Origin of the sequence: Modestobacter sp. NPDC049651, assembly GCF_040659695.1 — a bacterium.
GTDB lineage: Bacteria > Actinomycetota > Actinomycetes > Mycobacteriales > Geodermatophilaceae > Modestobacter.
Genome location: NZ_JBFAOG010000001.1, coordinates 597632 through 655302, shown reverse-complemented (window position 1 = coordinate 655302; position 57671 = coordinate 597632). Strand labels below are relative to the sequence as shown.

Annotated in this window: 44 protein-coding genes (2 of these 44 running past the window's edge); 25 read left to right on the top strand and 19 right to left on the bottom strand. The window is 70.1% G+C overall.

Going from position 1 to position 57671, the window contains the following annotated elements:
* Positions 1 to 217, top strand: the 3' portion of a protein-coding gene (locus tag AB0J00_RS03180; protein ID WP_357740021.1) for a DUF4407 domain-containing protein. The gene continues 1187 nt to the left of window position 1, outside the view; only the last 217 of its 1404 coding nucleotides appear in the window; the start codon falls outside the window, past its left edge; its stop codon occupies positions 215 to 217.
* 61 nt (positions 218 to 278) lie between these two features.
* Here the strand turns inward: AB0J00_RS03180 and AB0J00_RS03175 are convergent, their stop codons facing one another.
* From AB0J00_RS03175 to AB0J00_RS03160, 4 genes are all read right to left on the bottom strand, one after another.
* Positions 279 to 494 (bottom strand): hypothetical protein, encoded by a 216-nt coding sequence (locus AB0J00_RS03175; protein ID WP_357740018.1) that lies wholly within the window; start codon positions 492 to 494, stop codon positions 279 to 281.
* Between the two features lie 442 nt (positions 495 to 936).
* On the bottom strand, positions 937 to 1275 hold the full coding sequence (locus AB0J00_RS03170; protein WP_357740015.1) for a hypothetical protein: 339 nt from the start codon (positions 1273 to 1275) through the stop codon (positions 937 to 939).
* A gap of 44 nt (positions 1276 to 1319) precedes the next feature.
* On the bottom strand, positions 1320 to 3236 hold the full coding sequence (locus AB0J00_RS03165) for a primary-amine oxidase (protein ID WP_357740012.1): 1917 nt from the start codon (positions 3234 to 3236) through the stop codon (positions 1320 to 1322).
* Positions 3237 to 3305: 69 nt separating this feature from the next.
* On the bottom strand, positions 3306 to 4757 hold the full coding sequence (locus tag AB0J00_RS03160) for an APC family permease (protein ID WP_357740009.1): 1452 nt from the start codon (positions 4755 to 4757) through the stop codon (positions 3306 to 3308).
* Positions 4758 to 4989: 232 nt separating this feature from the next.
* Between AB0J00_RS03160 and AB0J00_RS03155 the strand changes: the two genes are divergently transcribed.
* A complete protein-coding gene (locus AB0J00_RS03155; protein WP_357740007.1) occupies positions 4990 to 6408 on the top strand; it encodes an APC family permease in 1419 nt (472 codons plus the stop codon).
* Positions 6408 to 7151, top strand: coding sequence for an IclR family transcriptional regulator C-terminal domain-containing protein (locus tag AB0J00_RS03150; protein WP_357740004.1), 744 nt, complete (start codon positions 6408 to 6410; stop codon positions 7149 to 7151). Before AB0J00_RS03155 ends, AB0J00_RS03150 begins: the two co-directional genes overlap by 1 nt.
* Before the next feature lie 1444 nt (positions 7152 to 8595).
* Here AB0J00_RS03150 and AB0J00_RS03145 read toward each other — a convergent pair.
* A complete protein-coding gene (locus AB0J00_RS03145) occupies positions 8596 to 9288 on the bottom strand; it encodes a hypothetical protein (RefSeq protein ID WP_357740002.1) in 693 nt (230 codons plus the stop codon).
* 1035 nt (positions 9289 to 10323) lie between these two features.
* On the opposite strand from AB0J00_RS03145, the gene AB0J00_RS03140 reads away from it, so the two are divergent.
* Complete coding sequence (locus AB0J00_RS03140; protein ID WP_357739999.1) at positions 10324 to 11562, top strand: DUF262 domain-containing protein; 1239 nt, start codon at positions 10324 to 10326, stop codon at positions 11560 to 11562.
* A 1-nt stretch (position 11563) separates the two neighbouring features.
* Positions 11564 to 12175: a HEPN domain-containing protein gene (locus AB0J00_RS03135; protein WP_357739996.1), complete on the top strand. Its 612-nt coding sequence runs from the start codon at positions 11564 to 11566 to the stop codon at positions 12173 to 12175.
* A 135-nt stretch (positions 12176 to 12310) separates the two neighbouring features.
* On the opposite strand, the gene AB0J00_RS03130 is transcribed toward AB0J00_RS03135, so the two are convergent.
* Positions 12311 to 13426, bottom strand: coding sequence for a DNA cytosine methyltransferase (locus tag AB0J00_RS03130; RefSeq protein ID WP_357739993.1), 1116 nt, complete (start codon positions 13424 to 13426; stop codon positions 12311 to 12313).
* 242 nt (positions 13427 to 13668) lie between these two features.
* On the opposite strand from AB0J00_RS03130, the gene AB0J00_RS03125 reads away from it, so the two are divergent.
* Positions 13669 to 14064 carry a very short patch repair endonuclease gene (locus AB0J00_RS03125; protein ID WP_357739990.1) on the top strand — a complete coding sequence of 132 codons (396 nt, stop codon included), beginning with the start codon at positions 13669 to 13671 and terminating at the stop codon, positions 14062 to 14064.
* Here AB0J00_RS03125 and AB0J00_RS03120 read toward each other — a convergent pair.
* Genes AB0J00_RS03120 through AB0J00_RS03100 form a run of 5 tightly spaced genes read right to left on the bottom strand, consistent with a single transcriptional unit; the run spans position 14049 to position 21214 of the window.
* Positions 14049 to 14837 (bottom strand): DUF6339 family protein, encoded by a 789-nt coding sequence (locus AB0J00_RS03120; RefSeq protein WP_357739987.1) that lies wholly within the window; start codon positions 14835 to 14837, stop codon positions 14049 to 14051. The genes AB0J00_RS03125 and AB0J00_RS03120 overlap by 16 nt on opposite strands.
* Positions 14834 to 15727, bottom strand: a complete 894-nt coding sequence (locus tag AB0J00_RS03115; RefSeq protein ID WP_357739986.1) for a hypothetical protein — start codon at positions 15725 to 15727, stop codon at positions 14834 to 14836. The genes AB0J00_RS03120 and AB0J00_RS03115 overlap by 4 nt, the downstream gene beginning before the upstream one ends.
* Positions 15724 to 17622, bottom strand: coding sequence for a hypothetical protein (locus tag AB0J00_RS03110; protein WP_357739983.1), 1899 nt, complete (start codon positions 17620 to 17622; stop codon positions 15724 to 15726). The genes AB0J00_RS03115 and AB0J00_RS03110 overlap by 4 nt, the downstream gene beginning before the upstream one ends.
* Positions 17619 to 18611, bottom strand: a complete 993-nt coding sequence (locus AB0J00_RS03105; RefSeq protein WP_357739980.1) for a PD-(D/E)XK motif protein — start codon at positions 18609 to 18611, stop codon at positions 17619 to 17621. Before AB0J00_RS03105 ends, AB0J00_RS03110 begins: the two co-directional genes overlap by 4 nt.
* Positions 18608 to 21214 carry a Z1 domain-containing protein gene (locus AB0J00_RS03100; RefSeq protein ID WP_357739978.1) on the bottom strand — a complete coding sequence of 869 codons (2607 nt, stop codon included), beginning with the start codon at positions 21212 to 21214 and terminating at the stop codon, positions 18608 to 18610. The genes AB0J00_RS03105 and AB0J00_RS03100 overlap by 4 nt, the downstream gene beginning before the upstream one ends.
* Before the next feature lie 215 nt (positions 21215 to 21429).
* On the opposite strand from AB0J00_RS03100, the gene AB0J00_RS03095 reads away from it, so the two are divergent.
* The 16 genes from AB0J00_RS03095 (at position 21430) to AB0J00_RS03020 (ending at position 46113) form a co-directional block, all read left to right on the top strand.
* A complete protein-coding gene (locus AB0J00_RS03095; RefSeq protein ID WP_357739975.1) occupies positions 21430 to 22551 on the top strand; it encodes a DNA cytosine methyltransferase in 1122 nt (373 codons plus the stop codon).
* Positions 22552 to 22834: 283 nt separating this feature from the next.
* On the top strand, positions 22835 to 27553 hold the full coding sequence (locus tag AB0J00_RS03090) for a helicase-related protein (protein WP_357739972.1): 4719 nt from the start codon (positions 22835 to 22837) through the stop codon (positions 27551 to 27553).
* Positions 27550 to 29061: an NERD domain-containing protein/DEAD/DEAH box helicase gene (locus AB0J00_RS03085; RefSeq protein ID WP_357739969.1), complete on the top strand. Its 1512-nt coding sequence runs from the start codon at positions 27550 to 27552 to the stop codon at positions 29059 to 29061. The genes AB0J00_RS03090 and AB0J00_RS03085 overlap by 4 nt, the downstream gene beginning before the upstream one ends.
* Positions 29058 to 32243 carry a helicase-related protein gene (locus AB0J00_RS03080; RefSeq protein WP_357739966.1) on the top strand — a complete coding sequence of 1062 codons (3186 nt, stop codon included), beginning with the start codon at positions 29058 to 29060 and terminating at the stop codon, positions 32241 to 32243. The genes AB0J00_RS03085 and AB0J00_RS03080 overlap by 4 nt, the downstream gene beginning before the upstream one ends.
* On the top strand, positions 32224 to 34029 hold the full coding sequence (locus AB0J00_RS03075) for a DUF1998 domain-containing protein (RefSeq protein WP_357739963.1): 1806 nt from the start codon (positions 32224 to 32226) through the stop codon (positions 34027 to 34029). The genes AB0J00_RS03080 and AB0J00_RS03075 overlap by 20 nt, the downstream gene beginning before the upstream one ends.
* A gap of 173 nt (positions 34030 to 34202) precedes the next feature.
* On the top strand, positions 34203 to 34454 hold the full coding sequence (locus tag AB0J00_RS03070) for a hypothetical protein (protein ID WP_357739960.1): 252 nt from the start codon (positions 34203 to 34205) through the stop codon (positions 34452 to 34454).
* Between the two features lie 276 nt (positions 34455 to 34730).
* Complete coding sequence (locus AB0J00_RS03065; RefSeq protein WP_357739957.1) at positions 34731 to 35726, top strand: DUF3048 domain-containing protein; 996 nt, start codon at positions 34731 to 34733, stop codon at positions 35724 to 35726.
* Between the two features lie 113 nt (positions 35727 to 35839).
* On the top strand, positions 35840 to 39082 hold the full coding sequence (locus AB0J00_RS03060; protein ID WP_357739954.1) for a TM0106 family RecB-like putative nuclease: 3243 nt from the start codon (positions 35840 to 35842) through the stop codon (positions 39080 to 39082).
* Between the two features lie 102 nt (positions 39083 to 39184).
* Positions 39185 to 39814, top strand: a complete 630-nt coding sequence (locus AB0J00_RS03055; RefSeq protein WP_357739951.1) for a DUF6308 family protein — start codon at positions 39185 to 39187, stop codon at positions 39812 to 39814.
* Positions 39815 to 40052: 238 nt separating this feature from the next.
* Complete coding sequence (locus AB0J00_RS03050) at positions 40053 to 41315, top strand: hypothetical protein (RefSeq protein WP_357739948.1); 1263 nt, start codon at positions 40053 to 40055, stop codon at positions 41313 to 41315.
* 105 nt (positions 41316 to 41420) lie between these two features.
* Positions 41421 to 41981: a hypothetical protein gene (locus tag AB0J00_RS03045; protein ID WP_357739945.1), complete on the top strand. Its 561-nt coding sequence runs from the start codon at positions 41421 to 41423 to the stop codon at positions 41979 to 41981.
* A gap of 154 nt (positions 41982 to 42135) precedes the next feature.
* Entirely contained in the window at positions 42136 to 42744 is a 609-nt protein-coding gene (locus AB0J00_RS03040) for a hypothetical protein (RefSeq protein ID WP_357739942.1), read from the top strand.
* A 111-nt stretch (positions 42745 to 42855) separates the two neighbouring features.
* Positions 42856 to 43092 carry a hypothetical protein gene (locus tag AB0J00_RS03035; RefSeq protein ID WP_357739939.1) on the top strand — a complete coding sequence of 79 codons (237 nt, stop codon included), beginning with the start codon at positions 42856 to 42858 and terminating at the stop codon, positions 43090 to 43092.
* A 75-nt stretch (positions 43093 to 43167) separates the two neighbouring features.
* Positions 43168 to 44805: an NERD domain-containing protein gene (locus AB0J00_RS03030; RefSeq protein ID WP_357739937.1), complete on the top strand. Its 1638-nt coding sequence runs from the start codon at positions 43168 to 43170 to the stop codon at positions 44803 to 44805.
* 44 nt (positions 44806 to 44849) lie between these two features.
* Positions 44850 to 45236, top strand: a complete 387-nt coding sequence (locus AB0J00_RS03025; RefSeq protein ID WP_357740127.1) for a VOC family protein — start codon at positions 44850 to 44852, stop codon at positions 45234 to 45236.
* Between the two features lie 4 nt (positions 45237 to 45240).
* Complete coding sequence (locus AB0J00_RS03020; protein WP_357739934.1) at positions 45241 to 46113, top strand: alpha/beta hydrolase; 873 nt, start codon at positions 45241 to 45243, stop codon at positions 46111 to 46113.
* A gap of 22 nt (positions 46114 to 46135) precedes the next feature.
* On the opposite strand, the gene AB0J00_RS03015 is transcribed toward AB0J00_RS03020, so the two are convergent.
* The 4 genes from AB0J00_RS03015 to AB0J00_RS03000 are packed head-to-tail and all read right to left on the bottom strand — an operon-like array spanning position 46136 to position 50219.
* Positions 46136 to 47791, bottom strand: a complete 1656-nt coding sequence (locus tag AB0J00_RS03015; protein ID WP_357739931.1) for a hypothetical protein — start codon at positions 47789 to 47791, stop codon at positions 46136 to 46138.
* Complete coding sequence (locus tag AB0J00_RS03010; RefSeq protein ID WP_357739928.1) at positions 47788 to 48945, bottom strand: hypothetical protein; 1158 nt, start codon at positions 48943 to 48945, stop codon at positions 47788 to 47790. The genes AB0J00_RS03015 and AB0J00_RS03010 overlap by 4 nt, the downstream gene beginning before the upstream one ends.
* Position 48946: 1 nt before the next feature.
* Positions 48947 to 49084, bottom strand: a complete 138-nt coding sequence (locus AB0J00_RS03005; RefSeq protein ID WP_357739926.1) for a hypothetical protein — start codon at positions 49082 to 49084, stop codon at positions 48947 to 48949.
* Positions 49085 to 49115: 31 nt separating this feature from the next.
* A complete protein-coding gene (locus AB0J00_RS03000) occupies positions 49116 to 50219 on the bottom strand; it encodes a serine/threonine-protein kinase (RefSeq protein ID WP_357739923.1) in 1104 nt (367 codons plus the stop codon).
* Positions 50220 to 50437: 218 nt separating this feature from the next.
* Between AB0J00_RS03000 and AB0J00_RS02995 the strand changes: the two genes are divergently transcribed.
* Entirely contained in the window at positions 50438 to 52225 is a 1788-nt protein-coding gene (locus tag AB0J00_RS02995) for a DUF1524 domain-containing protein (RefSeq protein ID WP_357739920.1), read from the top strand.
* A gap of 14 nt (positions 52226 to 52239) precedes the next feature.
* Here the strand turns inward: AB0J00_RS02995 and AB0J00_RS02990 are convergent, their stop codons facing one another.
* Genes AB0J00_RS02990 through AB0J00_RS02980 form a run of 3 tightly spaced genes read right to left on the bottom strand, consistent with a single transcriptional unit; the run spans position 52240 to position 54356 of the window.
* Positions 52240 to 52665, bottom strand: coding sequence for a type II toxin-antitoxin system VapC family toxin (locus AB0J00_RS02990; RefSeq protein ID WP_357739918.1), 426 nt, complete (start codon positions 52663 to 52665; stop codon positions 52240 to 52242).
* A complete protein-coding gene (locus AB0J00_RS02985; RefSeq protein WP_357739915.1) occupies positions 52662 to 52919 on the bottom strand; it encodes a type II toxin-antitoxin system prevent-host-death family antitoxin in 258 nt (85 codons plus the stop codon). The genes AB0J00_RS02990 and AB0J00_RS02985 overlap by 4 nt, the downstream gene beginning before the upstream one ends.
* A gap of 54 nt (positions 52920 to 52973) precedes the next feature.
* Positions 52974 to 54356, bottom strand: coding sequence for an ADP-ribosylglycohydrolase family protein (locus AB0J00_RS02980; RefSeq protein ID WP_357739912.1), 1383 nt, complete (start codon positions 54354 to 54356; stop codon positions 52974 to 52976).
* A 59-nt stretch (positions 54357 to 54415) separates the two neighbouring features.
* On the opposite strand from AB0J00_RS02980, the gene AB0J00_RS02975 reads away from it, so the two are divergent.
* Both AB0J00_RS02975 and AB0J00_RS02970 read left to right on the top strand, forming a co-directional pair.
* Positions 54416 to 55321, top strand: a complete 906-nt coding sequence (locus tag AB0J00_RS02975) for an ABC transporter ATP-binding protein (protein ID WP_357739909.1) — start codon at positions 54416 to 54418, stop codon at positions 55319 to 55321.
* A complete protein-coding gene (locus AB0J00_RS02970) occupies positions 55318 to 56433 on the top strand; it encodes an ABC transporter permease (protein ID WP_357739906.1) in 1116 nt (371 codons plus the stop codon). Before AB0J00_RS02975 ends, AB0J00_RS02970 begins: the two co-directional genes overlap by 4 nt.
* Before the next feature lie 78 nt (positions 56434 to 56511).
* Here the strand turns inward: AB0J00_RS02970 and AB0J00_RS02965 are convergent, their stop codons facing one another.
* Positions 56512 to 57671, bottom strand: the 3' portion of a protein-coding gene (locus AB0J00_RS02965; protein WP_357739903.1) for an EAL domain-containing protein. 1114 nt of this gene lie beyond the right edge of the window; the window shows 1160 of its 2274 coding nt (coding positions 1115–2274); its start codon lies beyond the right edge, outside the window — the gene reads right to left on this strand; its stop codon occupies positions 56512 to 56514.

Below are 57671 nucleotides of genomic sequence, written 5' to 3'. Positions count from 1 at the left end.
TGAGACCCTCGCCCGGTCGGCGCTGGCCGCTGCCGAGGCACGGGCGGCGCGCACGCTCGAAGCCGAGTCGCGGGCGACCGGCATGGTGCTCGACGCGCAGCTCGCGGTCACCCAGGCGGACGTCGACCGCTGGCGCGACACCGAGCTCGGCCGCCGGGCGGACGACGACCTGGAGTCCCTGCTCCGCGACCCGAACGTGGTCGCCGCCGCCGAGTAGTCCCTCCGGGACGCTGGTGCTCTGCTGCCTGGTGGGCAGCAGAGCACCAGCGCCGGTGAGGTCAGGGGCAGAGCTCGGAGAGCTTCACGACGGCGAAGTCGATCTGGCCCTCCGCGTTGCCGGTGACGTGCTGGCCGGCGGCGACGTTCTGGCCGCAGACCTTCCAGTCGCGGTCGAGCACCTGGTGCCGGCTGCCCAGCGCGTCGTGCGAGTCGCTGAAGAAGACGCCGAGCGTCTGCAACTTGTCCTGAGCGTCCTGCAGCACCGTCCCGGTCATGTCCGGCATGGTGAAGTCGACCGTGGCGGCCGCCGAGGTGACCGGCTGGGACGTCGACACGGCGGCCGGCGTCGGCGCGATCGGGATCGAGGACGCCGTCGCTGCGGCCGCGGGCTGAGGCGCCGGCGACGTGACCGTGACGGTGGCCGGGCTCGCCACGGCGTCGTCCCCGCCGCCGCAGGCCGCGAGCAGCGGCAGTGCGGCTGCGACGAGCAGTGCAAGTGTGGACTTCTCGTTCATCTGTTCTCCCCGTGGATGTGCTGAGCACGGGGACGGTAGGTGGTGGCATCCGGCAACGACCGCGTCCGCCAGAGCAGGCGTGTCGGCAGGAAGCCGCAGCTCAGCAGGTGCATAGCGGGCACCCTGAGCCCCACCCGTCACCGGACGCGCTGGTGCTCTGCCCGCCGTGGGCGGGCAGAGCACCAGCGTCGGGGAGCACGGGTCAGGGACGGCGGGTGAGCGCGGCACCTCCCGCCAGCGCGAGCTGGACGCCGACCAGGCCGAGGCCCAGCCACATGAGCGAGCCCGTCGACGAGCCGTGCGACATGCCGTTCATCGCGTGGTCGCCGGAGTCGCCGAGCATCTGCAGGTGCACGACCAGCATCGCCGCGTCCACCAGCGCGGTGAGCCGCCAGACCGAGGCGGTCGGGAACCGCCACAGGTGCCACGCGCACGGCAGGCACGCCGCCGCCATCGCCACCATCAGCAGCGACCCCAGCGACGAGCTGTCGAGCAGCAGGAGGTGGACGACCGCCGAGCCGAGCGCGGCGACCGCGGCCACCCGGCCGAGAGCGACAGTGCGCGGTGGAGCAAGAACGGCGGTCGTCACGAGCAGTGCCCCTCGCCCGAGGACGCGCAGTGCGAGGAGGTGGAGCGAGGCACCCCGAGCGCCGGGTTCCGGTCGAAGAACCCCACCGGCTTGAGCGAGAAGCCGGAGTAGTCGGTCGGCATGACCGGCCAGTCCTCCGGGCGCGGGTAGTGGGTCAGCCCGAACGTGTGCCACAGGACCACGTCCGCGTTCTCGAGGGGTGCGTCGTCCGCGACGAAGGCCGGCAGCCCGCCGTCCCCGGGGTGCTGGTTGACGAAGTCGCCGGCCGCGTACTTCTCGGCCGGGTCGTACGCCGTCACCCACAGGCTCTTGGTCGAGAACGCCGCCCGCGACGCCACCGACGACGAGTCGTCGGCCAGCAGCACCGGCGACGCCTCCGGGTGCAGCGCGTACCCGACCGGCTGCCCGAGCCGGTTCGTGACCGACGGGTTGACGATGTGCCAGGTCCGCCCGACCGTCGCGTCGGTGACCCGGGCCGCGGACGACTCGGACGTCAGCGGTGTCAGCCGCCGGGTGAACGCGTTGCCGTACGGGTTGGTCTCCGACACCGGCACGCGGACGGCGTCCACCTCGTGCACCGTGTTGCCGACCCCGTCGACGGCCATGTCCAGCCGCGCGGAGAACAGGTGCTGGTGGAACGGCGCGCCTAGGCCGGGGGCGATCTCGGTGGCGTACGGGTGCTCCTCCCCGCGGTAGGCGGAGGTGAACACGATGCCGGTGGCCTTGCAGTCGAGGCTGATCGTGCCGTCGGTGTAGAGGTACCAGTAGAAGCCGTAGTCGTAGTTGCCGATGGTGGTGAAGAAGCTGATCACCAGCCGCCGCGACCGCCGGGTCTCGACCATGCCGTTGAAGATGTCGGTGTGCTTCCAGCCGACGCCGTAGTCCTCCTCGTGGAGGCAGATGGCGTTCTTGATGACCCGCGGGTTGCCGTCCTCGTCGGCGAGCGTGCCGTCGAAGTAGTGGATCTCGCCGAGGCAGTCGCAGCCGAGCTCGAGGGAGTTCGTGTACCGGGCGAAGAGGTACTCGCCGGTGTCGAAGTAGTTCTGCCAGAACCGCACCGGTGAGGGGTCGGCGTAGGGCACGACCATCTCCGAGATCGACGCCCGGTGCACCACCGACCGCCCGTCGATCGACAGCTGGTTGAGGACCAGCCCCTCGCGGGCGTCGAAGCCGACCCGGAACTCCCAGCCGGCCCAGCGCACGACGTCGTCCTCGACGGTGAACGACGCCCCCTCGGGCTGGGTGATCTCGATCGGCTTGAGGTCGCGCGGGGCGTCGGGGGTGAGCTCGGCGCGCTCGGCCGGCACGGGCAGGTCGAAGTGGTCCTGGACGTCGATCGCCACGCCGCGGGTGATGTCGACGAACGCGACAACGCCGTCGACCGGGTGCGCCCACGGCAGGTCGGTGGGGTCGGCCTGGTGGAAGCCGAGCACCCGGACGACGCGGTGCCCGGACTCGTCGGGGAAGTAGGAGCCCGCCGACAGCGGGACGCTCCGCACGTCGGCGACGTCCAGGCCGCGCTTGGCCATCGCGGTGACCCAGCGCTCGTCGGCGGCCAGGATCGGCTCGATCGCCTCGAACTCGGCGTCCAGGATCGGCACCTGCCCGTCGGCGACCGCGTCGATGGCCTTGTTCTCCACGACCGCGCCGCCGGTGAGCGAGACGACGACGTCGCTGCCGTTGCCGGTGGCGCGGTCGAGCAGCAGCACGCGGGCCGAGCGCTCGACCGGGTCGCCGGGCTGCCAGGCGAGCACCACGCTCTTGTGCGGCTCGTGCAGGCCGACGTAGACGAACTTCGTCTGCTCGCCGACCAGGCCGGCCTCGACGACGATCTCGCGGGCGGCGGCGAACTCCGCGGCGGACAGCCGGGAGAGCGGGTGGCTGGCGGTGGTGACCGGAGCGGTCATCGTCATGGTTCTGCAGTTCCTTTCAGGTTCCGGTTTGTCGCTAGAAAACCGGGCCGGTTCTCGCGACAAAGCGGGTCAGTGGGTGAGGTCGGTGGCGGTGAGGGCGGCGGCCGACGGCCGGGCCTTGGCGAGCACGAGCCCCGCGGCGAAGAAGGCGACGATCACGACACCGGCCGTGATGCCGAGCGCGGTGGAGCCGCCCATCAGCAGCGCCAGGTTCTTGACCAGGACGACGAGGATCGCGGCGAGCCCGACGAAGCCGAGGCCGGGCGCAATGAGGGTCTGCCAGGGCCGGGTGTCGAGCTTGGTGCGGCGGAAGAACAGCAGCACCGCGGCGCAGGTGAGCAGCATCAGCGCGACGATGGCGACGGTCGAGATGCCCGACAGCCAGGTGAACACCTCGAGCACGGGGTCCAGGCCCGCGATCGCGCAGGCGGCGAGGAGCACGACGCTGACCGCCGTCTGGGCCAGCGAGGCGGTGGCGGGGGAGGCGTGCCGGGTGTGCGCCGTCCCGAGCCGGCTGTGCAGCACGCCGGTGTTGCCGAGGTTGAAGTAGTAGCGGGCCAGCACGTTGTGGAAGCTCAGCGCGCAGGCGAACAGGCTGGTCACGAGCAGGACGTTGAGGACGTCGGCGGCCGCCGTCCCGATGTAGGTCTGCGCGGTGTCGACGACCATGGAGCCGGGGTCCGCACCGGCGCGGGCGACCGCGGCGTCGTCGCCCCAGGCGGTGACGATCGCCCAGCTGGACACCGAGTAGAAGACGCCGATGATCGCCAGGCTCAGGTAGGTGGCGCGGGGGATGGTGCGCTGGGGCTCGCGGGCCTCGTCGCGGAACACCGCCGTCGCCTCGAAGCCGATGAACCCGGCGATGGCGAACATCAGGCCGAGCGCGGGGGAGCCGGAGGTGATGGCCGACGGGCTGACGATCCCGGTCGAGTAGCCCTCGGGCCCGCCGCCCTTGGCGACGATGAACAGGTCGAGGACGACGACGATCGCGATCTCGGCGACCAGCAGCAGCCCGAGCACCTTGCTGGACAGGTCGATGTGCCGGTAGCCGAGGACGCCGATCACGGCGATGACGGCCATCGTCCACACCCACCAGGGCGGGGAGGCGGCGCCGTAGCGGCCGAGCAGGTCGCTGATCGCCTGGCCGATGTAGCCGAACACCGCGCCCTGGATGGTGATGTAGGTGAGCAGCGCCAGCAGTGCCGCGCCCAGGCCCATCGGCCGACCGAGGCCGCGGGAGATGTAGCTGTAGAAGGCGCCGGCCTGCGGCACGTGCGGGGTCATCGCGACGAAGCCGACGGCGAAGAACATCAGCACGATCGCGCTGATCGCGTAGCTGGCCGGGTAACCGGTGCCGTTGCCGATGACGATGCCGATCGGCACGGAGCCGGCGATCACGGTGAGCGGGGCGGCGGCCGCGACGACCATGAAGATGATCGAGCCGACGCCGAGTGAGCCGGAGAGGCTGCGGGACTTCGTGTCGGGTGCTGTGCTGCTGACGGGTGGGTCGGCGACGGCCATCGGCGGTCTCCTGCGATCGGCGGCGCTCTCTCGGCGCCGTTCGTCCGCAGACCCTGCTGGCGGCGGTTTGCCGCTGCGTCTCGCGTTGCTGACGTTCTCTGCGTTCCCGAGTGAGAAGCCCGGGCGTCGCTTTTCTCATTCGGGGACGCCGGGTCGAGGCTTCCGGGGACACACGGATGCAACCGCGGCCTGCCTACGCTCGCGCCTCCCCGTCTGCGCTGGAGGACTGCCCGTGCCCCGTCTCGCCCGCGTCTCACCGGTGGCGGGGCTGCACCGGCGGCGGCTGCCGTTCGTCGAGGTGCTGGCGCAGTCGGTGTCGGCGCTGGCGCCCTCGGCGGCGATGGTGACAACCCCGGCGATCGTGCTGGCCGGCAGCGGGGTGGCGACGCTGCCCGCGCTGGTCGCCGCGACGCTGCTCGTGCTGCTGGTGGCTGGGTGCGTCGCGGTGTTCGCCCGGCGGCTGGCCGCGGTGGGCGGGGTCTACACGTACACCGCGCGGGGGTTGGGCCCGTTCGCCGCCGGGGTGGGCGGGTGGTCGCTGGTGATCGGCTACGCGGCGGTGGCGATGTCGGCGCTGGTGGGGTGCGCCCTGTACCTGGCGGCGCTGTTCTCGTTCTCGTCGTCTGCGGTGGCGTGGCTGGTGCTGCTGGTCGGCGGGCTGGCCGGGTGGTGCACGGTGCGCGGGATCCAGCTGTCGGCACGGCTGGCGCTGGCGCTGGAGGTGGTGTCGATCGCGGTGGTGATCGGCGTGTTGATCTGGCTGCTCGCTCGCTCCTCGGGTTCTGCCGGCTCGGCTGCCCTTGTCGTGGATGCGCGGCCGGGCTGGGGCGGGGTCGCGCTGGCGGTGGTGCTCGGGGTGACGGCCTTCATGGGGTTCGAGAGCGCCGGGGTGCTGGGGGTGGAGGCGCAGCGGCCGCTGGTCGCCGTCCCGCGGGCGGTGGTGTGGACGCCGGCCGTCGCGGGGGTGTTGTTCCTGTTCGCCGCGGTGGCGCAGACGGTGCTGCTGCGGCAAGCACCGCTGGACGTGTTGATTAGCCCGGTGCCGGTGTCCCGGTTGGCGGCGGACATCGGCTGGGTGGAGCGGCTGCTGGACGTCGGGATCGCGGCGTCGTTCTTCGCGTGCGTGACCGGATCGGTGAACGCGCTGGCGCGGGTGCTGTTCTCGATGGGCCGGGAGGGGGCGCTGCCCTCGGTTTTGGGGCGGACGCACCGCCGGTTCGGGACGCCGTTCGTGGCGCTGCTCGGCGTGTTCCCGGTGGTGGTGCTGGCGCCCGTGGTGGCGCTCGCTGCGGGTGCGGGCGCGCGGTCGGTGCTGACCGGGACGCTGACCGTGTCGGCGTTCGGCTACGTGCTGGCGTACGTGCTGGTGTGCGCGGCGACGCCGGTGTTCCTGCGCCGGCTCGGCGAGCTGACAGCGCTGCCGGTGGTGGGCGGGCTCGTGGCGGCGGTGCTGTGGCTGGCGGTGCTGGCGGCGGCGGTGTTCGGGCCATCGCTGCCGGGCGGTCGGTGGCCGGCGGTGGTGTGGCTCTGCTGCTTGGTGCCCGGCGTGCTGTGGGTGGGGTGGCTGTCGCGGCGCGCGCGGCTGGGGCGGGTCGGGGTGTACGACGAGCCGACGGTCGGCAGTGTGCTGCCCGGGTCGCTGGCGGCCTGATGACCGCTGACCGCGGGTTGACCGGCCGCCAGCCGAAGGCGGTGCAGAGCGCGCTCGCGGTGCTGGAGTGCGTGGCCCGGCTGGGGGCGGGGGTGACGGCGAAGGAGGTGGCGTCGGCGCTCGACATGCCGCCGGCAACGGCCTACCGGCTGCTCAACCTGCTGGTGGGGGAGGAGTACCTGGTGCGGCTGCCCGACCTGCGCGGGTTCGCGCTGGGCCGGAAGGTGGCCGGGCTGGCCGGGGCGATCGCGCCGGTACGGGTGCCGCAGGCCGCGCGGGAGGTGCTGGCCGAGCTGCGCCGCGAGGTGCGGGCCGGGGTGCACCTGGTGCTGTACACGGCGACGACGCTGCGGGTGGCCGACATGGACCCCGACCTGCCGCTTCAGGACACGCAGCTGGTGGAGCGCCACCTGCACGCGACCGCGGCCGGGAAACTGCTGCTGGCCGAGCAACCCGAGTGGCGCGACCTCCTGCCGCCGAGCCGGCTGACCCGGTTCACCGCCGCGACGGTGAGCAAGCCGGACCAGCTCGACATCTGCCTTGCCGAGATCCGGGCGCAAGGGTGGGCCGCGCAGTTCGGCGAGCTGCACGACCGGGTCCGTTGTGCTGTGGCTCCCGTCCGGTCGCGCGCCGGCGAGCTCGTCGCCGGCCTCGCGCTCAGCGGGGGATCCGGCACTCAGCCCCCGGCGACCGTTGATTCCGTCTGCCGGTCCGCCGCGCTGCTCGCTCCGCTGCTCACCTGACCCGCGTCTCGACGAGCCGACACGCAGGCGGGCAAGCCGACGCTGCTCAACTGCCTGTGCGCGGCCATCGGTCGGGCTGTTGACCGCGCCGCGCTCGACGGTCGCCGCCGCCTGAGACTGCTACTTCGAGACGCCGACGGCGGCGAGCGGTCCGGCCAAGCTCGCGAGCTGGTCGCGGCGCTTGGGGCTCTGCCGAGGGAGCCGGCACCCGGCGAGCGGGGGCACAGCTCGTTGGCTCGGCCGCTCCGGGCCTGCTCTACGCGGTAGGCGTCAACCTCTACGCGGACCATCGCGACGGCGAACGCGACGCCAGATCGGCGCGTCTTAACGTACCCAATAAACCTCCGATACGGTGAGGTCGCCGTTGTCAGCGATGTGTGTGACCGTCAGTCGAGCTACTCCGTAATCGGACGTAGCGCACGCTTGGGCCCCTGTGTCCCCGACCAGCCAGCCCGCCCCTTCTGCAATTGGCCGCCTGTCAATTGCGTCCTTGCATTGGGCGTGACCCGGGTCTTGGGTCCGGAGGTCGACACTCAGAGGACTGCCGTATCGGGGCTTCACTGCCCGTCGGCCAGAGTCGGTCCCATATGTGATGTCACTGCCGGCTTGCCCGACTACGCCGACATCGAGGTCGACGCCCGTGTCGAATTGAGCCATAGGGACAGTGAACTCGAAAGTCTTTCCTCCGTCGACGTTACTGCTTGACGATGGCGCGCTGCCCTCCTGGCCGAGTTGCGCCAAGCGGGCGTTTGAGTCGTCTAGCTGCCTCTGTAGACCGACCGCTGTACTCTTTGCGTCGTCTCTTTCCTTTTCGAGTGCGTCAACCTGGCCATTAAGCGTGTTGTTCCGTTCCGTTAAACTAGAGTTGCCACGCTCCAGTGCATCTATGCGGTGGTTCATGGTGCTAAGTTCGTCAGACTGACTGCTGGAGTGATTGCCGAGGATTGCGGTCGCCGCTATCAGGGTGGCCGTTGCAACGCCGAGAATTGCGGCTGCTAAAGCATACTTCTTGGCCCTGAACTCAAAGTGCTGTGTTTGATACTTGAGTTCCTCGATACGACTGGTCAGGTCTGTGGGCGCGCTGTCAGCCTCGCGTGGCCCGGCGGATGTCTCGTCGCGCTGGTGATTGGCAAGCGGCTTAGTAACGTCGTCCGGCTCGGCGTCGCCTTCCATCTGCTCCCCCTCACTGCACCTCAGGTTAAGCGACCTGGGTGACGTCAGGGAATTGTACGGGCCAGATGAGCGGTCCGGGGCCCCTTCCTTCCGTCGGAAGGCCTGTGGAGCAGTCCTAGCCTCTAGCTGCGGGTCACTGCCCACTGCAAGGCGCCCCCTCATCCCGAGGTCAGCGTCGTCTTGGGCGGCATTCCCGTACTCGGCCGGCTGGGCCCGAGCGCGGGGCACGGCGCCGCGTACCTTGGGCCAGCCCGACGACACCACGCTTGCTCTAGCGGGGGAAGTCGGCCGAGTCGTGTGTGAGCGTTGCGGGACGATTACTGGATCTTATGGTAACTTTGACCCCTCGGTGCCCAAGCCCCTCATGCGGTATGACGATTTCGGCGTCTAGATCGGGAGCCCGTCGCCCTCCGGCTTTGACATAGGCTGTCGAAGAGTCGCTGTCGTGCATCCACTTCGTCACTCGAAGATCTGTAATCGCCGGTGCAAATATGCCATGTCGGCCGCACTGTTCGATCACGCTGAGGAGCGCCAAGGCAGTGAGTACTTCTTTGGCTGGTGGCGCCGTATCGATAGCGCCCGGATCTTTCGGGCGCCGCTTCCGTGCCACATGGACGGCGGCCTTGAGTAGATCATAGATGCTGTTCACTAGAACGCCGGATGCCAGTACGTCGATCAAGTATCCGGAAGCCGCATGCGCGAGACTCTGAGGGGATTCCTGCCTCGTCTTCCAAACCGCCAGGTCGCGAGCGACTTGGCGCTCCAACTGCTGTTGCACACCACGCAGTCGGCGCTGGCGCTCATCAAGCACTCTCGTTCGTATTTCTTCCAGGATGAGCGCTGCATCGGTGACGTCACGGTTCAAGCACTGGAAGATCACCATTTCCGCGCGTGCCCGCACACTCTTGTCGGCGAAATAGGAGCGCAACGCCGCTTCGGCGTGCTCAACATCGACGGGGTTCACGACCGCTAGCCTGCACCCTCCGATTGCACGCAGCATCCCTGGGGCCACTTAGGGCAGCCTTGTACAGCAGAGTTCCGATCCAGACGCATGCTGGCCGCCCGGAATCTACTCCGGGCGGACTCCCTCGACCTCGTCCTGGCCGAGGTGGCAGGGCGCCGCCGCCGGTCGGACTGTGCTGGGGCCCTTGCTAGTGCCCTCGGCGAGCGTCCCGAGCTAGCCTTCTTCTGGGTAGAGTGCCGCGACGGCCGCGCCAACCAGGGCGGAGGCTAGCTCCTTCGTCGCGCTGGCATCCGCCATGCCGACGAGGACGTCTGTCTGACTGTTGCTGCTGGCCGAGCAACCCGAGTCGCCCGACTTCCTACCGCCGAGCTGGCTGACCCGGTTCACTGCCGCGACGATCACCAGACCCGACCAGGTCGACCACCTTCCTGGCTGGGATTCGCGCGCAGAACTGGGCTGCTCAGCGGGTGAACTGCACGAGGGGCGGAACTGTCATGTTGCACTGGTCCGCTCCCAAGGCGGTGACCTGGTGGCAGAGAGCGCCGTTAGCCGGAACGGCTCAATCACCGACACGCCCAAGCGGACATCGCTGGCCCATTCGAGTGCGCTAGCTGGTCTGTTGACTTGAATCGACAACGTCATCCGCTCGCCGCCCTTGGCCTCCCTAAGACCGCTGATAGCTATTCTGTGCTCACGCCAACGAAGGTCGGGCCCGTGCAGCCTGTCGTGCCTGCGCCGCGGGTCCGTGTCACGATGTCCGCGGAGTGGTCAAAGAATCGTGGGAGCGCAACGAACCCGTCAACGCTCGTTAGAACTGTGACTTCACGACCGGGCCAGTCACCTTGCCGTGGACTCGCCGTCCACTCCAGCGTGCGTCGACACTGCGCCGCTAGGACAACAACCTCCGTTTGTCGTACGTCGCGAAGGTGCTTGAATTGGGGGACGCAGGCGTCGTGTTCAGGCGCTGGCTGGCGCCAGGCGGGCGGATCGGCATCCGCTAAGGTCTCTTAGCTACCACCATCTATGGAGGCAACTGTGGCTTCTTCGTATGTTCAGGCGTCCGCAGAAGAGCCCGATGCCGACGAAACTCCACTGGGTGCGGAGTCGGAGTCGATTGGTGAGGAAACCGAGAACGATCTCGGGCAGAAGGAAATCGATTACAGTGACGTGGTGCTCGCGCCGTCGGACTGGACCGTAGAAACGGTGTTGAGTCAGCTTGCGCAAGGGGCGTTCGAACTCAGCCCCAACTTCCAGCGTCGCAACGCGTGGACGGTGCAGCGTAAGAGCAAGTTCATCGAATCGCTCATCCTGGGACTACCGATCCCGCAAATCACGCTTGCTGAGTCGGAAGATCAGGACGGGGAGATCCGCTACATTGTTATCGACGGCAAACAGCGGATGCTTACCTTGAAGTCCTTCTTTGACGAAAATGAGCCGCTTCGACTGGCGGGACTAGCCGTCTTGGACGATCTGAACGGGCGTACGCGTGACGAGCTGATGGATTCACCCGTCACGGCGAAGGCGATAAGGCGCCTCAATAATAGGACCATTCGAACAGTGGTCATCCGAAAGTGGCCTAGTGATGACTTTCTGCATCTCGTATTCCACAGGATAAATCACCAGACACTTTCTCTTTCTGCGCAAGAGCTGCGTCAGGCCTTATATCCTGGGCCTTTCACAAGCTTCGCCGACACATTCGCCGCTGAAAGTGTGGAACTGCACCAAATGCTTGGTGCCTCGCAGCAGCCAGACTTCCGCATGCGTGATGTTGAACTACTTGTTCGACATCTGGCCATGCGCAACTTCCTTGCAGAATATGCCGGAAACCTCAAGAAGTTCCTCGACGATGCGTGTGATCGGCTGAACAGTTCCTGGTCCAAGCAGGAGGGAATGATTCGAGAGCAGGCGGCGGCCTGCGTCAGGTCGATCGCTGTGACGAACTCGATCTTCGGCGAAGCTTCGTTTCGACGCTTCGACCGCGATCGCTGGGAGACGCGCTTCAACCGGGCGGTGTTTGACGTGATGTCTTACTATTTCTCACTTGATGAGGTCGTTCAAGCGGTAGATGCCGAGCAGGCTCCGCTGATCAAAGCTGAGTTCGCTGACTTAAGCGCGAATGACCCGAAGTTTCGCGACTCTGTCCAGAGCACCACCAAGACGGTGGGGGCTACTGTCTACCGCCTTGAGGCGTGGGGCGACCGGCTAGAGCAACTGCTCGGACTGGCGCTACCGGTGCCCCGCCTCGCGGCTGACCAACGGACCATCAGGCTGTGAGATGACGCGAACCTTCTTGCAGTTAATGACTGATTTGAGGCGGATATCGGCCGAGCTTCTGCCGCCCCACAGCCCCGTCGCACGCTACTCGGATAACGAAGTTCTTCGCATTCTCTCATTTCGGCTCTTCGCGCATGCCGAAATCGAGGGCTTTGTCGAGTCCGTGGCGGAATCGATGGTAGACGCACTATCTGTCAAGAATGACCGAAATATTCTGCGACCTGCTGTGCGCGATCAGATCCTCTATCACCATATGTTGACGCAGTCCTACCCGCCGAGAACGTTAGTTAATATGCCGACCGGGCAGCGTGCGCAGAAAGCGATTAGAGGGGTGCTCAATGCGGTGCAGGATGATGTAGGCAAGAACAATGGAGTGAGCGAGAAGGATCTGCTCAAGCTCTTCCTTCCCTTGGGTGTTCCAATCGACCACTTCAACCGAGAGTGGTTGCGATCGATGAACGAGCTAGCTAGGGCCCGAGGCGAAGTGGCGCACAACTCGTGGAACAGGACCACCACAGTCCAGCAACCCACTCCTCAGGGCGAGCGTCAGCGGCTCGTTCGACCGCTGTGGGGTCTGCAGGGGCTTGTCAGGTCTGTTCAGTCGAGCATCTAGTTGACGCCGCTATCGTGAAGGACTCCCCGCGGTTGCTAGGTCTCCTCATCGGAGGGGTCGCTGGCGAGCTGCGGGGCCCTGTCTCGGCAAGCGGTCATCTCGCGCTGGGTTAGCCCAGGCGCCCGGGGTTCAAGGCTAGTGCCCTAGCTCACTTGCGATGTGCTCAGCCAGGCCGTGCGCGAGCTCGACTGGTACGGCGTTGCCGATTTGCCGGGCGATGTCCAGCTTCGTCCCGCACCATTGGAAGTCGTCCGGGAATCCCTGGAGACGCGCAGCCTCGTGGTGGGTGATCGCACGAGGACGCTCTGGGTGGATGTATCGGCCCTTCTCGGGCTTGAAGAACTCCGTGCGGATCGTCACGGACGGGCGGTCCCAGTGCATCCGCCCCATAACGTCCAACGATCCCTTGTCGTGGCCGATCCAGCAGCGCGCCTTCAAGTCGTCCGGAAGGTTGAGGCGGTTGCCGCCTTCCGGGATCTCCGCAAATCGATCGAGCGATAGTTGCGTGTAGTGGCGGGTGATGTGCAGGTCGGGTGACTTGAAGGTGCCGGGTAGGACGTGCCCGAACACCTCCGTCGTCGATGAAGGGAGCCGCTGATCATCCGGGTCAACGTGCTCGGCGAGTCCATCGAGGGCTTGCCTCACGGTCTTCCACTCATCCCGAGGAAGCGTTCTGGTGGGCACCTCGATCTGCGGCAGGTCCCGGCGCGTACCGATGACGATGAATCGCCGGCGCAGCTGGGCGGCACCGAAGTCGGTTGCTCGGACGAGCCGGGCATCGATCTGGTAGTCCTCGAGCCGGCCGCCCGGCTCGGTTTCCTGTCGGAGCATCTGGAACTGGTCGCTGGAGCCGAACCGGTCGACGTTCTCGATGAGGAACGCCTTGGGGCGGACCTGGACGATCGTGTCCATGTAGTGGCGCCACAGCTCGTTACGTGGGTCGTCGGGGCTCCGCTTTCCCAGGTTGGAGAAGCCTTGGCAGGGAGGGCCGCCCACGACGACGTCGGCAGCGGGGAGGTCACCCCGCTCAACCCAGTCCTCGATCTTGCCCCAGTAGACGTGGTCCTCGCCGAAGTTGGCCGCATAGGTGGCAGCCGCGGCGAGATCGTGCTCGACCGCTACGACCGGCTGGAAGCGACCGGTCAGCCTGAAACCCTCGGTCAGGCCGCCGCAGCCGGCGAACAGGTCGATGACCCGCAAGGGCACGGCCCCGGTAGAACCCGGAAGCAGGTTGCCGTCAGCTTTGCCCACCGAGGTAGCACCCACCGTTCTTGCCGGCGCACGCCTCGCAGTGGCACGCGCGTCCTTCCCCGCGACACTATCGAGCGCGGGCTCTCGCTGACCGTAAGCGCGCCGACCGACAGTTCCTTCCGGCGGTGGGCCCGTGGGTGTGGATGGACCGATGAGACACCGGTGACAGTGACGGACGAGGGCCGGAGGTGGGCATGACGACGGCTCGGCCTCCCGCTTCGAGTCCTGGAGTGGCGGCACGGATGAGCCGTGCCCGCCGTCGGGACACGGCGCCGGAGGTGGCGATCCGTCGTGAGGCCCACCGCCGCGGCCTTCGGTACCGGGTGGACACCGCTCTGCCAGGGCTGTCGCGTCGGAGGGCCGACATGGTCTTCGGTGGCCGGCGCGTCGCTGTCTTCATCGACGGATGCTTCTGGCACTCCTGTCCCGTCCATGCGACGACGCCCAAGGCCAACCGCGAGTGGTGGGTGGCGAAGTTGCAGCGCAATCAGGAGCGCGATCGACAGACCGACCAGCACCTGCACGATCTTGGCTGGACGGTGCTCCGCTTCTGGGAGCACGAGGACCCGGTCGCGGCTGTCGACGTCATCGAGTGTGTCGTCCGTGGGACCGGATCGACCGGTCAGTCGCTCGAATGACGAGGCCCGGTGCCCTGCGCGTCGGCGCGCAGCAGGGCTGCGGACTCGAGGGCCGCATCCTGCACCTGACGGCGTAGCTCGTCCTCGTCGAGTGACTCGAACTCGACCACGGCACCGAGACGGGACAGGCGCTTTAGCACGTCGACCAGCACGTCGCGTTCGGCCACGCGGCCACGGTCCATCGACGGCCAAATGTCGGCGATAGTCCGGACGAGGGCACGGCTGCCGCCGATCGAACGTCTCCGGGCGAAGATCTGGTCGAACGCGGCCTCGCCGAAGGTCTCGAGCAGGCGGTACCGCTCATGCTCCTGCGGGAGGGCGAGCAGGTGTGCTCGCCACCAGAGCCTGCCCCAGACGTGCCGGGTGATGTCGGTGCCCAGCACACGGTCCTTCGGAGGGCGCGGATACCGCCAGTAGGAGACGTCGGGCAGCAGCACGAGCGCCAGGAACGCCCAGATCGGTCGGACGGCGGCCTCGCCCGCGACCAGTCCGCACCGTCGGTGGAGCAGCTGGGCGACCTCGAGGTCGAAGGTCATCCGGTCCTGGCGGCGTCCTTCGTTCGGGAAGCCTGCTCGAGTGGCGATCTCGAGGACGTCGTCCCGCAGTCGCTGGAGTTCGTCGGTGTTGACTCGTCGGCCCCCGGTAGGGGCGAACACCGCGGAGGGGTGCCGCAGCGCGTAGCGGCTCGTGAGCTCGTCGATCGATGCCTGCTGGTACTCGCGGTGCAGCTCCTTGGCCGCGTCACCGATCAGCCGGGGATAGAGGACGCTCACGCCTCCACCAACAGCTGCGAGGTCTCCTGGAGTCGGCTGCCGAACAGCGCTGGCGCCGTCTGGCGCTCCCGACGCAGGGCCTCCATCGAGAACGCGGGGAAGGCGTTCCGGACGACGTTGACCAGGAGCGCGCCGAGCGAACCCGCGGGGTAGTCGGTCCCGTCCTGCAGGGACTCGTCGGTGAGTGCCCGTTCCACCAACAGCCGGAGGACGTCCGAACGCAGGGTCGACAGCACCCGCCGGTCGGCCTCGCTTGGTGCAGGCGCCGCAGCCACGGCGCGCATCACGACGTCATGTCGTTCGTTCACGAGCAGTTGGATCGAGCCGAGCGCTGCACCGTCGAGGTCCTCGTCGATGTGGAGGTACCAGCCGGCGCCGGTTGGGTAGGGCAGGTCATGGAAATCAGCGGTCGCAATCGGGAACAGCGTGTTGTCGCCCTCGAGAACGACCCGGTGCCGATCGGACCACAGCACGCTCCCCGGTCGGGTCGGAGCTGCCGGGGCTCTCCCTGGGGACGCGGACCTCAGCGTGGCGCTCGTGATCAGTTCGAGCGTCCCGCCCAGGTCGTCTCCAGGGAGGTCGAACTCGATGGCGATCTCGAGCGCATCGGTGGCCGGTACAGCTGCCCGCCAGGCACGTCCCCGCATCAGCGAGTTCGAGGCGAACCACTGAACGCTGAGGTCGACCGCGCACTCCTCGGTCAGACCACTCGACTCCCGCAGCCGGAGACCGTCCACGGACACCGGTCGGTGCAGCGACAGAGTGGTGCCGTAGTCCCAGTCGGTCAGGCTGTCGGGCAGTGGCTCGGTCCCGTCGGGGGAGAGCCGGCACCACGGGCCGGCCGAGACGACGTCGGCCGGCGGGCGCAGGAACGGGAAGACGCGGCTCACGCGGTGGCCCCGGTGTCCGCCAGCGGAGTGGCGAGGACGGTGACGTCGGTTGCGGTGTCCGGCACCGGCACGACGACCAGATCGACCTCGGTCGGGCCCTCGACCAGGCAGGTCTCGTCGTTGGTGCTGCCGTGGGCGGTGTGCCATTCACGGACCCGCGGGCGGCCGGCTCCCGCCGGCGGGTCGTCCTCGCGTCCCTCCCACGTCACGATCGAGAGACGCGCGGTGAGTTGCAGGGGGCCGGGAGCGGTGACGCCGTACCTGGCGACGAGCACCACGGATCCGTCTCTCATCTCGATGTGCGGCTCGACCAACGTGGTGACCCGCGACCGCGTGGCCGGACCAGGTCGTGCGCTCGCGTTGCCGGCCTTCCCGTCGCCGGCGGCCGGTGCGTTCGCGGTTGTCGGGGTGCTCCCGCCGTCGGGCCGGTCAGGCGCGGACGCGGGCCGCCCGTCGTTGGGGGAGACGAAAGCAGCCGCCACCAGCCCGCCGAGATAGTTGCTGACCGCCCCGAGGGCCGTCCGGGACGAGGTCGACACCGCGCTCTGCGCCGGGGCGCGGAAGACGCCCAGCTGCTCGCGGAGGCGCATGAACGTCGCTCTGATGAATGTCCTCTCGTGCCCGGTCAGCTGTTCGGACACCCAGTTGTCATGAGTGGGCGGTTCGGCCGCCGCGTAGACGTCGTCCATGGCGTCGTCGGCACGGAAGACGCCCGCGTAGACGCTGTGTACGGAGCTGGTCGTGGGTCCCTCGTGATACCGCACCACCAGCTCGGGTGAGCGCATCAGGCAGACGTGATGGGGATCCCCGTCGACCCCAGCGAAGCTCGCGGCCAGCGACACCGCCTCCGACGCCATGGGGACGACGACCTGACGCTCCAGGGCAAAGCGGCCCAGCCGCCTCCTCGGATTGCCGCACTCGAGGATCTTTGCGCCGTCGCCGTGGAGCCGGCGGTATGCGGCCACGAACATCCGCAGGGGATAGAGCCGGGCCGGGTCCGGCACGGGGAAGGACCGGCCGCCCGCGACGACGTCCGGCGCGAGGCGTTCAGTGCCGCGCTCGGGCAGCATGATCGGCCACAGCTGCCAGGCGATGGTCTCGGCGAGGTGCCCGGCAGCCTGGTCCGTGTCCTCGAAGTCGTCGAGGTCCGGGTCGATGACGACGAGGGTTGTGCCGGACTCGCTCACGTCGAACGGGGTGAGTCCGAGGGCTCGTGCGACGTCGTCCGCAGCATCGCCGATGAGCGGCTCCACATGGTCGTCCTGCACGTCGCCCCACCAGTGGCGCCCCGTGAAGGGCCTGCTCTCCGCGTCCACCCGGCCGCGGTTGTCGAACGAGCGCCCCAGGGCGATGCCGATCAGCCGCGACGTCAAGGCACCGGACTCGTCGGTCGTCCGCGTGTAGACCAGGATGGTCCCCACCCGTGACAGTCGGTAGAGGACGGCCTTGCCGTAGCCGTAGGTGCCGCCACCGAGTGCGGTGTCGCGCTTCTCCCCGACGTTGAGGACGAAGGAGATCCAGTCGCGGCGGCCGTCGGTGAGCTGATCGGCTCGCGTGGGGCCGCCGAGTCCCTTGGTCGCTCGGTCGACCACGGACAGGAGCCGCAGGTTGGGCGTTCGCACCGCCCGGCCTACGCCCAGGTGCTCCTGGACCGCAGCCGGAGGCGTGAGCAACCGCTCCCACGTGGGTCGGTGCGTCGGGGCCACAGTGGTCAGTTCGAGGCGGTAGACCGTCTCGACGCCGGGGAGCCGGGCGTCCCAGGAGTTCTGGGCGGTCTCCCGTACGAACACCGTCAGCGGGTCCACCGGCGGTCGACCGAGCTGATTGCGGATGCCCTCGGAGGCGATCGCGCCCGTAGGGGGAAACGGCTGGGACCACCAGCGGGGTGTGGTCATGCGGTCTCCAGCAGGAACTCGGCCGGGTCGAGGTCAACACGGTGGGCGTCGGCGGATGCGGCGTCCAGGTCGACGCTGTACTCCAGCGGCCCCACACCGCCGAGCAGGGCGTCTCCGGTCAGGCCCGCCGGGACGATGCGGGGAAAACCAGGTTCGACCTCGTAGGTGCGCGACTCGACCACGTCGAACCGCTTCCGCGCGTAGACGTCACGATCCAGCTCGTGGTAGCCGACCTTGTGCAGCAGTTTCCTGAAGCCGGCGGGGTCGTCCGTCTTCTGCAGGATGTCGTCGACGAGTTCCGGTACGGACGTCCCCTCGTCTCCGCGGACCCGAAGCCAGTGCAGGACGAGCCGACCGGGCGCTTCGACGTCGAGCTGATCGGCCCCGTGGATCCGGATCGTCCGGCCCTCGGGGACGGTCGTGGTCTTCACCTCGACGGCGCGAGGGCCTCGGTGAAAGTCCTGGGCGGACCCGCTCGGCCCCGTCCAGAAGGCGGTGGCGCCCGGGTCCTGCGCGATCATCGACCGCACCAGGTGGAGTTCCCCGAAAAGGCCCGCCAGGGCGGACGAGCTGAGCATCTGACGGTTGCCCGCAAGCAGCGCACGCCAGTCCTTGAGCGCGTTCCGCAGCGCCGCAACGGCACGGTCGGGAGTTGCGGCGACCCGCTCCACCACCTCGACGCACAGCGAGGTGAACAGGTCGGCCAGGCGGTCATCGACCAGTTCCAGCGAGGCGTACTGCTGGTACCGGTGCTCGTCCTCCAGCGCGCGACGCCGGAGCACGACGGCGTCGCCATCGAGCATCTCCTGGAGCGTGTGCCTCGACGCGATCGGCACCAGGAGATGCCTGTGCCCGTCGGCGTCGACACCCGCCTGGAGCGGCCCGAGCGGTGTGTCGACGCCGATGGGGGCCGTCCGGAACGCCGACACGACGGGGCGTCCCGCAGCGGTGGTCCAGATGAGGTCGAGCCGGCTGCTGTCTAGCGTCACGCGGCCTCGTCGTCCTGATCGAGGACCGACAGGTCCTCCTCCTCGACCGCGACGCCGGACAGGTCTGCGCTCCAGTACTCGACCTCGGAGTCGGAGGTGCCCGGAAGGGGCCTCGGGAAGACCAACGCCACACCGATGACGACATCGTCGGTCGGTGCCGCGAGGGGACGACGGCCCTCACGGTCGGTGTCCGACTCGGGTTCGATCGGGTAGATCAACAGCAGGCCCTGATCGGGTCGCTGCTCGTTGCGCAGCGTCAGGATCTGGGTGCGTCCACCGATGTCCCTGCCGGTGACATCGAGATCGATCGTCTCGTCACGCCGGCTGCTGAGGGTCTTGATGTCGGCAACCCCGTCGAACGCCGACTCCGACTCGTGCCCGAGCCGTGACCGCTTCACCATCCGCACCTCGACATCGGCCCCTAGGTTGCACCGATTCGTCGAGGCGCTGGGCTGCGAGTTCCCCACCACCGCCACGCTCCACTGCTTCAGGGCACCGTTCCGCACCCGCTTGCCGATGTAGTCCAACAGCCGCTCACGGTCAGCGTCGGACGACCGCTCGTGAAAGGCGTAGCCGTTCAGGAAGGCCGCGATGTCGTCGTGAGGTACCCGGGTGAACAGAGCGGTCTCGGGACGGGGTGCTTCTTCTCGGACCCCGTGCCGCTGTGCGCCCTGGACGAGTGAGCGGGTGGCGGCAGCGTTCGCGGCGAGCCAGTCCTTCCCGCCCGAGGTGACGTCGAAGAAGCGGGATTCCACGAGCGTTCCGCCGTAGGCAGCGTGGGCGAGCACGGCGGACTTCATCTTCGCCTTGGCGGTGATGGCCATCTTGGGGTGTGACCGCAGGCGGACCGCGAACGTCAGCGGGTTCTCTGCCGGGTTGTGCATGTAGCGGTCGATGTCGCGGCGCATGTCGGCCTCGACGGTTGCCAGGTGGCCGAACCACTCGGCCAGCTCCTGGGTCATCCAGATCCGCGGGAGGTCGCCGTAACGGTTGCGGTAGCCGAACCACCGGCCCATCTGGAGCAGCGTGTCGTAAGCGGACACGGCGCGGACGAAGAGGCTGGAAACCAGCCCTTCCAGGGTCAACCCCCGCGACAGGGTGTTGCCGCCGATCGCGATTGCGGTGACCGGACCGGCCTCGTAGTTCAGTCGGTCGGTGCTGCGGTAGTTGTCGATCACGATCTTGGTCTCGTGGACGACGGTCGGCAGGTGCTGCAGCACGACGTCGAAGGGAACCTTCTCCTCGCCGAAGTCGTCGGCCCGGACCAGGCGCGTCTCGCGGTCCCAGGTGGTACGCAGGCGGTCGAGCGTCCGCTGGTCGTCGGTGCTCAATCGCTCCGACATCACGGCGCGGAGGTGGAGCAGCGGCTCCCTGAATGCCTCGTGCACCGAGGTCTCGGTCGTCGTGTGGACGAGCATCGTGGAGTGCGGGTTGCCGCCACCGCGTGCACGTCGAGCGGCCGTGGCGAGCCAGAACCACTCGGCCGCTGCCTGGAGCGAGCGGGTGACGGCCGGCTGGAACGTCGCCGCCTCCTTCTTGTTGCGCGGTTTGAGGTCGTCGACCTCGTCGTCCGGGACTATCCGGACCATGTCGTAACCGCCCGGGAGGTCGGCCGGGTCTTCCCCGTCGAGCAACTCGCGCCCGAAAAGGACCTCGGTGCCGTGGTAACCGATCGGCTGAGGCAGGTTGACGATGAAGTCGCGCGGATAGAAGTCCTCGTCGACCGACGGGTCGATCAGGAGATTGGCGAACGGTGTCGCCGTGTAGCCCACGTACCCGACCTTGGGGAACTTGCTCAGCACGTCGAACAGCAATGGGTTGATCTTGGCCGTGGCGACCGTGGACTGGTCGGCCTCGTCGTCGATGATCAGCGTCGGGCAGTCCTCGAGGTACTCACCGGCTTTCGCGAGCCACGTGCGGAGCTTCCTGAGCACGGCGGCGTTCTTCTTTACGACCAGCAGCAGGCACTGGTCCGTGGAGGCGAAGAACGCCTTGGGGTTCGGTGGCGGGACGAAGTCGTGCGTCTCGCTGGTGACCTGGTGCCACTGTCCGGGGTTCGACTCGACGAGGTCCTTGACCAGGCGGACCTGCGTCTGGCGACGAAGCGTGTTGTGGATGCCGGACAGGACGATGAAGAGCTTGTACCCGCGGTCGGCGGCCTTGGCCATGACAGCGGTGAAGTTGGTCGTCTTCCCCGACTGGACGAAACCGACGACGAGCCCGCGGGTACGGAAGGACGCCTGCTTGGGGTGCTCGAGGAGCGCGACGACCTTGGTGGAGGACTTGTCGATCGACTCGATGTTCTCGTCACCGAAATCTTTATTCCGCATGGACGTGACCAGCGCGGGCCAGTTGCGGTCGTTCTCCATGTCGGGGCCCGTGTACCAGGTCTGCCGGCCGTCCAGGAAGACCGATGACGGCTCGTCCAGGTTGCGGATGCGAAGGCTCTCCGCATCGTGCCGTTCCCTTACGGCGCGGATGATCGACTCGTCCGCACCGAAAAGCTGCAGGTTCTTGACGGCGTCGTGCGGCGTCATGGACTGCGTGAACTGCTGGAAGACCTTGTAGAGCTGGTCGACCTGTTCCCCCGTGCCGGCTGTCACCGAGCCCCCTTCGTTGGCGTGCTGTCGTGAGGGTAGGCACACCCGGGTCGGCCACCTCCCGAGCGACCGCACCTCCCGGTGAGCATCGGGACAGCTGTGTCCGATGAGGCGCGTGCTGCGGTGCCGTCGCTCTTTGGGCCCGGCTGCGCCTCGCACGGTCGCTGGGCTGCGAGTCGGTGCCGACCGTTGTCAGTGCCGCCGGCTAGCGTGAGGCAGTGCGGGGGACCGGTTTCACCATGCTCGATTTGTTCGCCGGCTGCGGCGGACTCACTCGCGGGTTCGTCGACCAAGGCAGCTTTCAGAGCGTCGGGGCCGTCGAGTTGGATCGTGCGGCGGCTGCGACCTATGCGGCCAACTTCGATCCGACCGGGCGGCACACGTACGCGGGCGACATCGCGGGCTACACGGAGGTACCCCCTGTCGATCTGGTCATCGGAGGGCCACCGTGTCAGGGCTTCTCGGCGCTCGGTAAACGCGATCCCGCAGATGTGCGCAACCAGCTGTGGCGGGAGTTCGTCCGGATCGTGCGCGAGTCGCGCGCCCGGATGTTCGTCTTCGAGAACGTCGACCGGTTCGCCAAGACACCAGAATTCCAGCTGCTGCGCGCGGCAGCCGGCGAGGGAGGGGAACTCGCCGATTTTCAGACGCAGGTGTTCCGGCTGAACGCGGCCGACTTCGGCGCCCCTCAGAAGCGCATCCGCACGATCATCGTCGGCTCGCGGATCGGTCCGGTCGCCGAACCTTTGCCCACCCACGCCAAGGTGCCAGGGGAGGCGCGGGCCCGGTGGGTCAGCCTCCGCGAGGCATTCCTCGAGGGACCTGTTGTCCTCGAGCCGGCCGTCCGGGAGGAGTGGCTCCCCGAGAGTTCGATCGACTTCCAGGGTGACGCAGTGCCTGGCGCGTTCAAGCTGCGGGACCTGCACATCACCCGGAACCACGACCTCACGTCCCTGATCCGCTACGCGCACATCCAGCCAGGGCAGAGTCGCTTCCAGTTACCCGAGGAGCTCCAGTACGCCTGTTGGCGGAGGCACACGAAGGGAGCTGGCGACGTCCTGGGGCGGCTCCAGTGGGATCAGCCCGCCGTGACCATCCGCACGGAGTTCTTCAAGCCAGAGAAGGGCCGCTTTCTCCATCCGCAGTGGGAGAACGGCGGTGAGCAGATCAACCGCGCACTCACCCACGCCGAAGCCGCGGTCGTCCAGGGCTTCGATGAGCGCCACCTGTGGTGCGGCACAAAGGCGGAGATCGCCCGCCAGATCGGTAACGCGGTCCCGCCTCCGTTGGCCCGGGCAGTGGCCTTCAGCGTGGCAGGCCGCTTGAAGGGTGCCCGCTGATGCAGTCATGTGGAACAAGGTGTCGCCGTGCTGCCTGGCGAGGACGGTTCGGGCCCCAACCCCTTCACGTCGGTTGCGGCGGTCGGTGATACCGCTAGGAAGTTCGAGTCTGGTCAGGCGCAGCGGCCCCACGGATGGCGACGCCCCGATTGAGCGATGCGTCCCCCCAACACGCGCCCCTGCCCTTAGTGTCCCTCTGTGATGAGGACGACAGTCCCAAGCAGCTGGTGCCAGGAGGATTCGTTGTCAATGCTTGGAACGGCAAGTTGCAAGGGCATTGCAGATGGGCGCTGAGGTCTCGATGTCAGTGAGTAGAAACTTGTGGCGGCCGGATACTGCGCTGGTCGAGGAAGTTCAGAACCAGTTCAACGCTCAGATCGCCGCATGCGAAAAGCAGCCTCGACTGATCGAGGAGCAGGCCAATCATGAAGAGTCCATCAGGACTGGCGGCTACGCACACCGGACCCTTCTTGAGCTCGTTCAAAACGCTGCCGACGCTCTAGCAGGCACTGGCGACACTGCTGACGAAGCTCGGGTTGAGATCGTTCTGGACGCGCGTACATCCACCTTGTACTGCGCGAACTCTGGCCGGCCGTTCTCGAAGTCGGGCATCACCGCTGTCACGATGGCGTACCTCAGTGGCAAACGCGGAGATGAGATCGGTAGATTCGGTCTGGGATTCAAGTCGGTCCTCGCGGTCACCGACGCTCCGCAGGTCTTCAGTCGCTCGGTCTCCTTCGAGTTCAACTCACCAGAAGCCACCGCTGCTCTCCGTCGTATAGCGCCAGCGGCTCGGCGCCTGCCCGTACTACGGACCGCAACCCTCATCGATGCTGTGGCTGAATTTGATCGCGACCCGGTTCTCGCGGAACTGGCTACGTGGGCGTCGACGGTTGTCAAGCTCCCGCGGGTGACCGACATCAAGCGGCTCGAGAAGGAAATTCAGGAGTTTCGTTCCGAGTTCCTGCTCTTCGTCGGCGCCGTACGCGAAGTACGACTGCGAGTCCTCGGCGAGGGGGCGTTCACGACGAGCCACGTCTCGAGGGACCTCGGAGCCGGGAACTTCAAGATCGAGCGACCCGACGGCTCGGGCGACGAATGGCTGGTCGAGGGTCGGATGCATTCCCCGTCGGCTGAGGCCCGCAAGCAGGTCGGGGAGGCCGTCTCCCGACAGCAGGTGAAGGTGACCGTCGCGCTGCCGCGAAGCCTCGGCAATCGGACGGTCGGTCAGTTCTGGTCGTACTTCCCGCTGCAGGACCAAACGACTGCCTCCGGTCTCTTCAACGCGCCCTGGAGCGTCAACGACGACCGGACGACCATGCTGTCGAACGGCTACAACCAGGAGATTCTCAGGACGCTGTCGGAGATCTTCGTAGACCTGCTGCCGCGGCTGTCCACGCCAGAGGACCCGGCAGGACATCTGGACTACATGCCGGCTCGTGGCCGCGAGCTCCGGGGCTTCGGCGACGAGCACCTCACCCACAACATCCCTCGCCTGGCAGCGGAACGGACCTTGGTGCCCGACGCCAACGGAACACTGACGCATCCGCGTGACCTGCGCCCCCTCGACTTCGAGATGACCGTGCGCGAGGACGTACACCGGGCCTGGTGCCAGTCGCCGAACACCGGATCGGACGTCCCTCACTTTCGCTGCTACGCCACGCCGACCCGCATCGCCCGTCTGCGCGATCTCGTCACCCTGGCCAACCTGGACGAGAAATTCGACGCCGGTGACCGTGACCTGCGGAAGGCGCTCGAGACGGCGCCCAAACGCGGACTTCTCAGCTGGCTGAGGGAATGGGCCCAGGGCAGCGACCCGGTGTCCGCGGCCAATGCGTTCAGGGTCGCGTTCGACCTGCACGGCAAGTTCGAGGCTGACAAGGCTCGTGTCATTCCCACCTCTGACGGCCTGCGCTCGCTCGCTGACAAGGACGTTGTCTTCCTGGCCAATGAAGATGACCTCGAGGTCGAGGGGGCCGTCTTCGTCGATCCCGGGTTCCTTGCGCAGGCCGGCGTGCGTGCTCAGTTGACTCGTGCAGGCTTCCGCGGGCTCGATGCCCAAGCGATCCTCAACGCGAGGCTCGCCCGACTATCGGACGAGGACGACGACGAGGCGCTCACGAAGCTGTGGGACGCGACACTGGATCTCCCGACCCGTGCGGCTGTCGAGACCCTGCGGGCGCAGGCCGCGAAGGTGCGCGTGCCGACCAGGAACGGCGGCTGGGCGGCACCTTCTCTTGTTTTCGACGTGGAAGGGCTCGTCGGGTCTCAGTTCGACGCACGGATGCTCGACCGCAGCCGTTGCCAGCCCGACGTCGCCAACGAACTGGGGGTCGTGCGCGAGCCCCAGAGCGACTACCGACTCGACGACGAACCGGCGTTCGAGCAGTACCGCGCCTGGGTGCTCGACACGCTGAATCGTCAACTGGGGCCGGGGGAGCGGGCCTTAGAGAACATCGAGTTCTCGCGGACATCGGGCCCGGGCCCGTTCTCGATGTTGCTCATGCTGGAGCAGGCTGGAGCCGCCGAGGCCCTGCGCGAGACCTGGACTCTCGGCCTCCTCGCGCTCCGTGATCACCAGTGGATCGGCGAGGATCTCGCGACCAATCGCGACCACGAGGTCCCCTCGCCCGTCCAATGGGCCATCGATCGCGCGGGTCTTGTCCCGACCTCGCGAGGGCGTAAGCCACCAGCAGACGCCGTGGCGCCCTCGATGGTGCGCTACGACGGCCTGCTCCCGCTGTTCAAGGGGTCTTTGGCTCTGGCGGAGCGGCTCGATCTGCCGCGTGACCTCGACGCCGTGCCCGCGCACGTATTCGAGCAAGCAATCGAGGCGGACCTGTTTCCGCCTACCCTTTCCGATGCGGTTCTGGTCGAGTTCGCACTCGCTGCGGCGGAGGTCGCGTTCGCCGGCCGCAAGCCGCCGCGGATCCCGGCCCGCATTAGAAGGACCGTGGAGTCCAGGCCGCCCAACACGGTCTTCGTGGCTGTGTCCGAGGAGCAGGCTGCCTACCTGACGTCGAAGGATCGTCCGCATCTCCAGGCTTCCGAGGAGGACGCCGACCGGCTCGTCGCCCAGGTCGGTTGTCGTCGCTTCGAAGACAGCTTTGCGTTCTCCATGCAGATCGAGGGTCAGCTCGCCCCGGAACCCCTGCTCGACGTGTTCACCGGCCTGCGCAACACCCGCTACGAGGACCGGCTGTTCAACAGCACACTGTCCCGCGCCAGTCGCATAGCGAAGCGGGTGACGACCGAGGAGGGCGTCGAGGACCAATCCCTGCATTGGTTTCTGGACGGCGTCGAGCTCGTGGTCGACCGGCGGATGGACGATAGGCGACTGCTGGAGATTGCGTCGCAGGCATTCGACCTGGGCCTCAACCAGGCCGATATCTCCAGTGTCCTCCAGGCGGGCCTGGACAGGCACCATGCAGAACTGCGCGAGGAAGCGAAGGCTGCGCCGACCGATGCGGACCGCCTGGACGTCTACTTCGGGCCTGACGACCTCCGCGATGCGCTGCCCAAGGGCCTGTGGCAGGCGCTCGAGATGCAAGGTCTCGTCGACGACAGGACCTCGGTATCGGAGCTTTTCCTGACCGTCTACGGATCCGACGCCGTCAAGCAGCTCGCGGACCAGTTCCGACAGGAGGGCTTCTCCGACGTCCCGACACAGTGGGCGGGTAGCGCCACGACGATCTCCTGGCTCCGGAAGATGGGTTTCGGCGGCGAGTTTGCCGGACGACGCAACGAGCGGCAGGAGGACGAGTTTGTCGTGCCGGGAGCAGTGCGGCTAAACCCGCTTCACAGGTTCCAGGAGGACATCCGCCGACAGCTGGGCGAGGTCCTCACGAGCCTGGACGCAACCGGTAGGCGGGGCAAGGCGATGGTGGAGTTGCCCACTGGCGCCGGTAAGACGCGTGTGGCCTGCGAGACGGTCTTGCGCCTCTTCATCAGCGGCGAGCTCAGGGGGCCGGTCCTCTGGATCGCTCAGTCACAGGAACTGTGCGAGCAGGCCGTGCAGACCTGGAGTTATATCTGGCGCGGACTCGGTGATGAGCGTCCGCTGACCGTCGGCCGGCTCTGGGACTCGAGGGTGGTCCACGAGCCGGACACCGAATTCAGTGTCATCGTCGCCACGGACGCACAGTTGCTCCAGGTCCTCGGGAACCCTGAGTACGCGTGGCTCCAAAGTCCCGCCGCTGTGATCGTGGACGAGGGGCACCGCGCGGGAGAGTCGCGGATGTACACGCGGCTGTTCGAGTGGCTCGGGGTCGCCGGTCGCCAGTGGGAGCGCCCGTTGGTGGGTCTTTCGGCCACGCCGTTCAAGAGCGGCTCGAGCGGGACCAAATCGCTCGTCGCTCGCTTCGGCAACAAGAAGCTGAGTGCCTTCGACGGCAACCCTTACCCACAGCTGGCCAGCCTGGGAATCCTGGCCCGCGTCGAGCATCAGGTGCTCGACGGTGTGCAGGTGACGCTCGAACCGGATGAACTTCGTGAGGCCCGGAGCCAGCGTCGCGTCAGCTCCACGGTGCTCGACCGGATCGGGCAGGACCAGCAGCGTATGGCCGTCCTGGTGGATCACATCATGAGCCAAGACGAGTCCTGGCCCATTTTAGTCTTCACACCCAGCGTGCTCTCGGCTCAGGTGCTGGCAGCGACATTGCGCTATCGGGGGCGGGCGGCAGCGGCCGTCAGCGGGCAGACCGGTCGCCAGGAGCGGCGCGACCACATCGAGAACTTCAAGCAGGGAAAGGTGCGGGTTCTGACCAACTGCGACCTGCTCATCCAGGGCTTCGATGCACCCGGTGTACGGGCTTTGTACATCGCGCGTCCCACATTCAGTCCCAGCGCATACATCCAGATGGCCGGCCGTGGCCTTCGAGGCCCTGAGAACGGCGGCAAGCCCAAGTGCCTCATCGTCGACATGGCAGACAAGTTCGGTGAGGTCGATGACTTGCTCGGATATCGCGAGTACGAGCACGAGTGGCATGAGGGCGGCGAGTGATCCTCGTCCCGGACCTGGCCACGATCGAGAAGACGGCTACCAGTGATGCTGAACGGCGCCTGGCCCGGCTACTTCGGGACCTGGAGGGTGACAACGACGCCGTCGCCTTCCACTCGGTGAAACTTCGTTCCCACGAGTACAAGCAGCAAGCGGAAGCCGACTTCGTCCTCCTGTGGCGGGGTGTGGTCATCGTCGTCGAGGTCAAGGGCGGCGGTGTCCGCAAGCACGAGGGTGTCTGGTATTCGGTGGACAGGCGGGGCGACTGGCACCGGTTACGGAGCTCCCCGATGGACCAGGCCCGCACTGCCGCCTTCGCGTTGCGGGACATCCTCAAGGAGGAGGGGGTCGGGTGGTTCCCGCACGAAGCAGTCGTTGTGACGCCGGACATCGAACGGCCGCAGAACTCGGTCGAGTGGTCCTCCACGCACTGGTGGGCCAAGGACGAGATGACGGTCGCGGGCGTCCGCGCATGCCTCGATGCCGTCGCGGAGGCAGCTCGGAAGCCGTCGCACTCGACCCGGGCCGCAAGGATCTCCGAACTCCGCGTGCGGCTCTTCGGCGAATTCACTCGCCTGCCGGTGCTCGACGCGCAGCGCGGCGCCGTCCTCGAGGAGCAAAGCCGTGCAACCGAGGGGCAGTGCAAGGTCTTGGCAGCCCTCGCCCGTAGTCCACGGCTGCTCGTGCAAGGGGGTGCGGGCACCGGAAAGTCATTGGTCCTCGCGGAGGCCGCGAAGCAGGAGGCGGATCAGGGTCGCCGGGTACTCGTGACCTTCCGCTCACCCCACTTGAGTCAGTTCTTCGAGACGCACCTGAGTGACCGACGCGTCGACGTCGTCCCGTTCGAGGCGCTTCCGAGCGACAGGCGATGGGACGTGGTCCTGGTGGACGAGGCGCAAGATCTCATGAACGCGCCGGACATGGACCGCCTTGACACGGTGCTGGAGGGTGGTCGCGCCGGTGGCCGCTGGCGAATGTTCCTCGATCACAACAACCAGGCCCATGTGGACGGCACGTTCGACCGTGACGTCCACGCACTCGTGGGCGCAGAGGCCGTTCCTGTCGACCTCGACACGAACGTGCGGAACACGCGCGCCATGGTGCACGTGGTGCAGACCTACCTAGGGGCCGACGTCGGCGACCCGGGCATCGTCCACGGAGAGCGAGTCGTCTGGCACGAAGTGCCCGGCGACAAGAACTTCACGGATGCCGAGGCCCTGGCCGAGCAACTCGTCAGCGACGGTGCTCGCCGCGGCAACGTGCTGATCATCCGGGTGGCGTCTGATGAGCCACCTACCCGTAGCCCGCGCGGCTTCGCCACAACTTCCCCCCGCTTTGTGAAAGGCCTAGAAGCCGACCACGTGGTGGTCTGCGACCTCCCGGGCGAGTTCGACGACATCGGCACGGCCGGCTTCTACGTGGCGGTGACGCGCGCCCGCGTCTCACTTCACCTCGTCTGCTCGCCAGCGGACAAGGAGCGACTCAAGCGCCTGCTGAAGGGACTCAAGTGACGCTCACCCCGGCTCAGCACGAAGTCCTCGAGCACCTGCGAGCCAGCTGGATCGGCCCGGACGGTGGCCCGACGGAGTGCCTTACGAACCTGCCCAACAGGCAGTACGCGGTGGGCATGCTCTTCCCGGCTGATGCGACGGCCGGGGCAGACGCCACCGCTGGTGGCGCAGACCCCGACGTGCTGGCCGATGTCCTCCCGGGCGAGCTGGAGGAGGCAGACGCAGGCGTGCCGCTGGCGGAGGATTGGAGGCCCTCGTCGGTTGCCGTCTCTTTCCTGACCGATGCGGACTCGGTCCAGGTCAGTTTCTCCGGCGGCACCTACGCCTTGCTCGACGACGACGGGCCTCGGCGGTGGCAGCGGCGGCCCTTCGCCTCTGAAAGCCTGACGGTGTCGCGTGCAGCACCCAAGCGCGACGTCATGGCGGGTGACGTGCCCGTGGAAGTAGGTTCCCGCTGGCGGAACTTCGCCGGCGGCAGATATCTGGTGACCGTGCACGCTCGTGTACTGGCGAAGTCGACAGGCGACGATCGCCTCGACATCCCTTCGATGTTGTTCCAGGTGGCCCTTGCGGTCAGGCCAGCAGATGGCGGACGGATCCACGAGTACGACACTCTGCGAGGTCTGGATATGGACGCCGAGGCGCGTGAGATCCGCCTCCGGTACCGGGCGCGCAAGGTGTTCGCCGTCGGACATGGCATGGCGGCCGACTGGCTGGTGCAGGACGGCGTCTGTTCCGGCGTCTCATTGGATCCCGTGCCCTCCTTCATCGTCCCGGCGGTCGAGACCACCGGATTCCGGGCCGGCACTGCGGAGGCGCAAGCACTGGAACTGGCGCACCTGGCGATGATCGATTACCGGCCGGAACAGGTACTGCCGAGCCTGGAAGCCTTCGTTGGGGCCTTCGAGATCTGGGTGCGGGAACAGGAGGGCCGTGTCGCGGGCTTCGAGCGATCGGCTGCCACTGCACACGCGATCGTCGAGCGTTGTCGCACGTCTGCTGGGCGCATGCGCGCGGGCGTCGACCTCCTGCGTGAAGAGCCGGAAGTCCGTACAGCCTTCGCACTCGGCATGACTGCCATGCGGCTGCAAATGCGCCAGGCCCCCGTCGCACGCGGAGATCGGCAGAAGCCGGTGACGGAGCCACAATGGCGCCCCTTCCAACTCGGTTTCCTGCTCGTCGCGCTGGCCTCGACGCTCGACGAGCGACACGGCGATCGGGAGCTCGTCGACCTCATCTGGTTCCCGACGGGTGGCGGAAAGACAGAGGCCTACCTCGCCTTGGCCGCGGTCGAAATCTTCCGGCGACGCCTGGCGGACGGCGCCAAAGGCGGCGGTACAGCTGTACTGACGAGGTACACTCTTCGGCTCCTCACTGCGCAGCAGTTCCAGCGAGCCTCCTCGCTCGTGTGTGCCATGGAGTTGATGCGACGGCAGGGCCAGCACGGCGACGACCGTGTTCGAGGCATGAGCCCCTTCTCCATCGGGTTGTGGGTCGGTAACGACGTCACCCCCGGAACTAGGAGCGCGGCCAAAGGCGCGCTCGACCGACTGCGCAAGGCGGCACATCCGGAGCAGGCGAACCAGTTCCAGGTCGAGGCGTGCCCGTGGTGCGGAACCGCGCAAGTGCCGCGACAGAAGTCCCTCGACCCGCGGGCGTACGGGTTCCGACTCGACGGAAAGGACCTGGTGATCCACTGCACCAACGTGCACTGCGAGTTCCACGAGGAGCTGCCGGTCCAGGTCGTCGACGAGGTGCTCTACGAGCAGCCGCCCACCATCCTCCTCGCGACCGTTGACAAGTTCGCGCGTCTGCAGTTCAAACCCGAAGCGGGCCGGCTGCTGGGCATCGGCACGACCTTCAGGCAGCCGTCGCTCGTCATCCAGGACGAGCTCCATCTTCTGTCGGGGCCACTCGGCACGACCGTCGCCGTCTTCGACGCGGTCATACAGGTTCTGCTCGGGCGATCCGGTGGTCGCCCCAAGATCGTCGCCTCCACCGCCACCATCCGCGCAGCCGCCGAACAAGTGCGCGGGCTGTACGGACGACAGGTCGCGCTCTATCCGCCTGCCGGGTTGGACGAGGACCGTACGTTCTTCTCCCGACCGGTAGAGAGTGGCGAGGGACGCCTCTACGTGGGTCTGATGCCGCAGTCGGTCTCACAGGCCTCCGCCGTCGTGGCAGCAGCTACGCCCTTGCTCGAGGTTCCCCAGGTCCTGAAGGTGGCATCGCCGGAAACGCCGCGCGACGCCTATTGGACTGCGGTGATGTACCACAACAGTCTGCGTGAGCTCGGCCGCACGGGGACGCTGGTCGTGGACGACGTGAACGGGAGGCTCGAGCCTCGTTCCGAACGCCTCTCACTGGACCTCCGCCGTGTCCGAGCTGACCGTGTTCTCGAGCTGACCAGTCGTCGCGGACCTGAGGAGCTGCCCAACGACCTGCGGGAACTCGGCCGCAGTGTGGACGAGACGGATCAGGCGGTCGACGTCGTGCTGTCGTCGAACATGCTGTCGGTCGGCATCGACGTGCCTCGACTGGCGTTAATGCTCATGGTGGGTCAGCCCAAGACGACAGCCGAGTACATCCAAGCGACGAGCCGTGTCGGTCGGGGCGACACACGCGGTGTGGTCGCAACGCTCTTCAGGTCCAACCGTGCCCGCGACAGGTCGCACTTCGAGACCTTCCGCGGTTATCACGACGCCCTGTACCGCGGTGTGGAGCCGACCAGCGTCACCCCCTGGTCGCTGGCATCCCGCGACCGCTCACTGGCAGGAGCCGTGGTGGCGCTCCTTCGGCAGTCTCTGAACGAGCTGGCGCCGAATGCCGCAGCCGTTCGGTTCGACCTCGAGGATGATCACCTCAAGAGAACCGTGGCGAAGTTGGTGGACGGCCTGTTGCGACAGGTCGGCGCCTCGGATCCGGACGAGTACGACGAGACCGGAGAGCATGTTTGGCGGCTGATGCGGGACTGGGATCGCCGCGCGGCACAAGCGCGAGAAGCCGAGGTCGGACTGGTCTACGACCGCCGTCCGGGCGACGACCTGGGTCTGCTGAAAAGGTTCGGCCAGTCGGGAGAGGGCTGGCTGGTGGCGGACTCCATGCGGTCCGTGGACCCGAACGTCGCCGTCGAGGTGCAGGAACCGTTCGAGGAGAGGCCCAGTGGAACCGATCAAGCATGACCTGCGCCTGTCCGAGGTGATCTCGCCCTTCGGCGTCGGCGCCATCGTCGATGTGCGTGGCGAGTCCCTGATGGCACCGGACACGTCCTGGTGGCACCGGCAGCATGCGCCGGAGATTCATTGCGAGCGGCTGTCCCTGCGCCTGGGTGGCGGCGAACTGCGTCAGCCACCCGCTCATGCGGGACGGTCGGGCAAGGACACGAGAGGGCTGACCTACTGGCGCTTTCCGGCCTGGCGCTTCTGCGAGCGCTGCAACAAGTTGTCGCAATTGACGGGGAAGAGCAAGGGACGCTGGAGCAACACCTGCGGCTGCGGCGGGGCGCTCGTGCCCATGCGTTACGTGGCCGTCTGTACCAAGGGCAGCCACATCCAGGACATCCCGTGGTTCATGTGGGCGCACCGGGGGGCGGACCACGGCGTCACCGACACTGTTCGGCACTGCCGGGCCTTCAAGGAGTTGAGCTTCGTTCGCTCCTCGAAGCAGGGTGAGGGCCTCGCGGCACTCCGTGTCTCCTGCACTGCCTGCAAGCGCTCCCGCCCGCTGTCCGAACTCGTGCTGAAGGACGCGCTGTCGCGGGACGGCATCCGCTGCACCGGTACGCAGCCTTGGGAAGACGCAGGTCAAGCAGCGCCGTGCGACCACAAGCTGGCGGCGGCGCAACGTGGTGCGACCAGCAATTACATCGCCGAGCGCCTGTCTGCTTTGGACATCCCCGAGGAGCGACCAGCATCGCTGGAACTGCTCGACAAGATCAAGGCGCACGTGTACTTCGAGAAGGTCGTCGCTGACAACGGGGGCCCGCAATCCGAGATGGTCGCGAGTTGGATCGCCGACGAGCTCGCCACGTCCAAGGAGGTCGTCCTCGACCTCGCCGCCGGGGGGGAGCAGGAGGCGACGGACACCCCTCTCCTCGATCTCAAGGACGGGGAGTGGGCGGCCTTCCTGAAGAAGCTGGACGCTGGCCGGGACCGAAGCGGCGGCGACTTCGTGGTTGACGGCATCCCCGTTGAAGCCCGTCAGGGGTGGCCGGTCGCTCTCACCGACAGCCTGGTGTCGGTCGGTCAGGTCCGACGCGTACGCGAGGTGCGGGCCCTGCGCCGATTTCAAAGATGGAACACGGACGCCGACTTCATCGGCCCCGACCTGGGGGTGGATCGACGGCGCAGGCCTGTCTACCCGGCTATCGAGATGTTCGGAGAGGGCATCTTTCTTCGCTTCAATGAAGAGCTCCTGCGGGGGTGGGAGCAGCAGGACGCTGTGGTAGCCCGCGCGGACATCCTCCGTCGGCGCCGCGAGGGGTTGCCCTGGGCGGAGCGGCTGGATGTCCCTGAGCCGCGCTACGTCGCATTGCACACAATCGCGCACCTGCTCATCCGACGGCTGGCCTTCGCCAGCGGATATTCGTCGGCATCGCTGCAGGAGCGGATCTACGCACAGACGGACCGTGCGGATCGCACGGCGGGCATCCTGATCTATACCGCCGCCAGCGACGCTCAAGGCACGCTTGGGGGGCTCGTAAGGCTCGGCGCGCCCGCTGCGCTCATCCCCTTGCTTGCGGCCGCCCTCGTCGATGCAGACGTGTGTTCCAACGACCCTGTCTGCATCGAGAGTGACCGACAGGGGAGTGGACAGCTCAACCTTTCCGCCTGCCACGGCTGCACCCTCATCAGCGAAACTTCTTGCGAGACGTCGAACCGCCTGCTCGATCGCCAGCTCGTCCTTGGCGGCCGGCATGTGAAAGGCCTGCTGGAGGGCCTCCTAGATGAGCTCCGCGACGCTCAGTGACGAGGCGCCAGGTCTCACCGCTTGACTGGAGGTTGCTGATGCACGTCTGGCGCGTCGGCTGGCTCGCCCGATGTCAGTGATCACGATCGAGCTCGTCTCGCTGTGATCCACTGCCGGCCGTCGCTCGCGGTCGACACCGCGGTGCACTCACTGGCCCGCGGCGTCCGCTGAGCGTGCTGCTCGTGCGCTGGAAGGGCGAGCGGGTGCTAGGGGCTGCGTTCGGCGAGTGCCCGGAGCCTGACGGTCCTAACGACGCGCCGTTCATCGTGCGTGGCCTCGGCCAGGTGCCCGAGGCGATGCTGGGCTGGCCGCCGCACTCGGCCGACACCGTTCGCCACACGATGCTGCCGCACCTGGTCGAGGTGCTCGGCCGCGCATGTGAGGGGACCGTCGGCAAGCCGGCGCAGCTGTACGGGAGGCGCTGAGGTTTCCCGTCGGCGGACGGCGATCGCGGTCGGTTGTGCTCGTCACCGCGACGCCGTGGTTCCCTCGCCCTCGCGTCGTGCCGATACGAGTAGGGATGCCTCGCCGAGACAGGAAGTCCTGACGTGCCCAGGTCCACCGCGCCTCGGCGCCGTTCCGGACCCGCCATGGGCCCGGGAGCCCGGAAGGGCTTTCCGGCGAGGAAGCGGAAGTCGGCCAAGGCCCGTCGGAAGGCGAGGTCCCGACGCGGCCGACGGGCGGTCCTGCTCGTCGTCCTGGTGGCGGCCGTGGTGGTCGGGTGGCAGGCAACGGGGCGGGACCTGTCCGCGCTGCCGTTCCTCGATTCGATCGCCGGCGGCCCCGCCAGCCCCAGCTGGCCGTTGACCGGCGTCCCGGCCGGGGCGGGCGCGGACCGTCCGGCGCTCGCCGTGAAAATCGAGAACTCAATCGACGCCCGCCCGCAGACCGGGCTGAACGCCGCCGACATGGTGTGGGAGCAGGTCGTCGAGGGCGGCATCACCCGGTTCGTCGCCGTCTACCACTCCAACCTTCCGCCTGAGATCGGCCCGGTGCGCTCCATCCGGCCGATGGACCCGGCGATCGCCGCGCCGCTGCACGGACTGCTCGCCTTCTCCGGTGGCGTCCCGACCTACGTCGACGCCGCCGGGAACGCCGGCCTCCAGGTGCTCACCCAGAGCTCCGGCACCGACGGCTTCCACCGCACGTCGACTCGCCGCGCGCCGCACAACGTCTACGCGACGCCGGAGACCCTCGTCGGCCAGGCGGACGACGCGCACCGAGCTGCGCCCGCCGCCCAGTTCGCGTACCCGCGGGCCGGCCATCAGCCCACCGCCGTCGCCGGAGGACAGCCGACCGGCACCCTGGCGCTCACGATGTCCGGCGTCGGGCACCCGCACTGGACCTGGAACGCTAAGGTCGGGCGCTGGCTGCGCGCCGAAGGCAGCACGCCCGCCGTCGAGGCCAGCGGCAGCCAGCTCACCGCCGCCAACGTCGTCGTCCTGCGCGTCGACGTCGTCACCACCCAGGCGCGCGACCCGGCCGGCAACCCGGTCCCGGAGACCGTTCTAAAGGGTGGCGGTGATGCGCTCGTCGCCTCCGGCGGCCACACGGTCGCGGCCACCTGGTCCAAGGACGACGTCGATGACCCGGTGACCCTGACCGGCGCGGACGGCGATGAGGTGACGCTGGCACCCGGCAACACCTGGGTCGAGCTGGTGCCCAACCGCACCGGCGCCGTCGACACGGGCTCCTGACACGCGCGGCGGCCGTTCCTGTCGGCGCCCCGTGACAGGGTGCGAAGGCTCGATCGGCGCATCATCACGGGGGATCAGCATGTCGTGTTCACTGCTGGCTGCGGGGCGCTGAGGTGCACCGCAGCGACGGGCGGCTCGTGCTCAGCCCCACCGACCTGACCCGCCACCAGGAGTGCCACCACCTCACGGCGCTCAACCTGGCCGTCGCCGACGGCACGCTCGCCCCATCACAGGGCAGCGACGGGACCTCGCTGGTAGCCGACCTCGGCACCGCCCACGAGCTCGCCTACCTGGAGTCGCTGGAGGCACAGGGCCTGACCGTCGTCCGGCTGCAGGGGCAGCGCAGCGAGGCGGCCACCGTCGAGGCGATGCGCGCCGGCGTCGACGTCGTCCACCAGGCGACGCTGTCCGACGGCACGTGGAGCGGCCAGGCCGACTTCCTGCTCAGGACGGCGACGCCGTCCGACCTCGGCGACTGGTCCTACGAGGTCGCCGACGCCAAGCTCGCCCGCCGCATCAAGGTGCCCGCGCTGCTGCAGATGGCCACCTACGCCGACCGGCTCGCCACCCTGCAGGGCGTTGCGCCCGACCGGATCTCCGTCATCACCGGCGACGGCGTCGCCCGCCCGTGGCGGCTGGTCGACGTCGCCGCCTACGCCCGCCGCGCGCGCACCCGGCTGGAGTCGTTCGTCGCCGCGGTCCCGCCCACCGGCCCGGTGCCCGTCGCCTACTGCGACACCTGTACCTGGCAGGCCCGCTGCGCCGACGAGCTGCGCACCGGCGACGACCTCAGCCTGGTCGCCGGCATGCGCCGCGACCACCGCGCCGCCCTCATCGCCGTCGGCGTCGCCACCCTCGCGCAGCTCGCCGACGCCGACCCCGAGACGCTCAAGGCCTCGGGCATCGGCACGGCCACCCGCGAGCGGCTGCGCGACCAGGCCCGCGAGCAGCTGCGCGGCCGCGCCGCCGGAGCACCCACCCGCACGCTGCTCGAACCCGCCGCCGCGCAGGGCCTGCTCCGGCTGCCCGAGCCCAGCCCCGGCGACCTGTACCTTGACTTCGAGGGCGATCCGCTGTCCGGCGACGGCGCGGGGCTGGAGTACCTGGCCGGCCTCGGCGACCGCACCGGCGCCTTCACCGCGCTGTGGGCGCACGACGCCGTCCAGGAACGGCAGATGGTCGCCGACCTGCTCGACCGGATCGTCGACGCCTGGCGCGCCGACCCCGGCATGCACGTCTACCACTACGCCGCCTACGAGGTCAGCGCACTCAAGCGGCTCACCGGCCGGTACGGCGTCCGCGAGGCCGAGCTCGACCAGCTGCTGCGCGCCCAGCGGTTCGTCGACCTCTATCCCGTCGTCCGCCAGGGCATGCGGATCAGCAAGGAGTCGTACTCGATCAAGAAGGTCGAGGCCTTCTACGGGCGCGAGCACACCGGCGATGTCGCCGACGCCATGAGCAGCGTCGTCGAGTATGAGCAGTGGCTCGCCGACCGCGATCCCGCCCGCCTGCAGGCCATCGAGGACTACAACAAGGACGACGTCGACTCCACCCGCGAGCTGCACGACTGGCTGGAGACCGAGCGGGCCGAGCTGGAGGCGCTGCACGGTCCGCAGCCGCGCCCGGCCGCACCCGAGGTGTCCGCGCCGGCCCCCCGCTCGGACGCCGAGGTCGCCGAGCTCGCGCTGGTCGAGCGGCTCACCGGCGCCGGCAACGAGCTGCTCGGCGACCTGGTGCAGTGGCACCGCCGCGAGGCCCGCCCCGGCTGGTGGGAGTTCTTCAGCCGCGGCGACCTGGAGGACGAGCAGCTCGTCGAGGACCGCACCGCGGTCGGCGGGCTGTCCGCGGCGGTCGAGATCGGCACCGACAAGCGCAGCAAGCTCTACGAGTTCACCTTCCCGCCGCAGGACGCCAAGCTCTCGGTCGGCAAGCCGGCGTTCGACGTCGACACCCAGATCCGGATCGGCACCGTGCAGGAGATCGACGCCGTCGCCGGGCGGCTGGTCGTCAAGAGCACCAAGGTGCCCGCGCCCAGCCGCGGCCTCGGCCCGGAGGGCCCGCTCGACGACAAGGCGCTGCGCGCGGCGATCGCGGCGACCGCGGACGACGTCCTCGCCGGCCGGCCGTGCCTGCCGCAGGCGCTGCTCGACCGGGTCGTGCCCGACGGCACCCGCCGGCTGCCGGGGGAGGAGGCCGGAGACGCCGTCGTCCGGCTCGGGCGCACGCTGCACGGCGAGGTGCTCGCGGTGCAGGGGCCGCCGGGCAGCGGCAAGACGCGGGCGGCGTCCCGGCTGATCCGCGAGCTGCTCGACGCCGGCAAGAAGGTCGGCGTCACCGCGACCTCGCACGCCGTCATCGGCAACGTGCTGCGCTCGGTGGGCCGGCCGGCGCTGCAGAAGTGCGAGGAGAGCCAGGCCTGCGGCGCGCCGGGGGTCGAGTGGTCGAAGGACGCCGCCGACGTGGAGCAGCGGCTGCTCGATGGGGACGTCGCGCTGGTCGGCGGGACGTCGTGGTTCTGGTGCCGCGAGGGCCTGGCCGAGGCGGTCGACGTCCTGGTGATCGACGAGGCCGGGCAGTTCTCGCTGGCGAACGCGGTCGCGGTGGCGCGGGCCGCGAAGTCGCTGGTGCTGCTCGGCGATCCGCAGCAGCTGGCGCAGCCGACGCAGGCGGTGCACCCGGGGGAGTCGGGGCTCTCGGCGCTGGAGCACCTGCTCGAGGGGCACCCGACCGTGCCCGAGGACCGCGGCGTCTTCCTCGACCGCACCTACCGGATGCACCCGGCGCTGACCGCGTTCGTCTCCGACCTCGCCTACGAGGGCCGGCTGGAGTCGGCGCCCGGGCGGGAGCGGATCGCTCTCGACGGCTGGGCCAGCGGGCTGGCCGTACGGTTCGTCGAGCACACCCGGCCGGCGGCGGCCGCTTCTCCTGATGAGGCTCGCGCTGTTGCTGACCTGTGGCGCTCGCTGCAGGGCGTCGGGTGGACCGACGCCGAGGGGGAGCGGCACGTCATCGGGATCGACGACGTGCTGGTGGTCGCCCCGTACAACAACCAGGTCGCGCTGATCCGCGGGCTGCTGCCCGACGGCGCGCGGGTCGGCACCGTGGACAAGTTCCAGGGGCAGGAGGCGCCGGTCGTCCTGTACTCGATGACGTCGACCAGCGCCGAAGACGCGCCCCGTGGGGTCTCGTTCCTCTACGACCTGCACCGGCTGAACGTGGCGGTGTCGCGGGCGAAGGCGCTGGCGGTCGTGGTGATGAACGAAGAGCTGCTCGACGCCCCGGTACGGACGCCGGAGCAGCTGCGCCAGGTCAACGCGCTGTGTCGACTTGTCGAGATGGCGACCGTCGCCGGCTGACGTTGGAATCCAGGAGCGCCGCCACCCATCTTGTTGCCGGGGACAGCGAGAGCAGCGTGATCGAATGAGCGCTTGCAACCATTGAGTCACGGGGAGCCGCGGATGTGCGACATCACCATCGCCGGCCAAGAGGTCACGAACCCATTCGAGAGACTGGTGACCTACGCGCTGCGCTATGCCGCGACGCTGCGTCGTTACGACCTCGGCGGATCGGGCGACCCCTCGACCCTGTCGGCGGAGGATGTTGCGCGTACCAGGGTGATCGCTTCGCGGATCAGCCACCGCGAACGCGACTGGTTCGTCGCGCGCGGCCGGTCGGCACCGTGGGCCGATGTGCCGCTCGCCGCGGACCTCGGTGACGCCGACCCGGCGCTCGAGGGTGATCTGTATGACCGGCTCGGAGCCCTCTATGAGCACTTCCGGGTCGACGCTCCGCGCAACGTCAGCATGGCCAAGATCAGCAAGGTCTTGCATCTCAAGCGGCGCGCTCTGGTGCCTGTGCTGGACAGCCACCTCGAGCAGACCTACCGCATCCCGGCCCGCCGTGCGGCGGTCCGCTATCCCGCACGCGGATACAAGCGCATGTACTGGGCTGCGATCCGCGATGACCTCCTCGCCAATCGCGACGGCATCACTGTGCTGAAGGCTCGAGCAGCTCAGGATGAGCGTGAGCAGGTCCGGCTGCTGGCCGAACTCAGCGACCTGCGGGTGCTGGACATCCTCACCTGGTGACGACCGGGCTGCCGTAACTGGCAGGCGGGCCTGCCGGAGCTTGGGGCAGTCGCGCACGAGCGTGGATGGCGGTCTCGCCGATGAATCAGCCGTACCAGAGGTTGCAATGCGTCACCGTTTCGGCGTGGGTGATGCATGCGCGTCGGCGCCGCATGACACGGTGCCTGTGTTCGATCTGCGCACGCCCTTGGCGCTCATCTGAGCGCCTTACAGCCCCGATCAGGACCAAGGACGGACCTTGACCAACGAGATTCAGCTGATCAGTGACGGCGACGGCCTAGCGGTCATCGGGGAGTCCGGGGCGGTCGACCGCTTCCTCGCTGACGAAGGTCTACCGGCGAGAAAGCTCGAGTTGTCACGGCTCCGTGGCCTTCTCGGTGCTGGGGCCGCAATCGCTCAGGCAGGGTCCGAGATTGCCGCGAACTCGAGTCGTTGGGTGAAGCTGACCCCTGACTCCGCGCATCTGGTCAAGAAGTACGGGCTCATGCCGACAAAGGACTCGGGCGTCGGCCACGCCATGATCGGGCAGCCGGGCCACATCAAGAAGTGGCTCCAGATCGACAAGGCGCCTGGTGCAGTTGCGGGCCACCCCGCGCTGCTGACCGGTGCCGCCGGCATCATGACGCAGCTCGCGATGCAGCAGGCGATGGACGAGATCACCGACTACCTGGCGAAGATCGACGCGAAGCTCGACGACGTCCTGCGCGCCCAGGAGGACGCGGTCCACGCGGACATGATCGGCGTGGGCTTCGACATCGACGAGGCCATGACGCTCCGCGAGCACGGCGGCCGGGTCAACGAGGTCACGTGGTCGAAGGTCCAGGGATCGTCTGCGACGATCGCGCGGACGCAGGCCTACGCCTTGCGACAGCTCGAGGCACTCGCGGAGAAGCTGGAGCGACAGGCGAGGATCGGCGACCTGGCCGAGACGGCCAAGGAGGCCGAGTCCAAGGCCCAAGGGTGGCTCGCTGTCCTGGCGCGGAGTTTCCAGCTGCAGGATGCGATCGCCGTGCTCGAGATCGACCGCGTGCTGGAAGTGGCTCCCGACGACTTCGACGGTCATCGCGTCGGGCTGAAGGCCGCCCGGCAGAAGCGGCTGAGCGCCATCGCGCAGGTCACCCAGCGCCTGGTGGCCCGCATGGCGGAGGCTGCGGGCAAGGCGAACTCGAAGGTGCTGCTCAACCCGATCCAGTCCCCGGCCATCGTGCAGTCGAGCGAGAAAGTTGCCCTCGCCGTCGCGGGTTTCCACCGTCCGCTCGGGATCGAGTCCGGCCACGAGTCCGTGGAAGCGCGGGCGTGGGCGGACGCGGCCACGGAGCTCAAGGGGAAGGTGTTCGAGACTGGAGCCGATGGGCTCGATGCCTCTTTGCGCATCGGAAGTGAGACCCTCGACCGGGCCAAGTCGGTGACCGGCCGTATCTCCGGCGGGATCTCTGGTGGTATCGCCGGAGGCATTGCGGGATTTCGGCGACGCGGGAACGCCGAAGAGCGCGACGCCTGACGAGCGTCGCCTGGTGTCGCAGCTGCGAGTCGTCGCGGCTCTTTGGCACCCTGAGTCGGCTCGCTGCGACCGGCGCAGCGGAGCGGAGTTGGGTGAGGTGCTCGGGTGACTGGCACGGGGCCGTCGCTGTTCGACGACGACGTCCAGGGGGCAGCCGACAGCGGCGCGAGGACAGTGGTTGATCGCTCGCCGGTGGAGCCGCCGCGCGATCGGTGGACCAGCCTGTCCGCCTGCGTCCTCGACGCCGTGTGGAGCGTGGGCGCCGACCACGACCGCGTCGTCGTCCCACTGGTGCACCGGGTCCTCATCCCCGGCGCGACGGGCGACCTGACCTCCGAGTCGGTGCCGAGCGTCGACACCCACCCGCTGCCTCGGCTGCTCACCCGCTTCCCGGACGAGCAGTCGCTCGAAGAAGCTGCACGCAACAAGCAGCGGACGTCCACGCGCAACGGCATCACCAAGGCCGAAGCCGCACTCCGCTACGCCCGCACCCTCGTCAACCACGGCGTCCTCGGCGTCGAGGACCTGCCGAGGCTGCTGGCCGACCCGGAGGCGTGGTCGCGGGTCGACCGCGCGCTCAGCCGCATCCCGGGTGAGGGCGACAACGGAGCCCGGCGCACGCACTTCTGGGGGCTCTGCGGAATCGGGGAGAACGCGACGCTGTAGACGGTTCGTGGCCGACCGATGGCCGCGGGTGACCGCACGCGTCCCGGGTCCGGTCGCGCGCCCGGCGGCTGATCGTCGACGTCCCGGGGTGACAGCCTCGCTGCCAGCAGGGGCCGCTTCCCCCGCCCCTCTGCACGACCGAGGTGATTGCCCGATGCCCTCGCCGAGACCGTGGCGCGCGCTGGCGGGCGCCGCCGCCGGAGCGCTCGTCCTGGTGGGGTGCGGTCCGGGGAACACCGAACCGGCCGCGTCGACGCGACAGCCGGCGACATCCTCGGCGCAACCCTCGTGGGACGACGCGACCTACCGCACCACCTGCGACGGGCTGGTGCAGGGCAACCTGAAGGCGACGCTCGTCGACGGCGCCGCGAGGGTGCCGGTCGACGTCAGCCAGAGCCCGTACTACCAGTACCTCGACGTGGAGCTCCAGGCCACGGCGACCGGTGACGTCGACGGGGACGGCACGCCGGACACCGTCGTGCTGCTGCAGTGCTCGCCGCAGCCGTCCAACGGGGCGGCCCAGGAGGTGCACGTCTTCCGCGCCGACGGCGCCGAACTCGGCGTCCTGCCCAGCGCGAGCGACCTTCAGGAGGCGGCGACCCTCCCGCCGGAGTACGTCCCGACCGGGCTGGCAGTCGAGCAGGAGGAGGTCGTCGCGCCGATGAAGGCCTACGGGCCCGACGACTCGCACGCGACCGGGCCGTCGGTGCCCCTCACCGTGCGCTGGAGGTGGACCGGCACGGGCTTCGACCGTGTCTCCTAGGGACGGCAAGGACGAGCCGGAGACGGGTGTGCTGCCTGCTCGTCTTGTCGGTGGTCGCTGCTCTACTCCACACCTGGCCGTCGCAGCGGCGGCCGGAGACGGGGAGGGCGCATGAGCGAGTCGGTCGGTGTGCAGGCGGGGAAGGTGTGCCCGTCGTGCGGGCGGGAGGAGTCGGTCCCGCTGCTGTGGGGGCTGCCCGGCCCGGAGGCGATGGAGCTGGCGGAGCGCGGGCTCGTCGTGCTCGGCGGCTGCATGCTCACGCCCGACGAGCCGACGCTCGCCTGCCGCGCCTGCGGCGCGCACTGGGGCTCCGACCAGGACGACGAAGCCGGCGACCTCCACGGCTGACCGCCCGCGCGGTGCGATGCTGCGCGCAACGACCGACGACCACGGGGGAGTGGTGCAGGTGACCGGAGAGCCGGAGTGACGGCGCGGCGGTTCCCGGACGACCCGACGTTCGCCTCGCGCGCCGAGCAGCTCTTCGCCGACGCGCTGCGTGACCACCTGCCCGACGACGCGGTCGTCTTCTGCGGCCAGCGGTTCAGCGACCGCCGCGAGGACCGCGAGGCCGACCTCATCGTCGCCTGGCCCGGCGTCGGCATCGCCGTCATCGAGGTCAAGGGCGGCAGCGTCTACCTGGCCGACGGTGAGTGGCGGCAGTCCGGCCGCACCCGCGACAAGGTGATCCACCCGGTCGACCAGGCGCGCATCTGCAAGTACGCCCTGCGCGACTTCCTCGACGGTCACCCCCGCTGGTCGGCCGGCAACCCGCGGCTCGGCCACCTCGTCGCGCTGCCGACCACCACGCTCCCCGACGACTTCCGCGCCCCCGACCTGCCGCGGTGGATGGTCATCGACCAGACCGAGCTGCCCTACGCGGCCACCCGCATCGAGACGGCACTGCGCAAGCTCGTCGACGTCCCCGAGCCGCCGACCGCCGCCGACGTCGAGGCGCTCGTCGACTGCCTCGCCGGCACCCTCATCCCGCAGCAGGACCTGCTCGCCGACCTCGCCGAGCGCGAGGCCGCCGCCGACCTGCTCACCCGCGACCAGGCCCGCGTGCTCGACTTCCTCGCCCTCCAGGACCGGGTCGAGATCCGCGGCGGCGCCGGTTCGGGCAAGACCTGGCTCGCCGTCGAGAAGGCCCGCCGACTGGCGAGCGAGGGCAAGCGGGTCGCGCTGATGTGCTACTCGCGCGGCCTCGCCGAGTACCTCACCCGGCGGACGCAGCAGCTCAAGCGCCGCGAGCGACCGGCGTACGTCGGCACCTTCCACAACCTCGGCATCGGCTGGGGCGTGCCCGCCGGATCGGACGACGACAGCGGCTACTGGGAGGAGCTGCTGCCCGACCGCATGGTCGCGCTGGCCGGTGCACTCCCCGAGAACGAGCGGTTCGACGCGATCGTCATCGACGAGGCGCAGGACTTCGCGGAGAGCTGGTGGGCCGCCGTCCTCGCCGCGCTGAAGAGCCCCGACGCGGGCTGCCTGTACGTCTTCGCTGACGAGGGACAGCGGGTGTTCGCCCGGCAGGGCCGCCCCACGGTCGACCTCATCCCCATCCCGCTGACGGAGAACCTGCGCAACACCAAGCAGATCGCCGGCACGTTCTCCAGCCTCGCTCCGGCGCAGATGCGCAGCCGCGGGCAGGACGGCGTCCCGGTGCGCTTCATCCAGTGCGCCACCGAGGACGCCGTCGGCGTCGCGGACGACGCGGCCGACGCGCTGCTCGACGAGGGCTGGCCGCCGCAGTCGGTGGCGCTGCTGACCACCTACAGCCGGCACCCGGTGCAGGCCGAGCGGCAGGCGCAGGGCCAGGACGCGTACTGGGCGAGCTACTGGGACGACGAGGACCTGTTCTACGGGCACGTCCTCGGCTTCAAGGGGCTGGAGCGGCCGGCGGTCGTGCTCGCGGTCAACGGGTTCCGGCTGGAGGAGCGGGCGCGGGAGATGCTGTACGTCGGCCTGTCCCGGGCGCGCGACCTGCTCGTCGTGTGCGGCGACCTCGACCTGATCGGCCGGGTCGGCGGCGAGGCCGTCGTCCGCCGGCTGACCGCAGGGTGAGCGGGCCGGCAGGGCGGTCGGGTGGCAGGGTGCCCGGCGTGGACATGAAGCTCGAGCTCGTGCCGATCCCCGTCGCCGACGTCGACGCCGCCAAGGCGTTCTACGCCGACCGGCTCGGCTTCACCGTCGACGTCGACGTGCGGCCGGCCGACGGCATCCGGGTCGTCCAGCTGACCCCACCCGGCTCGGCGTGCTCGATCGGGTTCGGCACCGGGCTGCCGGTGTACGCCGCGGAACCCGGCTCGATCCGCGGGCTGCACCTCGTCGTCGCCGACATCGACGCGGCCCGGGCCGAGCTCGTCGGCCGCGGGGTCGAGGTCGGCGAGGTCACCGACGTCGGCGGCGGTGTGCGGTACGCCGGGTTCGCCGACCCCGACGGCAACGGCTGGACCCTGCAGGAGATGTCCTGGCGCACCGGCGGAGCGTTCTGACGCCGTGAGCCTGCAGATGCGCGCGCTCGAGGTCGCCCTGCGGTTGGCCTACAAGCCGCGGATGGCCACCGCCGACCGGGCCCGCGAACGGCTCGCCGCTCCCAAGGGCAGCACCGAGCCGCCGGCCCGGCTGCGCAAGCGGCACGACGTCCGCAGCCGGCTGGTCGACGGCTTCCCGGTGCACACCGTGCTGCCCCGCGGCAGGACGCCGCAGCGGGCGGCGCTGTACCTGCACGGCGGTGCGTACGTCAGCGCCATCGCCCGGCAGCACTGGGCGCTGATCGGCGCGCTCGCCGACGCCGGCGTCCGGGTCGAGGTGCCGCACTACGGGCTCGCCCCGCAGCACACGTACCGGGACGCCCATCCGTTCCTCACCGAGGTCTACCGCCAGCTGCTGGACGAGACGGACGCGGTGACGATCGCCGGGGACTCCGCCGGTGGCGGGCTCGCCCTCGGCCTGGCCCAGACGCTGCCCGCCGCCGGGCTGCCCCAGCCCCGGCGGCTGGTGCTGCTCTCCCCGTGGCTGGACCTCACGCTCGGCCACCCCGACCTCCCCGCCGTCGAGGCCCGCGACCCGTGGCTGTCCAGCGCCGGGCTGCGGGTGGCGGCGGCGTCCTGGGCCGGCGGTGACGACCCGACCCAGCCGCGGCTCAGCCCCGGCAACGGGCCGCTCGACGGGCTCGCACCGATCGACGTCTTCGTCGGCACGCACGAGATCTGCCTGCCCGACGTCCAGTTGCTGATCGAGCGGGCCCGGGCTGCCGAGGCACTCGGGCAGGCGGAGATCTGCGTGGACGCCGTGCACGTGTACCCGCTGACCCCGACGCCGGAGGGCCGCGCTGCGGCCCGGCAGATCGTGCGGCGCATCACCGGCTGACCCCAGGGGCAGGACGGCGGGGCTACCGGCGGCGCCGGGGCCAGATGCCGGTCCGGCGCGGCTCGTCCGCCGGCTCGCCCCTGTCGGGAGCGCCCAGCACGAGCCGCGCGACCTCGGACGGCCAGCCGTCGTCCCCGGTCAGCGCGGCGAAGCTGCGGCCGACCATCCCGGCGACCTCCTCGGCCGGCAGCCCCGAGCCGAACACCACGTCGCGCAGCGCCCAGCCCTGCCCGGCCAGCTCGCTGGCCGCCACGGTCAGCGCCAGCCGTTCCACCAGTGGCGCCTCCAGCCGCTCCGCCGCCCAGCGCAGCCCCGACCGGAGCACCGCCGGGGGAGTGCCGCTCCCGAGGGTCAGGAACCAGTCGGGGTCCTCCAGCAGCAGGTGCCCCAGCAGCGCCGAGGACGAGCCGGCCGGCCACTCCCGCACCAGCGCGTCCCGCACCGCCGGCCGGCGGGTGGCCAGCCGGGCGAGCCCGGCGAGGTCGTCGGTCAGCGGCAGCACCGCGACGGGAGGATCGAGCCGCAGCGCCTCCTCGACGAGCGCGGCGGCCGCCCCGCCGACCTCGCTCAGCCGGCGGCCCCGCGCCGCCTCGGCGGCGAACGCCTCGCACAACTCGTCCCGGGTCAGGCCGGTGAAACCGGTCGGCACCTCGTCCTTGCCCGCGCCACCGAACACCGCCGACAGCGCGGCGGCGAGCTCCCGGTCGCGCAGCCGGTACCAGGCCTCCGGGTGCCGCTCCAGCGCCCCGCGCAGCGCCGCGTCGACCTGCGGGTCCGCCGACGCCGCCGCGCAGGCGACGTCCACGGCGTTCGGGGTGGCCAGCCACCAGCCGGCCTTTTCCGAGTCCAGCACCCCGGTCAGCTGCGTCGCCGTCAGCTCCGCCGGGTCCAGCCCCAGCCAGGTGTCGGTGAACAGCCACCGGTCCAGGGTCGCCAGCTTGCGCACCTGGTCGGAGCACAGCTCCTTCTTCGCCGCGGCTTCCAGCATCGCCCGCGCGCGGGAGAGCGCCTGCGGGTCCGGGGGCACGTCCCCTTCCGAGGAGGAACCGACGCGCACCTGCACGGTCGCGGTGTCGCCCATCGTCGACGCCGCACCGACGTGCAGCGACACCGCCGAGGCCAGCGCCCGCGGCAGCACGCCGAACACCACCTCGGCGACGTCGCACCCCGACGGGGTCCGCTCCGGCAACCCGACGGTGCCCGCGCCGGCGGCCACCGCCGCGAGCACCGCGGCCACGCCCGGCAGCAGGGCGTCGACGTCGTCCGCGCTCAGGGCCGGTACCGACCGGCGCGCCGACGGCACCTCCGCCGGCGGCAGCTCGCGGGTGGGCTCGGCGTCCGCGGGCAGCGCGTCGAGGAACCCGCCGTCCCGCCGCAGGGCCAGCACGTCCCGCGGGGTGAGCCGGCCGGCGCCGTCCCAGAGCAGGTGCACGAGGTGGTTGCCCGGCCGGCCGAACGCGTCGGTGCCCGCCGGCACCTTGCGGTAGGCGATCCGCCCGCCGGCGGCGTGCAGCAGCCCGAACGACTCCCCGGCGTCGGCGCCGATCAGCGCGCCCAGCGTCGAGCGGCTGTCGCCGACCTCGGCGGGCCAGTCCGCCGACAGCTGCACGACGCCGAAGCCCGGCCCCTCCAGCGTCCGGCTCGCCGAGGTGTAGACCAGCTGCGCGCAGGTGGTCATCGCCAGGGCCGATCGGCGGCCCGCGCGAACGCGGAGTCCAGCTCCAGGCCCTCGGCGGGCAGGAAGCGGTGCCGCGCGAGCAGCACCAGCAGCGGCTCCAGCACGCCCACCGGGGCGATAGAGGGGTAGCCGCCGTCCCTGGCCTCGGTGCCGGTCGCCGACACCGCGTGCACGGTCGGATCCGGCAGCCGGCCCAGCAGCGTCGTCAGCAGGTTGCTGCCGCCGTTGACCTCGAGGAAGTCGACCAGCCGGGCGCTGTTGTCCCGCACCTCCCCGAACAGCCGCGGCAGCCCGGCCAGGCTGATCTCCGGGTTGCGCAGCGTGCCGGCCGGGAAGTCCGGCCGGGCCAGCAGCTTGTCGGCCTTGCTCACGATCACCGAGGCCGAGACGCCGTCCAGGAAGCCGTCCTTGCGCAGGCCGCGGGCCGAGCGCAGCAGGTCGGCCAGGTTGACCAGCATCTGCGTGGGGCGGGCCATCCCGAGCGCCGCCTCGCCCGGATCGGCCACCGACTGCAGCCCGGGGAACATGCCCGGCGACAGGATGACCAGGACGGCGCTGGCCACGTAGAGGAACTGGCCGAACCGGCCCAGGTCCTCCTTGCGGTACAGCTGCTCCCCGGAGGCGTCGAACAGGACGACGTTGACCGACCGCTCCGGCCCGCCCGGCGCGGTGCGCCGCAGCACCAGCGTCAGCGGCTCCGGCGACTGGCCCTGCTCCAGCAGCGGCGGGGTCAGCGGCAGCTGCCGGTGGTCGACGAGCAACGGCTGGTGGTACTGCCGCTCGAACCGGTCGGCGCTGTGCTCGTCCAGCTCGACGGAGATGCCCAGCGGGGCCAGCGCCCCGGCGTGCAGCGCGTCGATCAGCACCGTGAGGTAGGTGCTCTTCGAGGCACCGGTCAGGCCGACCACCCCGACGACGACCGTCGGCCGCTCCAGGTAGTCCGGTGGCAGCCGGTGGCCGTTGGGGCACAGCGGAACGGCGTTGGCCGCGTCGTACGCCGCCGCGCGCGCCTGCCGGGACGGACCCGGCTCGGCCTGCCCGCTCCACCGGCCCTCGTTGAACCGCTGCCACCGCGACTTCTGCTGCGGAGCGCCGGCGGGACCCGGCGTGAACGACTCCAGGCACCGCGGGCAGACTGCGTTCCGGCTCGCCACCTCAGGCCACCAGCAGGACGTAGAACAGCAGCGTCGCGGCCGCGAACACCAGCAGCAGCACCCGCTGCCGCCGCAGGTAGCGGTGGCGGCGCGCTTCCAGCTGCTGCTGGGCCATCGCCCGCTGGTAGAGCCCGGACACGGCACCTCCTCGATGGGTCAGAAGACGGTGGTCAGAAGACGATGTAGGTGACGACGGTGAGGACGACGGCGGCCAGCAGCCCCAGCAGGACGGCGACGGCGAGCGCGGCCGCGTAGCCGGTGCGGGTGTCGGCGATCGCCCGCTCCAGCCGGGACAGCTGGAAGCGGACGGCCTCGCGGACCGCGGCGACCGAACGGAGGTCCTGCCACGCCGTCCGGGGAGCGGGGATCTCCGACGTCAGGCCGAGCCAGCGGGTGCCCTGCTCGACGTCGCGGGCGAGCTCGTCGACGGTGGGTCGCTGCTCGGGGTCCAGCCGCAGCGCGTGCGCGACGGGGTCGGCGAGGTTCGGCGGGAGGGCGGAGAGGTCCACCCGGCCGGCCTGGAGCTCGGCCCAGTAGTCGGCCGGTGGGAGTTCGTCGTCCGGGTCGACCGGGTGCCGCCCGGCGGCCGCGTAGGCGATCACCATGCCCCAGCTGTAGACGTCGCTGGCCGTGACCAGCGGCCGCCCCTGCAGCTGCTCGGGGCTGGCGAACAGCTTCGAGCCGAAGCCGGCCAGCGCGGTGGTGACCGTGCCGGGCGACCCCTCGGCGCCGAGGTACCGGCTGATGCCGAAGTCGACGAGGACGACGTCCCGGTCGGTGATGATGATGTTGCCCGGCTTCACGTCGCGGTGGACCACCTCGGCCGCGTGCACGTCCCGCAGCGCCCGCAGCAACCCGATGGCGATGCGGCGCAGCTCCTCGGTGCCGAGCCCACCCGCGCGGGCGGCGAGGAACTCGTCGAGCGGGGTGCCCGCGATGTACTCCTGGGCGTACCAGGGGCTGCCCGCGGCGAGGTCCTGGTCGACGATCCGGGCCACCCGGGGGCTGCGGACGCGCGCGGCGTTCTCGACCTCGCGGGCGAACCGCCGGCGCACCAGGTCCCCGGCCCCGGCCGGCAGGCACTTGACGACGACGAGCGGCCCGGCGGTGCCGTTCTTGCCGACGAAGACGTCGGCTCCCTGACCGCCGCGGGGCAGCCGGTGCACCAGCCGGTACGGCCCGACGGACGTCGGGTCGCCGGGCTCCAGCGGGTGCACGACCCGCTCGCCGAGCCAGTCGGTGAGCCCCTCGGTGGGGGAGGTCGCGTCTGCCACCGTGCCGGCCCCTCCCCGTCGTCGGATCGGCTGGCCGCCCACGGTAGAGGCTCGAGCTGTGTGAGCACCACGCCCGCCGGTCTGCGGCGGGCGGGACCAACGGGGCGAGCGTGGCCAGAGAGGTGCCGAGCGGCCGGTCGGCGGCCGGGTCCCCGTCATCAGCCCTGCTCAGGCACAGGATCGGCGCGTTCGTCGGTCGCACCAACGGGGGTTGGGTCATGTCGTCAGCAGCGTCACCGGTCGAGGAGCTGCTCGCCCGCTGGGTGAAGCGGAACCCGGCCAGCCCGGTCCGCGCGGTCGTCCAGCGCGCCGAGTCCCTCGGCTTCACCCCGGTGCTCCCGAGCGGTGAGCGCCGACCCAAGCACCTCGACCTGGTGCTCGGCGACACCATCCTGCAGGTCACGCCGCTGGAGCTCGCCGTCGCCGCCCCCGGCGTCCGCGAGGTCGCGGCCGGGCTGCCCGGCGCGGTTCCGACGGACGACGACGTCCGGCTGCCGTTCGCAGCGACCGATCCGTTCGCCGCACTGCAGGCCGTGCACCGCGCCACCACCGGGACGCCGGACGTCACGTGGCCGACCGCTCCGGTCGAGGCCCCGCCGCAGCCGGCGAAGCGCGGCTCGGTCGTGCTGGCCAGCGTGGGCGTCATCGTGCTGCTGGCCGTCGTCGTCGGCGCGATCACCGGCGGGTTCAGCGGCGCCCTCGTCATGCTCGGCCTCGCCGCCTTCGTGGTCGGCGCCGCGGCCGTCGTCGTCGGCCGCGCCCGCTGGGCGTTCATCGCCTCCCGCCGCGCGGCCACCGGCGTCCTCGCGGCCGGCCTGGTCGCGCTGGTCGCCGGCGGCGCCACCCTGCCGACCACCGAGACCGCCAACGCCGGCGCGTCGGCCGCCGCCACCAGCGCCGCGGCGTCGTCCTCGGCCGCCGCGAAGTCCGCCGCGGCCGTGGCCAAGGCAGCCGCCGACGCCGCCGCCGCGGAGGCGGCCACCAAGGCCGCCGAGGACGCGCTGGCCCAGGCCGAGGACGCCGACCCGTCCTCCGCCGTCGCTGCCCCGCTCGACATCGCCCCGCTCGCCGACACCGCCACCGCCACCGCGGTCACCGACGCCCAGCCGGCCTCCGCGCTGGCCGCGCTCGGCGCCGTGCCGGTCAAGGGCCGCGCGCCGAAGACCGGCTACAGCCGCGACCAGTTCGGCTCCGGCTGGGTCGACACCGACCACAACGGCTGCGACACCCGCAACGACGTGCTCGCCCGCGACATGAACGGGGATACCTTCAAGCCGGGCACCCGCAACTGCGTCGTGCTCACCGGCTCGCTCGCCGACCCGTACTCCGGCAAGACCATCGCGTTCCAGCGCGGGCAGTCCACCAGCGAGGCCGTGCAGATCGACCACGTCGTCGCGCTGTCCAACAGCTGGCAGACCGGCGCCCAGGGCTGGGACGCCGCCACCCGCACCGCCTTCGCCAACGACCCGCTCAACCTGCTCGCCATCGACGGCCCGCTCAACATGCAGAAGAGCGACGGGGACGCCGCCACCTGGCTGCCGCCGAACAAGACCTACCGCTGCGCCTACGTCGCCCGGCAGACCGCGGTCAAGGTCAAGTACGGGCTCTGGATGACCCAGGCCGAGCGCAACGCCATCGCCACCGTGCTCACCGCCTGCCCGACCGAGCCGCTGCCCGGCGGGGTGGTCGCCAACGTCCCGAAGACGGCGCCCACGACCGCCGCCGCGCCGAAGACGACCGCCGCCCCCAAGCCCGCGCCCGCCCCTGCGCCCGCGCCGAAGCCGGCCCCCGCTCCCGCGCCGAAGCCGGCCCCCGCACCCGCCCCGGCGCCCGTGCCCGTTCCGGTTCCCGCCCCGGCCCCGGCTCCGGAGCCCGCGCAGTCCGCCACCTACTACGCCAACTGCTCGGCCGTCCGCGCCGCCGGCGCAGCTCCGATCTACGCCGGCCAGCCGGGCTACAGCAGCAAGCTCGACCGGGACGGCGACGGGGTCGCCTGCGAGAAGTGAGGCGGCGGAGCTGATCAGCCGTTCGTGTCGGCGACGGCGAGTCCGTCGGCGCGCCATGCGGCGAGCAGCTCCTGGTCGCCGCTGGCCGCGACCAGCTCGTTGTCGGCGACCGACAGGGCAGCAGCGGCATGGACTGCGTCGTAGCCGGGCAGGCCGTGCCGCAGTGCAGCCGCCGAGGCCGCCCGAAGGCGTGGCCCGTCCGCCGGTACGACGGTCACCTGGCTCCACAACTCGTCGAGGAGCTCGCCGGCGGACTGTCGATCGGGCCGCGCGAGCCGGCCGGCCCGTTCGGCACGGGCGAGTGCCGACACCGCCTCAACGTGGCCGATCGCCGTGCACGCGACCACGTCGGCGTCGTCCCACAGGCGCCGACAGCGGGCCGAGGAGGGCTCGGTCACCAGCAGCGGCACGAGCGCCGACGTGTCGAGGTACACGATCACCGGCGGTCGGCGATCACGGTTTCCGAGAGCGCGACGTCAGCGACGACCGGGTCGGGTGCCGGGCGCTTGCGCTGAACCGGGGGCTGGACGACGCCCTCGGCGATCAGCCGCTCGAGAGCGGTGGGAGCGACGACGGGGCTGATGCGAGCCACCGGCGTGCCGTGATCGGTCACGGTGATCGTGGCGCCACGGCGGACGTCCGCGAGGTGCTTGCTCAGGCCATCGCGCAGCTCGCGCACCCCGATGCTCGTCATGCTCGCCTCCATGTCGCCACAATCAGTAGCGAATTGTAGCCACAAATCAGCTGCTCAGCGCACCCGATCGAGGGCTGCGGTGAACGAGGAGTTCCACTCGCTCAGGTGCGGCCAGCGCGCGCGGACGGCCGCGGTCGCCTCGGCCGCGGTGAGCCCAGAGCTGCGGCGCAGCCACGCCCGGAGCACCAGCCCGGTGCGGGACTGCCCGGCGTGGCAGTGCACCAGCACCCGTCGTCCGTCCGCGCGCAGCGCCGCGATGTCGGCCAGCACGTCGTGGAGCACCGCGTCCAGCTCGGTGTTCGCGTCGTCGTCGGTCAGGTAGGCGATCCGCTGCACCTCGTGGCCGAACGGCGTCCCGGTGCGGCACAGCGACACGACGGCGAAGTCGGCAGCGGACGCCCGGGCGCCGTCCAGGTCCGCCGCCCACACGCCGTCCGCCACCTCGCGGGGCGTCAACCCTGCGGTGGTCGGCGGGTCGTAGAGCGAGGCCCGAGACCCGTCGAGCGCCGCGGCCAGCCAGTGCAGGTCGGCCAGCCGCCACTCGCGGTCGGAGCCGGGCACCCGGCCGTGGACGGCGGAGGTCCACCGCATCGGGATGCCGGCGATGCCGAACACCGCGCCGGCCAGCCCGCCGGCGATCGCGGCCACGGTGTCGGTGTCGCCGCCCAGGTCGACCACCCGGCGCAGCACCCCGGCGAAGGTCGACTCCTGGCGCAACGCCCACACCGCCTGCGCGAGCGCCGTCCACACCGCGCCGTTGCCCTCGGTCGCCCGCTCGGGCGTCCAGTCATCGGCGAGCGCGACTGCCCAGCGGTCGCGGTGCTCGGGCAGCACCATCGCCAAGGCGTCGGGCAGACCAGCGAGCGGGTCGCGACCGTCCAGCGCCACCCGCACCAGCTCGTGGAACACCGCGCAGCCCTCGCCGGCCGCCGGGTCGCCGTGGGTGAGCGCCGAGATGCGCCGGGCGGCGTCCATCGTGGCCGCGGTGCCGGAGCGCGCGAAGAACAGCGCCGCAGGCGTCGTCCGCATCAGCGAGCCGTTGCCGGCGGCGTGCCCGGAGCGGGCGAAATGCTCGGCCGCCGCGACGTCCCACGGCCGGCCGGAGCCGAGGACGGCGCGCGTCTGGTTGCCGATGTCCGGCGGGTCGGCGGCCGCCCAGCGACCGAACCGGTCGAACAGGTCGGCCTCGTCGAGCCCGCCCCGCTCGACCAGCGACGTCCCGACGAGCAGGGCCATCTGGGTGTCGTCGGTGAACTCGCCGGGCGCCCAGTCCAGCGAACCGCCGCCGCACATCTCGGTGGCGACCCCGCGCGCGTCGGCGGGGAAGCGGGCGCTGAACTGCCCGGCCGGGCCGAACTCGAACGGGGCGCCGAGGGCGTCGCCGACGGCCGAGCCGATGAGCGCGCCGGCCACCCGGTGGCTGCGGGGGATCGTCACCGCCCGAGCATGCCGGAGCGCACCCACCGGCCGCACGCGGTGTGGGAGGGTCCCGCGACATGACGAACGTGGCCATCGAGGTCGACGGCCTGGTCAAGGTCTACGGCGACCTGCGCGCCGTCGACGGCGTCAGCTTCACCGTCGCCGAGGGCGAGTTCTTCGGCATCCTCGGCCCCAACGGCGCGGGCAAGACGACCGTGCTGGAGATGGTCGAGGGCATCCGCGAGCCCGACGCCGGCACGATCGCGCTGCTCGGCGAGGCGGTCTGGCCGCGCAACCCGCGGCTGCTGTCGCGGATCGGCGTCCAGCTGCAGGCCAGCGCCTTCTTCGACCGGCTCACCTGCCGCGAGCAGCTGCAGACCTTCGGCGACCTGTACGGCGTCCCGCGGCGCCGGGCCGACGAGATGCTGGAGATCGTCGGGCTCACCGAGAAGGCCGACGTCCGGGAGAACGACCTCTCCGGTGGGCAGCGGCAACGGCTGTCGATCGCCTGCGCGCTCATGCACGCGCCGGCCGTCGTCTTCCTCGACGAGCCCACCGCGGCGCTGGACCCGCAGGCCCGCCGCAACCTCTGGGACCTGCTGCGCACCATCCAGGCCGGCGGCACCACCGTCGTCTACACGACCCACTACATGGACGAGGCCGAGGTGCTCTGCGACCGGGTGGCGATCATGGACGCCGGCCGCATCCACGCCCTCGACACCCCGGCGGCGCTGGTCCGCGGCTTGGAGGCGGCCACCCGGGTCGCGCTGCCCCGCGGCGTGCTGGACGCCGACACCGCGCGCGGGCTGCCCGGCGCTGACGGCGTCACCGAGACCGACGACGAGATCGTGCTGTCGACCCGCGAGCCGGCCGAGCTGGTCGCCGCGCTCGCCGGGCGCCGCGCGCTGGACGGGGTGAGCGTGCGCACCGCCACCCTCGAGGACGTCTTCCTCACCCTCACCGGACGGGAGTACCGGGCATGACCACCACCGACGCCCCGCGCACCGCGGCCCCGGGGCTCACGCCGGGCGCCGTCCGGCCCACCGCCACCGGCCAGCTGCGCTCGCTGTCCCGGGCGATGCTGCGCAGCTTCTTCCGCGACCGGGCGTCGCTGTTCTTCACCTTCTTCTTCCCGCTGATGTTCCTGGTCGTGTTCGGCCTGGTCTTCCGCGGCGGCGGCGGCAGCGCCACCGAGCTCGCCGTCGTCGGCGACGGGCCGGTGATCGCCGCGCTGCCCGACTCGGTGGTCGACGCGCAGCGCTACGAGACCGCGGACGCCGCCATCGCGAAGGTCGAGGACGGCGACCTGCCCGGCGCCCTGGTCGAGGACGGCGACCGGGTCATCCTCTACTTCGCCGCCACCGACCAGGTGCAGGCCGCCACGCTGCAGCAGGTCGTCTCCTCGGTGGTCAACGGTGCGAACCTCGCCGCCACCGGGCAGCCGCCGTCGATCGCGCTGGACGCGCAGCGGGTCGAGTCCGACGAGTTCGAGCCCATCCAGTTCCTCGCCCCGGGCATCCTGTCGTGGGGGATCGCGACGTCCGCGACGTTCGGCGCCGCGCTCACCCTGGTCTCCTGGCGGCGCCGGCAGCTGCTGCGCCGGCTGCGGCTCTCACCCGCACCGGTCGGCACGATCGTCGGCGCCCGGCTCGGCGTCTCGCTGCTGGTGGCCGTGCTGCAGACCGTGCTGTTCCTCGGCGTCGCGATGCTGCCGGTGTTCGGGCTGCGGCTGGCGGGGGACTGGTGGCTGGCGCTGCCGATCCTGCTGTGCGGCACGATCGCGTTCCTGTCGATCGGCCTGCTGGTCGGATCGGTCGCGAAGACCGAGGAAGCGGCCAGCGCGATCGCCAACTTCGTGGTGCTGCCGATGGCGTTCCTGTCCGGCACGTTCTTCGACCTGTCCTCGGCGCCGGCCTGGATGCAGGGGCTCAGCAAGGTGCTGCCGCTGGGCTGGATGAACAACGGCATCACCGACGTGCTGGTGCGCGGGCAGGGGATGGGTGCCGCGTGGCTGCCCTGCCTGGTGCTGCTGGCGTTCGCCGCGGTCGTCGTCGCGGTCGCCACCCGGGTGTTCCGCTGGGAGGACCGGGGCTGACCCGCCCTGGCGACCAGGTGATCACCCCGGGCCCAGCGTTGCCTCGTCAGCGATGAGGCAACGCTGCACCCGGGGTGATCACGTCGCGGCGGGGGAGCCGGGCAGCAGCGCGACCGACGCCGGGGGCAGGTCCGCGGCGGGGCGGGGCTTGGAGAACAGGTAGCCCTGCCCGGCGTCGCAGGCCAGCCGCTCCAGCAGGGCCAGCTGCTCGGCGTCCTCGATGCCCTCGGCGACCACGGTCAGGCCGAAGGCGTGCGCCGCGTTGATCATCAGCCGCACCAGCTCGACCGTGCCGGGGCCCGGGGAGCTGACGAAGCTGCGGTCGATCTTGAGCGTGTCGACCGACAGGTGCTGCAGCTGGCCGATCGAGGTGTAGCCGGTGCCGAAGTCGTCGATGCTCACCCCGACACCCAGGGCGCGCAGCTCCGCGAGCCGCTCCGCGGTGGAGAGCCGGTCGACCAGCACCGTCTCGGTGATCTCGACGACCAGCGCGGACGCCGGCAGCCCGGACGCCGCCAGCGCCGCGGCGACGTCGTCGACCACGCCCGGGCTCGCCAGCTGCCGCCCGGACACGTTCACCGCCACGGTCAGCTCCGCGGCCGCGGGGTCGGCGGCGCGCCAGGCGGCCAGCTGCCGGGTGGCCTCACCCAGCACCCACCGGCCGACCTCGCAGATCAGCGTCGACTGCTCGGCCACCGGGATGAACAGGTCCGGCGGCACCAGCCCGTAGCCGGGCCGCTCCCACCGGATCAGCGCCTCGTAGCCGAGCAGCCGGCCGGTCGAGAGCGCCAGCACCGGCTGGTAGTGCAGCACGAACTCGCCGGCGGCCAGCCCGGTGCGGACGGCGTCCTCCAGGCAGGCCTGCTCGTCCAGCTGCCGGCGCAGCGCCTCGTCGAACAGCTCCACCCGCCCGCGGCCGGCGGTCTTCGCCCGGTAGGTCGCGGCGTCGGCGTGGTGCAGCAGTGCGTCGGCGTCCGTGCCGCCGTCGGAGCTGACCGCCGCCCCGATGCTCACCCCGACCGTCACCTCGCGGCCGCCCACCGAGATCGGCGCGGCGACCGCGGCGATCAGCCGGTCGCCGAGGTCGAGCAGCTCGCCCGACTCCTCCAGCGGCTCGACCAGGACGACGAACTCGTCGCCGGCCAGCCGGCCCACGGTGTCACCGACGCGCACGACCGCGCGCATCCGCTGGGCGACGACACGCAGCACCTCGTCACCGGCCTGGTGGCCGAAGGTGT

What these genes read in the sequence shown, in the direction of transcription:
- AB0J00_RS03175 (WP_357740018.1), bottom strand. Translation starts at nt 494, where the DNA reads ATGACCGGGACGGTGCTGCAGGACGCTCAGGACAAGTTGCAGACGCTC.
- AB0J00_RS03165 (WP_357740012.1), bottom strand. Translation starts at nt 3,236, where the DNA reads ATGACGATGACCGCTCCGGTCACCACCGCCAGCCACCCGCTCTCCCGG.
- AB0J00_RS03160 (WP_357740009.1), bottom strand. Translation starts at nt 4,757, where the DNA reads ATGGCCGTCGCCGACCCACCCGTCAGCAGCACAGCACCCGACACGAAG.
- AB0J00_RS03150 (WP_357740004.1), top strand. Translation starts at nt 6,408, where the DNA reads ATGACCGCTGACCGCGGGTTGACCGGCCGCCAGCCGAAGGCGGTGCAG.
- AB0J00_RS03135 (WP_357739996.1), top strand. Translation starts at nt 11,564, where the DNA reads ATGACGCGAACCTTCTTGCAGTTAATGACTGATTTGAGGCGGATATCG.
- AB0J00_RS03125 (WP_357739990.1), top strand. Translation starts at nt 13,669, where the DNA reads ATGAGCCGTGCCCGCCGTCGGGACACGGCGCCGGAGGTGGCGATCCGT.
- AB0J00_RS03110 (WP_357739983.1), bottom strand. Translation starts at nt 17,622, where the DNA reads ATGACCACACCCCGCTGGTGGTCCCAGCCGTTTCCCCCTACGGGCGCG.
- AB0J00_RS03090 (WP_357739972.1), top strand. Translation starts at nt 22,835, where the DNA reads ATGGGCGCTGAGGTCTCGATGTCAGTGAGTAGAAACTTGTGGCGGCCG.
- AB0J00_RS03055 (WP_357739951.1), top strand. Translation starts at nt 39,185, where the DNA reads ATGTGCGACATCACCATCGCCGGCCAAGAGGTCACGAACCCATTCGAG.
- AB0J00_RS03040 (WP_357739942.1), top strand. Translation starts at nt 42,136, where the DNA reads ATGCCCTCGCCGAGACCGTGGCGCGCGCTGGCGGGCGCCGCCGCCGGA.
- AB0J00_RS03035 (WP_357739939.1), top strand. Translation starts at nt 42,856, where the DNA reads ATGAGCGAGTCGGTCGGTGTGCAGGCGGGGAAGGTGTGCCCGTCGTGC.
- AB0J00_RS03025 (WP_357740127.1), top strand. Translation starts at nt 44,850, where the DNA reads ATGAAGCTCGAGCTCGTGCCGATCCCCGTCGCCGACGTCGACGCCGCC.
- AB0J00_RS03015 (WP_357739931.1), bottom strand. Translation starts at nt 47,791, where the DNA reads ATGACCACCTGCGCGCAGCTGGTCTACACCTCGGCGAGCCGGACGCTG.
- AB0J00_RS02995 (WP_357739920.1), top strand. Translation starts at nt 50,438, where the DNA reads ATGTCGTCAGCAGCGTCACCGGTCGAGGAGCTGCTCGCCCGCTGGGTG.
- AB0J00_RS02985 (WP_357739915.1), bottom strand. Translation starts at nt 52,919, where the DNA reads ATGACGAGCATCGGGGTGCGCGAGCTGCGCGATGGCCTGAGCAAGCAC.
- AB0J00_RS02975 (WP_357739909.1), top strand. Translation starts at nt 54,416, where the DNA reads ATGACGAACGTGGCCATCGAGGTCGACGGCCTGGTCAAGGTCTACGGC.
- AB0J00_RS02970 (WP_357739906.1), top strand. Translation starts at nt 55,318, where the DNA reads ATGACCACCACCGACGCCCCGCGCACCGCGGCCCCGGGGCTCACGCCG.